Below are 55,934 nucleotides of genomic sequence, written 5' to 3'. Positions count from 1 at the left end.
CAATCAGGAGGTTGTGTCAAAGTGGTGATGCGGCCTCACGGCCGAGACGGGCAAAGGCGACCCACACCTCACTGCAATCACAAGGGAACATTCGCGTCGACGGCCGGTTAGGTGCCACTTCCGTAACGGTCACCTGCCGTCAAAGCGAGCCCATGATGAACCACGACCAGCATGACAATGTACCAGATGCAGCGCGTAGACTTGTCGTCGGAAGCATGGCAGGAGGAATTCTCGCCGCTTATGCTTCCACGGCGTCAGCCGATACGGGAACAGTGCCTGCTAAAGCAGGCCCTGCGAGTCCGATGCTCAAACAGAATCCGGTGACGCAATATCCCCAGCCGCCGTTCAAGCCACAGGAACAGAAGTGGCCGGGGTTGGCGAGCAAGATGGTGCCGCGCCCGGATCACGGCGAAACGACCTACAAGGGATCAGGCAGGCTTGCCGGTGGCAAAGCGCTGATAACCGGCGGCGATTCCGGTATTGGTCGTGCGACGGCGATTGCATTCGCGCGCGAGCGTGCGGACGTTGCTTTCGGCTACCTCCCCGAAGAACAGGAAGACGCCGACGAACTGGTGGACCTAATAAAAGCGGCAGGTCAAAAGGCTTGCCGGCGATATCCGCAATGAGGCCTTTTGCAGAAAGCTGGCCGATGAAGCAGCAACGCCCCTCGGCGGTCTCGACATCCTGGTCAGCAACGCTGCCCGCTCACTAGAGTCCACGGTCCTCAAAAAGGGGCGCCGAGCTCACCGCTCCTTAGGCGTGGTGGGCTTTCAGACTGTCTACAGGAGGAACCAATGGCTGGCGATGAAATAGAAAGAAGGCGACTGCAGATGTTGATCGAACAATATCTGGAGACCCGTAAGCGACGGCACGATTTCGTGTCGATCGCGAATGCCGAACTCGCGATCAAGGCGGTCATGCCGCATTGCCCGGTGTCAAGCGCAGCGTTGGCAGAAATGATAGCCGCTGGCGCCGTCACTTACGGCCTTGGCGTCCTATTCGACGCGAGGCAAACCGAGGGCGAACTGCCCGTCGTTTGATAGGCTCATCGCCTGACCAATCGTCGCGCGGTCGCCAAGCCCAGCTCTGGAATACGCCAGACCGGGAGCATGTCAATCGTGCCGGCCGGATCGCAGGCACCTGCTGGCGACGCCGTCTCGGGCCTGGACCCGAATGTCGTCGCATATCTGGTGAAAAACCAGTGTCTTTGTCACACGAGAAGTGCGTTACCGGGCTTCTCGTTGGGTTGGCACCGTTCCGCTGTCCTGGCGTCTTGCCAAAGACGTCGGTTGAACACCGAGCATATTTCGCACGGCCTCGACCAGCGCGGCAGCCCACACGGGTTTTGACAGCATCTTGTGATGACGCAAATCCTGCGGAATGTCGGATGTTGTGTACCCACTGACGAAAACAAACGGAATTCCGCGTTGCGCTAGAAGAGGGACAAGGGCAGCGCTGGTCTCGCCGCCGAGACCAATGTCCAGGACCGCGGCAGATATGACTTCACTCTCGATCAGCTTTTTCGCGCGAGCAACGGACGGCACTGGCCCGGCGATGGCGAAGCCGGCCTCTTCCAGAATTGCGCGGTGCTCCTCCGCGACCAGCCATTCATCTTCGACGATAAGGATACGAGATGCAGTCACGTTTCGCTCTCCCGATGATCAAACGGAAACTCAATCCGCAAGCTCAAACCATCGGAACCGAAAGATGTTTCAAAATTTCCGCCAAGCCGATACTCAATTTCGCCCTTCACCAGCGAAAGACCAAATCCCGTCTTCTCAGGTGGAGTGACAGCGGGACCGCCGCTTTCTAACCATTCGAGCTGAAAACCGTGATCCGACGCCGACCAAGTCACGGACACCACGCCGTTTGGCACGGACAAGGCGCCATATTTTCCAGCATTCGTGGCAAGTTCATGGATCACCATGCCAAGCGACAGGCCCTGCTGAGGCTTGAGCCGAATGTCCTCGCCTGTGGTGTTGATGCGTTCCAGCCCGAACGGCTCCACTTCCTGCCGCACGATTTCCTCTACCGAGACCTCTTTCCAGCTTTCGCGCGAGAGCACTCCGTAGGCCCGCGCCATGGCGCGCAGGCGACCGATGAGCGCTTCGGCGAAAGCCTCCGAAGAGGGAGCATTTTTCAGGGTCTGACTGGCAATGCTGACCGTAACAGCCAGCATGTTCTTGACCCGATGATTGAGTTCCGAGATCAATACCCGCTGGTGGGCTTCGGCTTCAGCCATGGTCGTCACATCGACAAAGGTCACCACCACACCTTGGATTTTTCGCACGCTGTCGCGGTAGGGGATCAGCCGCACGAGATAGTGGACGCCGTCGCTATCGCGCGGTAGCTGGTGCTCGATCATCTCGCCGGCTTTGAAAACTTGCGCGATATGGTCGCGCAGGTGCGGATAATCGAGCCGGCTGGCAAGATCGGTAAGCGGTCTTCCGATGTCGGTCGGCAGCAAATTGAAGAACGAAGACGCCGCCGGCGTGAAGCTGCGGATAACCAGCTTGGTATCGAGAAAAACAGTCGCGATCTGTGTGCTCTCGAACAGGTTCTTCAGATCGCTGTTGGCCCGATCGAGATCCTCGATCTTGGAAACCAGTTCGGCATTGATGGTGTTCAATTCCTCATTGAGGGACTGCATTTCTTCCTTGGAGGCCTCAAGCTCCTCATTGGAGGACTGGGCTTCTTCGTTGACTGAGACGAGTTCCTCATTGGAAGATTTCAACTCCTCCAATGCGGTCTCATATTCTTCGATCGTCGATTGCAGGCGCTCGCGCGTATCGCGGAGCTCGCGCTCGAAATCAGCAATCCCGGATGGCTGACGAACCTTTAGAGCCTCCAGCCGCGGCTGCGGCTGGCCCACCGGTTCGAACAGGACGAGAAACAGCGGCTCGCCGCTGCCGCGATCAACCAAGGGCTCGATCGTCAATGTGACGAATTGGACACGATCTTCATCTTCTTCAATGGCTATCGCTTCGCGCACAACCGTGCGCCGGCCTTCGGCCGCTTCCCGCAAAGCGCCGCGCAGTTCCAGACGCAGGCCGCTGCGTGCCATTGTGAGCAATTGTCTGCTCGGCACCCCTTGCGGCGGCTCGAGATATTTGCCGGTTCTGACCGAGTAATAGACGACATCTCCATCACCATTGATGACGACATGGGCCGGAGCGTAGCGTTCGAGAACATGGGCTTCAACGGTTTGCCTTAGGGAATAAGACAAGCCGCGGCGGGCATGAGTGTCATTGGCGCTGGAAAAGTTGCTTGCAGGCGCAGCATTCAACAAGATCGGCAGCCGCGGCGGCGCCGTATGTTCTCGTGCCTTGAATATCCGTTGTTTCTTGTCGACCGGTGCAAACAGATCGGCATGCTGGCTTATGCTCTCGGAGGTGCCAAGGAACAGATAGCCGCCGGGCTTCAGCGAATAGTGGAAGGTCGGAATAACCTGCTTTTGCACATCGGGGCCGAAATAGATCAGCAGGTTCCGGCACGACACCATGTCCATGCGCGAGAAGGGTGGATCGCGGATGACGCTGTGCGCCGAGAAGATGCAGAGATCACGTACGCTCTTGCTCAAGATGAAACTTGTGCCGTCATTGCTGAAGAAGCGTTCGCGACGTTCAGGCGAAACGCCCGCAAGCAATGACTCCGGATAGCGCGCCGAACGTGCGATGCCCAACGCCGCGTCATCGATGTCCGTGGCGAAAATCTGGATGCGCGGCACAGCCGAAAGTGTATCCATATGCTCGCGCATCAGCATTCCGATCGAGAAGACTTCCTCGCCGGTTGCGCAGCCGGGCACCCAGACGCGGATCGTATCGTTGGCGTCCTTGCCTTCGAAAAGTTTGGGGATGACGGTTTCTTCCAGGGTCTTGAAAGCGTCCGTATCGCGGAAGAAATTTGTCACGTTGATCAGCAGGTCGCGAAACAGCGACCGCACTTCCTCCGCATTTGAACGAAGCAACTCTATATAGGCATCGATCGCCGTGTTCTGTGTTATTTGCATGCGTCGCCTGACGCGACGCAAGAACGTCTTGGCCTTGTAGCCCGAGAAATCATGTCCCGAATGGCTGCGCAGGATCGCGTAGATTTCCTCCTGGCCCTTGCGGAGTTTCAAAGCACTGGCCTTGCCATCGTCAGCTTCAAGCTCGTCGAGCAGTTCAAAGCTGTGGGCAAATTCCATGAGTTTCGCACCCATCTCATCGGCCGGGATGGCGATATCGATCAGACCGGAACTGATCGCGCTGCGCGGCATGTCGGGATTGCTCGGACCCGACTCGTCGGAGAGTTGCGCCAGCGTCAGGCCGCCATGCTCCTTGATTGCCTTGATGCCCAACGTACCGTCGGAATCGCCGCCCGACAGGACGACGCCGACGGCGTATTCGCCCTGATCCTCGGCCAGCGCGCTGAAAAAGATATCGATGGGCTTGCGCTCCCTGGACACGGAATTCGGTTGGCGCAGCTTTAGGCTGGAATTTTCGATGGTGAGGATCGCGTTGTGCGGCATCACGTAGACGGTGTCAGGATGGATATCCATTGCATCTTCAGCGACACGAACCGGAATTCCGGTGTAAAGCGCAATCACTTCGTGCAGCAGACTTTCCCGTTCCGGGCTGAGATGCGTGACGATCACGAACGCCATCCCGCTCGAAGACGGCATCCCGCGAAAAAATCCCTCCATGGCGGCAATGCCGCCCGCAGAGGCGCCAATACCGACTATGGGGAACCTCGGCAGCTTTTGCATCAATTGTCCTGCTTCAGTGAAATGCAACGCGTTAGCGCTGATTTCGATCCAATGTGTAAACCGTTCCTACTCAAATTCCCATCCCGCACCGCCGATAGCCACGGAACCGATGGACGCGACCGCCGTTTAAAGCCCGGAGGGCTGCTATGTTATTAGGCATGCGAATTCTGCTCGTCGAGGACGAATTCTTGCTGGCAAGCGAACTTGCCTCTTATTTCAGCGATTGTGGGGCGACCGTTTTGGGGCCGGTGTCGTCAGTCAGCCGGGCTCGACGATATATCGATTCAGCGGATGGGGCGGTGCTGGACATCGACCTCAACGGTGAGACTGTTTTTCCCCTCGCCGATGAGCTGACGGACCGAGGCATCCCGTTCGTATTCTTCTCCGGAAACGATCAGATCACCCTACCGGAGCGGTTCCGATACACCCAAAACCTCTCCAAGCCGGCCGGGTTCAGGACGGTTGCCGGGATTCTCGCCGCGCAATCAACAGCGCTTGGTGAAGACAATGTTTTCCGCGCTCTTCCAAAACTGAGGCTGTCCGCGCGGCTGTTGTTAGGCGACCCACAAGCGGCCGATCGCCTCGTCGAACGGACATTGAAGGCGGCGCTGGAGGAGCGGTTGTCGACGCGGCATGACCTTCCCTTGAGCGAATGGCTCAATACTCTCATGGAGGAGGTGCTCCGCAACGACAGGTCTGGCATCATGAATTAAGATTGTCCGATAGTTTGCCGCAGGCCGCCCTGTCGACCGCCCCCGCTACGGTACCCCTCCCCAAGAGCGCTTCGCTTCGTCTTGCAAATACGGCCGCATTCCTGCTAGAAATCCTCGTGGCCAAACCTCCGCAAACCAAACCTGACTCATTCCGCGATCCTGTTGAGGGCGACGCACTCGCAGCGCTGCTCGACGAAATCGCGGAAGAGGAAACACCTGAACGGCTGTTGAAGCTCGCCCTTGAGCTGCAGCAGCAACTGCTGTTGTCAAAGCAGCTGAAAAATCCCAACTGAACGGCCTGCAGCTAGGCATCTTGATTTGCCTCGAGTTCCACGATGGTGTCATCGCCTCGTTCGCCAGACCCATGCTGCTGCGGTAATCTTTCTGCGCTCGATGTGGGCGAAACCCCAGTCTCAATAGCTCAGCGGTTCTGCGCCCAGAAGGCCCTGATCCCATCATGACGCCGATGAGAGGACCAGGAAGATCAGGGCCAACTTGGGTCGCAGCCCAAGGTCGATCACTGCTGCCCTGGCATCTCGGTATTTTCTTGCGGGTTCTTTTTAACGCCGGGCGCGGGTGATGTCTCGGCGGGGGCATTGCCGCCTTGGTTCTGTTCCGGGGTGCGCTTTACTGGCGATGTCTGCCACGATCCGCCTGAAAGGGGTATGAACACAAAGAAGGCTAGCAGTGCGACGAAGATCACAGCCGCAATGACGACGCCCCACCCGAGTACATTTCGGGTGCCACGCTGTTCTTCCTTCCGGGACACATGCTCCGTCATCACTGGACTCCTTTGTGTCATTCGATGAAGTACAAATTTATCGTGCAGATCGACCGCACGGTCTGCTCTTCCCCGGCGCCGGCCACCGGCACAGCTGAAGAAAGCTGAAGCTAATCTTCTCCAGCTTTTCGGCTGCCTGGTTTGGCGACCCGCTTTGGCGTTTCCGGCACTGCCGGTTTCTGCTCGGGTGCAGGCGGATTGACCGCCTCATGCGCCAAACGGGCTTTGCGCAATCGCGCCGTTTTCTCTTCCCGCGCTTTACGCTCGGCTTCCATTACTCCTTGTGCGTAGAGGGTGGCTCGTGCGTCTCTGTCGTTTGCGGATCCACTGGCCGCCATAGTCAGCCCTCCGCCTTGTAATTTCTTGCTTCCTTCTTGACGCCGTCTTTGCCGTGCTCGGCTGCAAGCTCTTTGGCCTGCCCGGGTGACACGTCGGTGACTTCGGCCAACTTGATTGCCTCTTTTTCAGAGAGATCACTGTCCTTTCGCGTGGGGTTCCTTGTCATCGCAGATCTCCTATCAGAGCCCAAACGACCGGACCGGCGGTGTGTTCCGTGGAACCTTCGATAGTCCACCGATTGAGGCGGGCTATCGCGCTTCCGGCAACGAGCGAAAAGTTTCTGATGCGGGCTGACAAGGTACATGATCAGCTTCAAGGCCTTTCGAACTGCTAGGCCAGCCGGGTTATTGCCGGGCTATGACCGTGTGGGACGCGTGACACACGGACGGATTCAGGCATCGATGCCAGGCGCTAGTTCTCGCCCGCGAGCGTGGCGAGAAATGACCGCCGCCATTCTGCTGCGTCATTGCGCCTGATGCGCTTGAGCAGTGCACTATGCCTTGCAATTCTTTCCTCAAGCGGCATCGCGAGCGCTTTTGCGATCGCATCGGCAACCTCGTCGACCGCATACGGGTTCACGATCAAGGATTCGGCAAGTTCTTCAGCCGCACCTGCAAAACGCGACAAAATCAGCACTCCGGGGTCGGCTTCGTCCTGCGCGGCTATGTATTCCTTGGCGACGAGGTTCATTCCGTCACGCAGGGTGTGACCAATCCGACCTGGCTAGCGCGCAACAGGCCAGCAAGCCGAGAGCGTGATACGGCACGGTGGATGTAGCGGATCGGGGTCCAAGCCAAATCCGCGTATCTTCCGTTGACCGCGCCGGCGGTTGCTTCAAGCTGGGCCCGGATGTCGGCATAGGCGCTGACCTCCTCGCGCGTCGGCGACGCAATCTGCAAATAGGTTGCCGCCCGCTCGTGTTCCGGATGCCTTTCCAAAAGACGCGCGAAAGCCTCCATGCGGCCGGGAAGACCCTTGGAGTAGTCCAGCCGATCGACGCCGATGATTTGCTTGAGACCCAGAATCTGGCGGCGCATGGAATCGATCTGCACATCCTCCGCCGCCTCATTGGCCATGCGTGCGATTGAATCGACGTCGATGCCGATCGGAAAACACCTCGACAACACCGTGCGGCCGTTCATCTCAGCCGAACCATTGATATCAAAAGTAATGGAGTTGGCCGCCTGCACTGAGCGCCGGAAATTCCCCACGTCCGTTTCGGTCTGGAACCCCACGACGTCATATTGAAGCAGGTCATCGATGAGTTCTTCATGGTCGGGCGTGGCTACAAACAGGTCAGGCGGCGGGAACGGTATGTGAAGAAAGAAACCGATCCGATTCCGGACTCCCAGCCGCCGCAACTGGGCGGCCAAGGGGATAAGGTGGTAGTCGTGAACCCACACCAGGTCGTCGTTGCCCGACAGCAGTCCTGCGAGCGCCTTCGCGAACCGCGCATTGATCTGCCGGTAGGCGTGTAGAAACTCTGCCCGGTGGTTCACCAGGTCGAGTCGGTAATGAAAAAGCGGCCACAGCGTGCTGTTGGCATAGCCATTGTAATAGAGCGAATACTCCTCATAGGGCAGGGTAAGCGCAGCCGTCTCGATCTTTCCCACGCGTTCCAAGCGGATCAGCGGTTCGTCGCTCGCGGCGTAGTCCTGATACTCAGCGCTTGCTCCTAGCCACAGGCCTCCACGCTCGGCCAACGCATCCCCGATGCCTACAGCAAGTCCGCCGGCTTGCGACAGATCGCGAATGTTCCCCAGCCTGTTCGAGACGACAACCAGACGACGCGGGATGGCGCGATCGCCAGTTAGCTCAGCCTCCCCACCTAAGGCGTCGCGCTCAAGGGGATCACCAACCGTTTGCGAGGCCTCGTTGAAAATTTCATCCGGTCGCTGCAACAAGAGCAAATCCTGAGCGTGAAGATCGCTTGGGGAACGGTCCGCGCGTGCGATTGTTCCCGACGTAAGTGTCCAGCCGGACTCGCTGGATCACATTCTCGGCCCGCTCGGCGCCTTTTTCAGCGGCTCTCGCAGGATCGTCGTCGGACGCACCGGTGATGAGACCCCGATCCAGCACGCCGAGCAGCCGCTTTGGCGACGGCCGGACTTACCGCTTTGGTATTCATGCTGCCGGATCCCCTGCCCTGTCATATCAACTCCCCACCTTGGCAAAAGCCCCAACTGACCAAACCGTCAGTCCACCTCGATTACCTTGCGCGTCGGCTTTCGTTGGCGGGGCGGCTGCTTTGCGGCTACGGGCGCGGGCGGGGTCTGCGCTATCGATGCCTCCAACAACTGTCGCTGTTCTCTAAGCCGCGCCGTCTTGGCTTCCCTGGCATGCCGCTCCGCTTCCAACAGCAACTTGGCTTCTCGATCCGCCCTCTCGATCTTTTCCCTGTCGACGCGTCGTGTTTTCAAGGTCGCCTCCTTTGGTCAGACGGCGAACAAAGTGCGGACCTGAAAAAATGTTCCCAACAAATTAAGGCCTGATCTGCCTCAAATGATATTGACCAGCAGCCCGCCGGTTGCGCGCATCTGCGGCTCTGTGACGTCCAAAGGAACTGCTTGCCGTCCGCGGCGTTACGCCACCACGCTGGCGGGAAGATTACCATGGACGACAAACCACGAACGACGATCAGAAAACCCGCCCGGATTGATCGAGGGCATTGCTTTTGCGGAGCCATCACAGCTGAATTCAGTGGCGATCCCTTTTGGATTTGTTTCGACCACGACGATGACTGCCGACGAGCGATCGGCAGCCCACTGACGATCTGGATTGGCTATCGTCCAGATCAGGTCCATTGGCTCGGCCCAAAACCAAAAACATTCTCGAATACCAGGGGCGTCGTGCGCTCCTTCTGTTCGGAATGTGGCACCTCGATTGGGTACACCGATGAAGGCTTGCCAAACGAGTTCTACATCTCGATCGGATTCATGGACGCGCCCGAGAAGTTCCATCCCCAAGCCCAGGCCTATTGGGAAATGCGACTGCCGTTTATCAGGATGGATGACGGTTTGCCTCGCGTCGAGGGCTACACCCGAGCGCGCGACCCCACCCTGGGCAATCCCAGAGACCGGTGAGGCAGGAGGTTGGACTTTGGGCCGCGTACCTGCAAGCCAGCGCCAGGGCTGGCGGAACGGCGGCCGAACCATTGGAATGAGAGAGATCTCCAAACGGACAAATGCCCGAAACCAATTTCACCGGGGTGGGTTGAAGATGGACATGCGGGACTTGTTTTCACAGTCTGACGACAAAGAAGCGGATGTTTGAAGGATTCAAGCTAGAGACTGTGGATCTGCCCGAGTCCTCACTGCGAGTCAGGTATGGAGGTTCAGGCCCGCCGCTTCTTTTGCTGCATGGCCATCCTCGGACGCACGTTACCTGGCACCGGGTAGCCCCACTTCTCGCCGCCGACCACACAGTTGTCTGCCCCGATCTGAGGGGCTTTGGCCAGTCCTCGGTACCGGCGGACGCCGTGGACCATGCTGGATCCTCCAAGCGTGCCAAGGCCAGGGACTGCATTGCTCTCATGGGACATCTCGGCTTTCGCCGGTTTGCCATCGCAGGCCATGACCGCGGCAGCTACACAGCGTTCCGAACAGCCATGGATCACCCGCCGGCGATCAGCCATCTGATCGTCATGGACAGCGTCCCTATCCTGGAAGCCCTCGAACGCTGCGACGCCCGCTTTGCGAAGCTCTGGTGGCATTGGTTCTTTTTCGCACAGCCGGACAAGCCCGAACGCGCAATCATGGCCGATCCTGACGCATGGTATGGCGGCTCAGCCGAGTCCATGGGGGCTGAGGCCTATGTCGACTACAAGGACGCAATCCACGATCCGAATGTTGTTCACGGCATGCTTGAAGACTATCGGGCAGGTCTGGCCATCGACCAATTGCACGATGCCGACGACAGGAAAGCTGGTCGCCGGGTCGCGTGCCCGACCTTGGCGCTCTGGTCCGCCCGCGATGACCTTGAGGCATTCTACGGCAACGTGCTCGATGTTTGGCGACCCTGGACCACCGAACTGAAGGGCCAACCGATCGAAAGCGGACATCATATGGCCGAAGAAGCAGCCGAGGCGGTAGCCGCAGCTGTCATGGCGTTCTTGCGCGAACCGACGTCGTCATGCGGCGAGCTTTGCTGAACCAATCCGTTTGATGGCACTGCTGATCGACCGTTCGCCATCGTCGTAGTCAGCCCAGGCGATGGTCTTTTTGAGGTGGCCCGGAACCGTGCGAACGGTGTATTTTTTCGGATCGAGATCCGCCTTCACCTGACTCCAAGTCAGCGGCATGGATACAGTCGCGCCTTCCCTGGCGCGAGGGGAGAGAGGGGCGACGGCTGTCGCCATGCGATCATTCCTGAGATAGTCGAGAAAAATCCGGGATGTCCGCAGCTTCTTGGCCATGTTGACGAGGTAGAGATCGGGGCTGTCTGCCGCCATCTGCATGCAGACGGCCTTTGCGAAGGCCTTGGCCTCGGCCCATGTCGTCTTGCTGCGTTGGGCCGTCAATGGCGTCACGACATGCAAGCCTTTGCCGCCCGTGGTTTTGCAGAAGCTCACCAAGCCCAGATCTTCGAGACGATCGCGCATTTCCTTGGCTGCCGCGACCACCTTCGCAAAAGGGACTTCCGGACCGGGGTCAAGGTCGAAGACAAGTCGGCCAGGTATTTCGGGATGACCCGGCTGGCAATTCCAGGGGTGAAGCTCAAGGCCGCCTATCTGGGCGATCGCGGCCAGACCCTCGACGCGGTCGATTTGCAGATACGGTTTGTGATCGCCGAAGACTTTTACCAGTTCCAGCAGATTGGATGTGCCTGGCATTGCGTGGCGCTGGAAAAACTGCTCGCCGGCGTAGCCATCCGGCGCGCGCACGAGTGAACAGGGACGACCTTTGATATGTCTGATCATCCAGGGGCCAACGGTCTCGAAATATTCTGCAAGATCGAGCTTGTCGACGGGCTGACCGTCGCCGGCATTCGGCCAAAGCGGCTTGTCCGGCTTGGAAATGATGACGCCCATGACAACCGGGCTTTTTCCTGTCTTGCCAGTCACCTTGGCAGGGTCGGCAATCGGCGTCTCTTGAGGATCAGCTGGACGCTCGGCCTCGACGTCTTTTGCGGGCTTGTCTTCACGCAGGCCTTTGAAGGCGGCCTGCCGGATATTGCCAACCCCGGTCCAGCCGGCGAACTCGATTTCCGCGACCAATTCCGGCTTCGTCCAGAAGACGGTTGAATTCCTTTTCGGTGCGCCATCGCCGGTAAACGGCGACGTCGCGGCTTTCATCTCCTGCAGCCTGGGCATCAGCTGCTTGACCTTTGCCTCGCTGAATCCGGTCCCCACACGGCCGATATAGGCGAAATGTTCACCGCGATTGACGCCGACGAGCAATGACCGGAATTTGCCGTTGGTCGTCGACCAGCCGCCGATGACCACCTCATGCCCGGCGCGGCATTTCGATTTGGCCCAGGTGTCGGTCCTCCCCGAAACATAGGTTGCATCGGCCCTCTTGGAGACAATCCCCTCAAGCGAAAGGCGACAGGCAGAACGCAGCACCGCGTCGCCGCCATTGCTGAAGTGCTCGACATAGCGGATGAGATTTTGCGCGCCGCGATCGACTTCGCCGAGCATCTCGCTCAGACGTTCCTTCCGTTGTGAGAGAGGCATCTTTCGCAGATCGACGCCATTTGCGAAGAGCAGGTCAAAAGCAAAGTAGATCAGGTCTTTCGTCCGGCGCTCCGACAGCGCCGCCTGCAGTGCGGCAAAATCGGGCGCGCCGTTCTCGTCAAGCGCTACGATTTCGCCGTCGATGATGACGTTGGGGAGGCTGGCGGCCTCCTTTGCGATGGCGCCAAATTTCTCCGTCCAGTCAAGACCCTTGCGGGTCTTAAGGGCGATGTCCTTGTCTTCCACGCGCAACTGGACGCGATAACCGTCAAACTTGATTTCGTGAACCCAGTTCGTCCCGGCCGGCGGCCGGGAGAGCGTCGCGCAAAGCTGTGGTGGGATGAAGTCGGGCATCTTCGCCGCTGAGGCAGGACCGGCTCGCTTCGGCCGCGGAGCAGGCATTGCCGACCTGGCGGCGCGCTCGTCGGCCGCATGGCCGCGCTTGCTGTCCCAAACGGCATCCGCATCGGCCAACGATGAACCTTTCATCATGAACGGCTTCGGACCTGCCCCCTTCCCCGCTGCAATCCTCTCCATGCTCCGACCCGAGGCGACGGATCGATCCTGAGCCAGCACCGCATCGCCATTGCCCTCTGTCGCGTATTTGTCGCGGTGTTTTATCAGCAGCCAGTTGGTCCGCTTCCCGCCATTGCGGTCATGCTTCATGCGCACGAGGACGAAGCTTCCATGCAGGCGCTTGCCCTGCAGCGTGAATTTCAGGTCGCCTTTTTCCAACGCCTTTTCGGGAGACATGGCGCCTTCCGGTTCCCAATATCCGCGATCCCACAACTGCACCGTGCCGCCACCATATTGTCCTTGGGGAATCGTGCCTTCGAAGTCGCCGTACTCCAGCGGGTGATCCTCAACCTCCACGGCAAGTCGTTTGTCGTGAGGATCCAGTGATGGACCTTTGGTCACAGCCCATGATTTGAAGACCCCGCCAAGCTCGAGGCGAAGATCATAGTGCAGCCGCGTGGCCGCGTGTTTTTGGATGACGAACCGGAGTCGGTTCGAACCCGCAATCGAGCTTTCGCCGCTGGGCTCTTTCGTCTTCGCGAAATCCCTTTTGGCCCGGTAGGTGGAAAGCTCGCCCGTTTTCATGGAAGTGCCCCGACTAATGACGCAACGCCGAACTCAACGCAGTGGGTGAGATTTGGTTCGGTTCATAGCCGAGACGGCGCCGATGCTGCTTTTCCGCTTCAGAGTGGCATCGCCGTCAAATGTAGGCATTCACGGAGATTACACGTGATGTCGTCACCGCTGACGTTAAGGTTCCTTGGTTTGCCCAACCATTTTTGCAAGCTCTGGAAATGGTGGGATGTCCAGTTCGCCTTGCGCGTTGTTTGCGATCTGCAGAAGCCGGATCGGGAAGCAGATCGCGTCACGGTTGGCCGGTGACATATCTTCGTAGGTCCGCTCGTCACTTGTCATGGACGCCTCTGCCTTTCGCAGGGCGGTATCGATCTCGTCAATTGACAGCAGACCTTTGTGAACGAGCAGATTGTTGATTGACGCGACCGCCATCATCAACCCTTCAAGCTGAAGATTGGCAACGTTCATGGCTTGACCGTGTTTCCGCCGCCCGGCCTCGCCGGGGCGTTCTGGCCATCGGATTGGTGCGTCTTGTCATCCACCTCATTGACTGGCCGCGTCAGACCGACCCCACTCTTGGGTTTCTTGTTGCCGGCCGCATCCTGAGAGAACGCATCCGAAGGATCAGGACCTGTTCTAGCCGGGTACTTCGTTGCGCCGGTCTCGCGATGGTTTTCATTATCAGGCATTTTTTGATCACTCCAATCGGATGACCGTAACCATTACGAGCCCGGCGAGTTCCGGCGCCGCATGGAACATTTCTGGCCGTTGGTGCAGAGACAAGCGGGCGTGTCTCGGCAATCGCGCCTCGCGCACTGGCGGCAGGTCTCGCTTTCGTTGCCGACAGCACTAGGTTGCTCGTTGAGGTAAAAGGAATTCCCCATGCGGGTGGCACGCGAAGCCTGGGTTCTTGGCAAGGAGAGCATCCTCGGATTCATCAACGACAATGCCCTCAGCCACGGTGCGGCGATGGCGTTCTATGCCGTTACGTCCCTGGCCCCGATCTTGTTGATCGTTGTTGCGATTGCTGGACTTGTCTTTGGGCATGAAGCAGCTCAACTCGCTCTGTCGGCCGAAATCGCAGGCGTGATGGGATCGCAAACCGGCGACCTTCTGCGCAGCACCATCGAAAGCGCTTCTCACAGAACCGCCGGCACTCTTGCCACCTTGGTGGGCATCGTCACCCTCTTCGTGACAGCCTCCGGGGTGTTTGGCGAAATGCAGCTTTCGCTCAACACAATCTGGAAGATTGACCCACCACCCATGTCTGTGTCGCGATTGGTGCGGGCGCGGGCGGCCAGCCTGGGTCTGGTTGCAGCGTTGGGATTTCTACTGCTTGTGTCGTTGGCGGCGAGTGCCGCCATTTCCGCGCTTGGCGCTGTCATCAACGCCCATCTGCCGTTCGGCACCATCATTCTCGCGTCGATAAACGGCATTGTATCATTCGTGCTGATTTCCGCTCTGTTTGCCGCGATCTTCAAGATCCTGCCGGACCGGTCGCTCGCTTGGCGCGATGTCGCAATTGGCGCGGCAGTGACCGCTTTGCTCTTCACCATCGGCAAGTCGCTGATTGGCTGGTATATCGGAACCAGCGCGATCGCATCCTCCTATGGCGCGGCGGGTGCACTGCTGGTCGTGCTGCTTTGGGTTTACTATTCGTCTGAGATATTCCTGCTCGGCGCCGAGTTCACGCGGGCCTATTCCGTCCGTCTCGGCAGTCGGTCCGACCTTCAACCGATAGTGGAGGCAGAGAGCCCGTCGCGACAGACATCGAACCCTGGGCCAACTATCCAACGCGAGGTGCAGGCCTGGATTGTGATCACGGGTTTGCTGACCTTCGTGGCGACACGGGTCTGGCCATCGCGGCGATCTTAGCTGCTTCCCACCAATTCTGTTTCTTTGGAACGCAACCCGGACACCGGAATTGCATAGGAACAGGAGGTTGCCCATGCCAAAATTCCGCTTTGAGACGACAGTATCCGGCCAGACTACCGCTCTCGAGGAAGAGCTAGCGAGTGCGGAGATGGCCAGTCCGAGAGCAATAGAGATGGCGCGCGTAGCGGTGGCGGCGGATCCTGGGTCAGGAACCAAGCAATCGGGATCGACTATCAAGGTCTACGATGAAGCCGGATACCTGGTCGCCACAGTCAATTTTTCCGACGTGTTGCCGAGTGATCCGGACGCCGGACAGCATGGGATTGGCGACGCGGTTGTCGAAGAACCGGGTGTGATGCGGTCTGGCTGACCCGTGGTAGATCAGGGTTTCACGTTTCGCTCACGCGATCCCCGGCAGGGCAATTTGCTGAGATCGCGAGGTCCTCGGCCATCGTCGGATGCTAGAGCTGAGATTCGATCGGGAGGTGACGGACGAAGACCGCCAGGATACGGCGAAAAAATCCGGCTTCTGGTTCATGCGTATAGTCCTGAATCTTGCCTTCGCCGCATCCATGCCAATGCAGAACATTGTGCTTCAGTTCGAGCCGATAGCTTGTTTCCGGAGATATTTCCGATTGGAATCGATGCCGCAGCTCGGCGACCAATTTCGGATCCTCAAACAGCACGCCCATTTCCGAGTTCAAGGACACTGACCGTGGATCGAAATTGAAGGAACCGACGAAGCCGATATTGTCGTCGACGGTGAAAGCTTTCGTATGCAGACTGGCGCCCTTCGAGCCAAACACCGAGATTGCGGAGCGCCGGTTGAACGGCTGAAGCTCGAAAATATTGACGCCATTCCTCAGCAGCCGCTTGCGATAGTTTGCGTAAGCGCCATGGACTGCGGCGACGTCCGTGGCGGCCAGGGAATTGGTCAGAACCGAAACGTCAACACCGGCGCCGACAAGGTCCAGCAAGATCGCTGTGCCCCTTTTGCCGGGGATGAAATAGGGCGACACAATTTCCAGACACCCGCGCGTGGATTGGATGATCGGACGCAGCTCTTTCATAAGCCAGCTGCGACGTCTCCAACCACGAACTTTCTCCGGCGGATCGGAAATGACCCGCACGCCATCCACCCAATGAACGTCGTTGCTGGCCGCAATAAACTCCGTGATCGAGCCCCGGTTGCCGATGCCGTTCAGGAATTTGGGATCGGGGCCGGTATCGCTTCCTTCAAGCCATTTGGCATGCTCATGCTCAGCCACTGATCCCAAGGTTTTGATTGGCTTGGCTTCATTGCAAGCCCAGAAGGCATCGAATATCGCCGCGGTTTGCCGTACCGCAGGCCCCAGGAGCAGCAGATCGAGATCCCGGAAATTGGTTTCTGCCGCATCGAAATAGGCATCGCCAACATTCCGACCGCCGACAATGGCAAATTTGTCGTCAACGATCCAAGCCTTGTTGTGCATCCGTCGCGTCAATGCAAAGAGCCGCAACAGCACTTCCACACCACGCATGATCCGGCCGCGCCTGATACCGCTCGGATTGAATAACTTCAGTTCGATGTTTGGATGGTGGTTCAGCGCCAGATATGCCGCATCATTTTTGCGCGGATTGACGTCGTCAAGGAGCATGCGCACCCGAACACCGCGCTCAGCAGCTCGAAAAACCTCGCGAAGCAGCAAGCGGCCGGTGTGGTCATCATGCCAAAGGTAATACATCAGGTCGAGGCTGCGCTCAGCGCTCCTTGCCGCCAGCACGCGCACGGCGAAAGCGTCATAATTGTCCGAGACAAGCAGCAAGCCGCTCTTGCCGGCCTTGATGTTGTCGTCTGCGGTTCGCGAAAGTGATACGTCCATAAAAATTGCCACCTTTGGACGGCGCTCGCTGCCATCCCGCTCAAATCATAGCTAGAACCATTCTGAGGTATTCTGGTTGCATACGCAGCGTCCAATCACCCAATTGCTGGATGCAAGTAGGGCCAGCAATCAAGCGGCTGCAGAGCGGTCAGGAGGCTTGAGAGGCGTTGCCCCGACTGCTCTGCTGCCGCCGCGGAACTTGCGTCTCCTGCAGTCCCAGGCCCTCAGACCGCACGACCGTTGGCGGGAGCCCGATGGCGTGCGCCCCGCCGCGGCTCTTCGACGAGAATGACGTGGTCGTTGTTCTCAGTGAAGCGCAGGACCTTTAAATTTAGATATCTCCATTATCCCGGAACCGGGTTCGGGGTTCCGAGTTAAGAAAATGCTCGCGACGGGCAATTTTCAACAGAGGAGACGGCACAATGCCCACTGCCAAGAAAGCCAATGGCAACAACAAGGACCTGGAGGACCTTTTCCTCGATGGCCTCAAAGACATCTACTATGCCGAGAAGAAAATTCTGAAAGCCTTGCCGAAGATGGCCAAAGGCGCATCCGAAGAGCAAGTTTCGGCAGCATTCGAGAAGCACCTCGCTGAAACCGAGGGGCAGGTCGAACGTCTGGAGGAGGTCTTCGAGATTCTCGGCGCGGCCGCGCGCGGCAAAACCTGCCCGGCGATCGACGGCATCCTGGAGGAAGGATCTGAAATCCTTCAGGAGTACAAGGGTTCGACTTCGCTCGATGCAGGGCTCGTCGGTGCCGCGCAAGCAGTGGAGCACTACGAGATCGCCAGGTATGGAACCCTGATCGCCTGGGCTACGACGCTCGGCAAGGACGACGTGGTTGCGCTCCTCAATGCGACACTTGAAGAGGAGAAGGCCACCGACGAGGCGTTGACTGCCCTCGGTGAAGCCGGCGTCAACGAACGAGCGGCAGAACGGAAAGCGGCTTGATTGATCGCCTACCCAACCGCCTCGGCGACCCATGTGCCGAGGCGGTCCCGGGAGATGAAGGACATGATCACGCATATTTACAAAGGACTGGAATGTTTCCTGCTTGAGTGTTCGGCCGCGCTGGTCAGGCGCCGCGCCCTTGGCGGTTCGCGCAGCGATCCTCGGCAGTTGCGAGAACAGCGCAGAGATGAGTTCAGGGCCCGCAAAGTCGCCGAATGAGCGCCAAGATGGAGAGTCGGATGGGCTTCTTTGGAAAATATTTCTCAGGACTGTTGAGCAAGAAATCGACTGACGGCAAGGGGAGCGGCGATATGCGTAAAGCTACCGGCGCGGGTCCGGCGATTGCCGCGCATTCCAAAGATGCAAAGACATCCGCTGCTTCCGGTCAGAGCACCAATGCTTCGAGCAAAAATGCAGATGGACGATGACAAAAGGCAAGATTTGGCTACCGACCCTATGTCGCATCGAAGCGGCGCAAAGACGTTAAATCGTCGAGATGACCCGCATCGCAACCTTCAACGTCAATGGCGTCAACGGCCGACTGCCAGTGCTTCTCAAGTGGCTTGGCGAAACCGGCTATGACATCGTCTGCCTTCAAGAACTGAAGACCTCTGACGAAAAATTTCCCGTCGATGCGATTAGAAACGCCGGCTATGGCGCAATCTGGCACGGACAGAAGTCCTACAATGGCGTGGCAATCCTCGCTCGCGGGATTGAGCCGCTGGAACGTCGTCGAGGTCTGCCGGGCGATCCCGACGATTCGCACAGCCGCTACATCGAGGCAGATGTGAATGGGCTTGTTGTCGGCTGCCTGTATTTGCCCAATGGCAATCCAGCGCCGGGGCCGAAGTTCGACTACAAACTTCGCTGGTTCCAACGTTTGATCACCTATGGCCAGGTGCTGCTCGGCGATAGCTCACCGACCATCCTGTGCGGCGACTATAACGTCGTTCCAGGCCCGATCGACGCGGCGGTGCCGGGGCGCTGGGTTGGCGATGCCGTTTACTTCCCCGAGAGCCGGAGCGCGTACGCCGAAATGCTTGCTCAGGGCTGGTTCGATGCGGTTCGTCGCATTCATCCAGAAAAAGGAATTTACACCTATTGGAACTTCTCCTACCGCGGCGGGTACGATCGGAGTTCCGGGCTCCGGATGGACCATCTCTTGCTGAGTTCATCCCTATTGGATCGCCTGAAGAATGCCGGAGTAGATGCCGAAACGCGTGCATGGGACAAGCCGAGCGATCATGCGCCAGCCTGGATAGAACTTGATTGAGCTTCCTCGGCAAGGAGCCTGAAGACCTGGTGGCGCTCCTTCGTGATTAGATTTGGCCGCATGTCTATCGCAACAATGAGGACTGCCGGCGCCAAGCGATTCAAGGACGCAATGATGACAAACACTCAAAAGGAAGCTGAACTGATTGCGCGCCTTGCACGCCAGCATGGCGTCACTGATGGCGCTGTCATGGCTGTCCTTGAGGCGTTGCGGCGTGGTGGTGGAACCATGGCCCAGTTCAGCCACGTCGACTTCGGAGGAATGTCACAATGGTCCTCCGGCATGACGATGGTCGGCGACATGTTCGATGACAGCCTCAAGGCGAAGCTCAACACTATCGCGGCGGAGCTCTCGGCCTACCTGCGCGATCATCCCGCCAAGCCACAACGCGACGACACGAGCTATCGTTCTGCAGCTATGGCCCACGCCGGCTCATGGTGGCCTGAGGAGCTTGGGAGCCCGTCTGCCGCTGGTTCTCAAAACAATATGCGCTACGCAGCGTTTCCTGAGCAAAGCCGCCTGGTCATCGACGATCATGGAAAGATGGAGATTTATGACACAGGCGACCATCGCATATCCGGTGTTTCGCAGAGCCAGAGCACGGACTCCACCCTGACCTTTGTCAGCCAGCACGGCGTGGTCCGCGTATCTGATCTCAAGCGCGTATCTGCGACGTAGGTCAGGGCCGCTTCAATGCAGACAGTCACGCTCATCGGCTATCTCGCGACCGTCTGCTCGATGAGCAGTTTCACCCCGCAAGCCTGGAAAATCATCAGGACACGAGAGACAAATGGCGTCTGTCTCCTGCTGTCAGCCTTCATTCTCACAATGACAGTCCTGCCGCAGGCTGAGAAAGACGCAGTTGCCAAGGCTTTCGACCCCGACGACTAAAGCGCGTCGCGTTTGAACGGACTCAGAAAACGCGCGCTTTGGGTCTTTGTTTTATGCATCTCGTCGTCTCAAAACCGGAGCCACTTTTGAGCGACATGCATTAGCGCTTCCAACTTTTCAGAAGCGGACCTTGGCTACCATATGCAGGATCCTTGCGCGGACGCCCCACCTTGGGGATGGTTGCGAGCGCATCGCTATGCTGATCCTTGCTCCTACATTCGTCATAAGTCCCAAACGGAGGATACGCGCCGACAACCAAAAAATCATCGGATGCCGAGAGGCATTGGTGCCCGGTGCCTGCCGGGAGGACCGCGACGTCGCCAGCCTTCAGCGACAGCGTTCGTCCTTTCTTGCCCCCAAACCGGACTTCAGCATTTCCGCGGGCAATGCCCAGAACCTCGTGTATTTGCGAATGATAGTGAACGTAATCATAGATGCCGTTTCGCCAGCTATCGCCCCATCCGTTTGCATCGAAAAGCACCTCCATGACGGCTGCTGGATCAAGTCCTTCGGGCAATTCGACGGCGCCTCGATAAACGACGAGCGGCCATGCTGGATTATTGGGTACAAGTCCATCATCCTTGAACCAGAACTCATTCGACTTTCGCTGCCTCACAAATCCGGCGACAGCTTGCTTGCGCGGTCTTGCGAAACCGGTGACGTTCTCGATCACTTTCTTGCTGGTTTCCAAAATGCTCATCGACGCTGCCTCTAAAGCAGAGGTTAGTTTAGCCGCTCGCTCAGAGCTCGACCTTTGCGTTGTCGCCCACATTCGGCTTGGCGCCGGTAACGGCCGCAAACACCATCGTTGCGGTAGCCATCATTAGCCCCGGGCTGTCCCACAATTCGCCTTCCTCGGGTTTCACCGTTATCAGACGAATCTCGGGATCATCGGCATTATCCCACCAGGCTGAGTCAGTTTTCTCCCAGAGCTCGGCGATCTTTTCCCTGTCATTTGTCACTGTGGCCGGGCCTGACATCGTGACGTATTTGTAGTGGCTGTTGTCACTCCAGGCCAATGTGACCTTTGGATAGGTCGACAGCTGCTTGCTCTTGGCGCTGTCGTCATTGACGAGGAAGTATATGGCGTTTTCCTCACGGACCACACGCGCAGATAGCGGACGGGCTCGATTGTACTCGCCGTCCCAGGTCACGAACATGCAGACGTCGATGTTTTCGGCGAGTTCCCAGATGCGGTCTGTTGCCTCGGCGGGCGTGAGGTCCGTCTGCTGCTCTCGGCGGTTAGCCATAAGATGTCCTCCTGCGGGTGAATATCCTTGCTGACAACTCACGTCCCGCCACGACGTTCCAACTCACTGGTTCCTCCGACCTGCTAAGCGGCGGTGGAACTTTCGAAATTGCCGGAAGTTTGGATGGCAAACGCGAGGCCATGATGGCGGACAAGACGCTTCGAACATCAAAACGGACACCCGAGCAGGACGCAAAGGGTCAGTCGGAAAAGGACCACAAGGGCGGCGGAAGCGATGGCGTCGCCAGCGCCGATCCGCGGGTGATCTCCGGCAAAAAAGACGGCGACGCGACATTCCCTGTCAAGGGACCGAAGAAATAGCTATGAGCTCATTGGCAGGGCATCTGTCATCAATGCCACGGAGAAAATTGACGAACGGCTCAAGTCATTTCGCTAAAAGCGACAGAGTTAGGGCCGGCCTTCCCGACTTGCCGCCCGCCAAGTGCGATCGCGGCAATCGTCAATCCGCATCGGCCATGTCGTGTCTCCTACTGCGTCGGATGACACTTTACTTGCCGTCACCGACGCGGATCACCTTCAACCCTCAGGAGTTTCATGGCCGCATGACGCGCATCCGCCTGAAGGCGCTAATGGCAGCCTGGAAATTACGCGACCTTTGAAAAGAGAGCGACGTCGCATCTGGCTAAACCATAGCGCCATCGGTGATCGGTTGTGGCAACCCGGCTCTGGTAGAACAGTGAAAGCTGACTGCCATCGATCATCACTGTCGAGTGGCCGTTCTCGCCCGGTTGACCTGGCTCCAGCACCGGGCCGATCGAAACGTAAGGCCCGCTGACCTCGTCGGCGATGGCAAAAAACACCCGTTGCCGGTTTCCCCGAAGGCCATTCGGAAGAAAGCAAGTGGCGTTGAGAAGCACCCGGCCGTCCGGCAGCTCGATCAGTTGCGCGCCCTCAATGCCCCATTCGTAGTCGGGATCATCTCTGGTGTTATGGTGGGGAACATCGTTGTGGTCGAGGATTTTGCCGATCCGCTTCCACGGACCGAACCACGAGTCGGACTGGCTACGTGCCAGATAGATGTCGGGCTGAGGCACCCTGGTGAATTTTGGCATAGCCGAATAAACCAGGTAGCGCCCACCGCCAATGACTGCTGGATGCGGATCGTAAATGCCGTCCTCTTCCGTGTCCGGGATGGCCAGAATGGCCGGACTGAGGACTACCCAATGGAACCCGTCGTTGGAAACCGCATGCTCGCAACGGCCACCCGACTTCATGAATTCTGTCTGGATGAACATGTGGAAGACGCCGCACTCGTGGGTCACACCGGGAGCCGCAACACCAGTACCGTTGATTGGAAGTTCGATCGGCTCATGCTCGGCCCACGGCCCATAAAGATCGGGCGCCGTGGCATGCAAGATTCTCCACGTCTCGGTGGTGACCGTGCCGCTTGACCCGAAGACGTGCCAGACACGGCCATCGAAGACAGGACACGGGTCCTTGAGATCATCCACGCTTTGCGGATGAAACAGTGGAAAAACGTTGGTTTCAAAGTTGATGTTCATGTCAGCCCCGGAATTCGCCTCGGCAGTCGGAGACGCGCAGAGATACAGGCGAATCATTGATGTTAGGCACATTCTATAGCCAACGAGTTCAACGCAAATACGGCAATGCCGCTGTCCACCAGCATTCCTCGTTCAACCACGCTTTCAGTGGCGGCCGGGTTCCGACAGCCGCCCTCGCCTCCGCACCCAGATCCCGCTTCGTGCGTGGACCAAGCGGGCGACCGGGCCTTCTTCATTTCAGTTGGAACAACTCACCTGATCGAAAGTTAGGAGCTGGAACTAAGTAGTTCTCTCCATTCGCGATTAACAAATGTTAATCGTAACATAAATAGTGTCACAGAGGGAGTATGTCAATGGAAGCGGCCTTTGGCGGGGTAACCGGCAGTCAATATGTTCGTCGCGAAAATATACTGGTTTGCTTCTCCCACTTACGATGGAATTTTGTTCACCAGCGTCCGCAGCATCTCCTCACCCTTGCATCCGCTCAGCAGCGAGTGGTCTATTTTGAAGAACCCGTTTTCGAAGAATTGCCGCAGCCGCTGATGCGGACGAGCGTGGCATCGGAAAACATTCTGATTGTCACACCAGTGCTGCCGCTTGGCACGTCGGCCGCGAAAGCAGATGCCGTCCAGCGGAGATTTGTGCAGCAGACCATCGCTTCTATGCCGCATAGCCGGCTGATCGCCTGGTACTACACCCCAATGGCTCTTCGCTTTACGGAATTCCTCGACCCAGACATATGCGTCTATGACTGCATGGACGAACTCTCTGCGTTCAGGAATGCGCCCCCCGAGCTGGGCCAGATGGAAAAGGCGCTTCTGCGCCGCGCGGATCTCGTTTTCACCGGTGGTCTAAGCTTGTTCGAGACCAAGCGTCACCTCCATCCCGCCATCTTTCCATTTCCGAGCAGCATCGATGTGAGGCACTTTCACACCGCAAGACGGCCAGGAAGGGAACCAGCCGACCAGGCCGGCATTCCTTCCCCGAGGGTTGGATATTTCGGCGTCATCGACGAGCGGCTGGACGTCGATCTCGTGGCGCTAGCGGCAAAGACAATGCCGGACGTGCATTTCGTCATGCTCGGTCGGGTCGTCAAGATCGACCCTGCAAGCCTGCCGCAAGCCGAAAACCTGCATTGGCTTGGCCCGAAAGCCTACTGCGATCTGCCCGACTATTTGCGCCATTGGGACGCCGGATGGATGCCGTTTGCCCTCAACGAGGCGACGCGTTTCATCAGCCCGACCAAGACGCCGGAATTCCTCGCCGCGGGTCTGCCGGTGATCTCGACGGCAATCGTCGACGTGGTGCGCAGTTACGGTGCTGCCGGGCTGGTGGAAATCGCCGACTGTGACGATCTGGAAATCAAGCTGCGCTCCGTCCTTTCGCGACCGCGTCAGATGCTCCTGCAGCAAGTCGATGCCTATCTTGCGGACATGTCCTGGGAACGGACATGGAATGCCATGGCAGCTCACATTGAGCGCGCCTATCAACGCAAGAAGGTCGTGCCCCTTCGCAGGAGTGCATAGCCATGTTCGATTGGCTGATCGTCGGCGCGGGTTTCGCCGGCAGCGTGCTTGCCGAAAGGATAGCGTCGCAGCGTCAAGAAAGCGTTTTGCTGATCGATCGCCGCAGCCATGTGGGAGGCAACGCCTACGACTGCTACAATGAAGCCGGCATCCTCATCCATCGCTACGGCCCGCACATCTTCCACACCAACAGCCAAACGATCGTGGACCACCTTTCGCAGTTCACGCAATGGCGGCCGTACGAGCACAGGGTGTTGGCGGCCGTGGACGGGCAACTGGTTCCCATCCCGATCAATCTCGACACCATCAACCGGCTTTACGGGCTGGACCTGACCTCGGCACAGCTGGAGGATTTCTTCGCGTCGCGACGCGAAACGGTGGAGGATGTCCGAACGGCTGAGGACGTCGTCGTCAGCACCGTGGGGCGCGAGCTCTATGAAAAATTCTTCCGCGGCTACACAAGAAAGCAATGGGGCGTCGATCCCAGTCAGCTAAGCAAATCTGTCACGGCACGAGTGCCGACCAGGACCAACCGTGACGACCGCTATTTCAGCGACAGCTTCCAGAAAATGCCGGCCGGCGGGTACACTCGGATGTTCGAGCGCATGCTCGACCATCCGAATATCAAGATCATGCTGCAGACCGATTTCCGTGAAATTCGTGAGAAGATACCGTTCAGGCGCATGGTTTATACCGGCCCGATCGATGAATATTTCGGCTGGCAGCTCGGGCACCTTCCGTACCGTTCGCTTCGTTTCGAGCACGTTACACTGGATTGCGAGCAATTTCAGCCGGTTGCCGTGGTCAATTATCCCCAGACGGAAGATTACACGCGCATTACCGAGTACAAACATCTGACCGGCCAGCAGAGTTCGCGGACCAGCCTGACCTACGAATACCCCACGGACATCGGGGACCCGTACTATCCCGTGCCCCGGCCCGAAAACGAAGTGCTCTACAAGCGCTACGAAGCGCTCGCGGCAAGCTGCCCAGACGTCTGGTTTGTCGGTCGGCTTGCAACTTACCGCTATTACAACATGGACCAGGTAGTCGGACAGGCTCTGGCCACTTTCGCGCGCATCCAAAAAAGCCTCCCGGCCTGGGCGCGCACGGAGGAGCCGTTGTTGGCCGAGCCGAGAAGATAGTTTCTTCCAAGACGGAAGATCGGGCGGGTATCAGAAGGAGAAACTCGATGGATACAAACTTCAACTCGGAAAGCCGCGAGATATTTATCGTCGGCTTGCGCAACGCGCACGCCATGGAAAATCAAGCGCTGTCGATCATGAAGCCTCAGGTCGAGCGTATAGAGAACTATCCGGAGGTGGCCGATCGCTTGCGCCGGCACATTCAGGAAACCGAAGGCCAGATCACGAGACTCGAGTCCGTCCTGGAGGGCCTTGGCGAGGAGCACTCCACCCTCAAGGACACTGCCTTGTCGATGGTTGGCAGCGTGGCCGCCATTGGACATTCGATGGCCGGCGACGAGATCATCAAGAACAGCCTGGCGAATTTCGCATTCGAGAACTACGAGATTGCTGCCTACAATTCGCTGCTGGTACTGGCCGACGCCGGGGGCTTCCAGGATGCTGAAAGGGCCCTCAAGCAGAACCTGAACGAAGAGGAAGCCATGGCCAACTGGCTCAAGGAAAATCTGAGCGACGTTACCATGCGATATGCCAGGCTGCGCGAGGCTGGGGCGACTGCAAAAAGCTGATGCACCGCACCGGCGCGGGCGGCGTTTCGAAACCCCCGCCCGCCCGCCCCTCCCTCGTTTGAGGCCCCTTCAAGGCATCGTGTCCGCGACGAGAAGAGCTTGCTGACGGGCCAGTTCATCTGCTGTGGGTTTGCGCAGGTGTCGCCTGCCGTCAGCCTGGATGACGGAAAACAAACCGACCTCGGCATGTCGCGAATTGTCCCAGCCCGGGTAGGCCGTTATCGGGTACAGGCAAATTCCCTCGATCGGCGCTCCGAGACTGATTGCGGAACGCACCTCGTCGCAGACATAGTGGAGCCAAGCCGGCCCGCCGGATCCCTCGGAGCCGGTCTCCGCAATGAACATCGGCTTGCCGTACCGGTGAGCAACTTCTAGCAACATTTCCGACAGGGCGCGGTACTCGTGGTGTCCCATCGGAATCGTCGGCCCGTTTACGTACCATTGATTGTGCGGGTAAAAATTCAAGCCCACGACATCGACAACATCTTCGCTCCCGCCCAACTCAGGTTCGGCGCGGCCCAGCAACATGTCGTAAGCTTCGAACTGCCCCTGTCGGGCGTTTTCGGCCCGGCGCCGTTCGCTGCGGGTCCGGTCACGAGGGGCGATATGGATAAGCGGCTCGGCCCAGACAAATCTGCAGGTGGGATCGATCTCCCGCATTGCACGAACACCCGCGATGGCGGCCTTCACGAGGTGCCGCTTGAACCATCCACGTTTGTTCGGCCCCACACGCGGGAAATAGCCGACCTCAACAGCCCATGCGAAAAAGGAGATTTCGTTGATGGGACACAACAGAGGCGATGTTCCGGTGATCGAACGGTGTACCTTGACGGCTTCTGCCGCGAACGAGGCATAGGCGTCGATGAAATGCAGCGAGCCCTGATCGACATGGTCCGGAGATCCGTAGTGAAAGATGTCCCAGATTACCTGAACACCTGCCGATCGGGCTGCCTCGATCATTGGCGCCCAACTTGACCAGTCATAGGTTCCGGGAGCGGTTTCGATCAAATGCCAACGCAGGCCGTCGCGGATGGTGCGAAGGCCGAGTTCGGCGCAGCCGCGGTAGTCGCCCAGGGCATGCAAATTATGCGAGGTCGCACGAATAAGATCGAGGCGAACGCCGTCCTTGCGCCGGTGCGAGGAGCATTCAAAGCCTGCCATGAAAAAACTGGCGAAGCGCGAAGCTTCCGGAACCGAGGCCTCCGTCTGGCGTCCCACTTCGCTCATTTTTCGAAGTCTCCTTTGGGCAATCGGCTTCGAACTCGGCCGCCTTGTCCGGACCGGGAACCGCGTTGGCGAAATACCGAATTCGGTCGGGCGCGCCCCATGTTCGTTGCTCAGTCCAGCTCGTCCTTGCGTGGCCGGGTAGTGCCGAACCCATTGGTAGAGCCTTTGTTCCGGTGGTGAACTGTCCGGGAGCCGCGTGGCAAATGAGGAACAAGGAGGCCCGTCCCAAGTTCGGGCGATGTACCGCCGCCGTCATCCACTCGAGCGGCTGCTCGGCAACAACAGAGGTATGGGATCACATGACCGTTCAGATTCGACTTTCCGAGATCGACCACGCCAGGCGCGAGGATCGTGGCGACGGCGCTTGGAGCATCGCACCGGACCTGGGTTACTTGCGGCTAGCAATCGTGAATGTCGTGTTCTTCGGCGCACCGGGCAGCGGAGATCGGAACTGGGTGCTGATCGATACCGGGTTGCCGACGTCTCGCAGCAGCATTCTAGCGGTCGCGGAAAAGCGGTTCGGCGTCAACGCACGGCCGGCTGCAATCATCCTGACCCATGGCCATTTCGACCATGTGGGAACGGTTCTAGAACTCGCAAATGGCTGGGACGTGCCTGTCTTCGCCCATCCACTCGAGCACCCCTATTTGGACGGAACCACATCCTATCCGCCACCGGATCCCTGGGTTGGGGGTGGACTGATGGCGCTGCTTTCACCGCTTTTTCCACGCGGGCCAATCGATCTTGGCAGCCGTTTGCAACCCTTGCCCGCCGATGGATCGATCCCCGGAATGCCCGGATGGCAATGGCTGCACACACCCGGACATGCCCCTGGGCATATCTCGCTCTGGCGCGAGCAAGACCGCTCGCTCATCGTAGGAGACGCTTTCATCACCACCGGTCAGGAGTCGGTCTATGAAGTCGCCATTCAGGATCTCGAGATGCACGGTCCGCCGCGCTATTTCACGCCAGACTGGGATGCAGCGGAAAGGTCCGTGAAGCATCTGGCTGCCTTGGGCCCCCAGATGGTCATCAGTGGACACGGTGCGGCTGCTGCGGGAGTGGGCATGCGTCAGGCTCTCGATAATCTGGCTGAGCGATTCAGGGTATTCGCCGTCCCGCCGAAATTGAAATTCGTGCGGGAGCCAGCGTCGCCGATAGCTAGGCCAATCGAGCCTCCATCGTTCTGAAATTATGGTCGGATTGGCGAACGCGGGACCATCGGACAGAGTAACTCGGTCCAGCGGAACAAACCCGGCCGGCGACAGTTGGGGCACTCGCTCAGGGGGCGACACCCTGCGAAGTGCCGCGAGGTTCCGCGCCATGGGGAGGCTCAGATGGAAACCCGATGAACGCATGCCCCTAGCACGCGTTCCCGCAAAGAGAGATTGCAGAACCGGTGTTGTTGCCATCCAGCCCTAAGTTGACACGCCAACTGCTCTGGATCCTCGGAGGCGCATTCTTGCCCGGTTGCGCGGGGGGAGTGCTCGATCCCCAAGGACCAATTGGCGTCGGCAATCGCACGATCCTTTTGAACTCGCTGGCGGTGATGCTGGTGATCGTTGTTCCCACGCTTGTTGCACTTCTGGCATTCGCCTGGAAGTTCCGCGCCTCGAACAGCAACGCCCGCTATAACCCGGAGTTCACCTATTCGGGACGCGTGGAGTTGATCGTCTGGTCGATCCCGACGCTCACCATCCTGTTCATTGGCGGTCTGATCTACTACGGATCGTATCAGCTCGATCCGCGCAAACCGATCCCTTCTAGCCAGCCGCCGCTCGACATTCAGGTGGTGGCGCTCGACTGGAAATGGCTGTTCCTCTATCCGGAGCAGGGCGTGGGCGCTGTCAATCAACTGGTTATCCCCGCCGGTGTTCCAGTGCGTTTCAAGTTGACCTCGGCCAGCGTGATGAACACGTTCTTCGTGCCCCAGCTTGGCAGCATGGTCTACGTCATGAACGGCATGCAGACCGAATTGCATCTGCAGGCCGACCGCGAGGGCAGCTTTTTCGGCCAGTCGGCGCACTTCAGCGGCGACGGCTTCTCGGATATGAATTTCAGTGTGAGCGCGGTTTCAGCCGATGCCTTCACCCGCTGGGCGTCATCGCTGCGTGGCGGGGGCGGCGTGCTCAACGCCAACGCCTATCGCGAACTCGCCCGGCAAAGCACAAATGTGGCGCCGGCTTCCTTCGGTCATGTCCAGCCTGGGCTGTTCGAAGCGGTCGTTCAGCAGACGCTCCCACCGGGTCCGGGCCCTGCTGAGAGCGCAGCCAGCGGCGAGCCACAGGTGAGCCCAAGGGCATTACCCGCGGCGGCGGCAACGATGACCCATCATCCACAAGGCGCAGAATGACGATGCTGGGCAAGCTCGACTGGTCGGTCGTTCCTTTCGATCAACCCATCCCCCTCGGTGCAGCCCTTGGCGTCTTTCTGGCAGCAGCCGCCGTGCTTGGCTGGATAACGGTGAAGGGCTACTGGCCATATCTGTGGAGCGAGTGGATAAGCTCGGTCGACCACAAGCGCATCGGCGTGATGTACATTGTGCTTGCGATGCTCATGCTTCTTCGTGGTTTTATCGATGCTATCATGATGCGCACACAACAGGTGCTGGCGATTCACGGGCCGGGCTACCTCCCGCCGGAGCATTACGACCAGATCTTTTCCGCGCACGGCACGATCATGATCTTCTTCGCCGCGATGCCGTTCATGATCGGCCTGATGAATTTCGTCGTGCCGCTGCAGCTTGGCGTACGCGATGTCGCTTTTCCGACGCTCAATTCCGTCAGCTTCTGGCTGACGGCTTCCGGAGCCCTGCTGGTCAACATCTCGCTTGTGGTCGGTGAGTTCGCGCGCACCGGCTGGCTGCCCTATGCCCCTTTGTCGGAAACCGCCTACTCGCCGGGCGTCGGTGTCGATTATTATCTGTGGGCGATCCAGATCTCCGGCGTCGGCACGCTGCTCACCGGTGTCAACCTGGTGACGACCATCCTCAAGATGCGAGCGCCGGGAATGGGCTATCTGCGAATGCCGATGTTCTGTTGGACCTCGCTCGCGTCCAACCTGCTCATTGTCGCAGCCTTCCCGATCCTTACCGCCACGCTCGCAATGCTGACGCTGGACCGGTATCTCGGCTTCCACTTCTTCACCAACGAAGCTGGTGGAAATCAGATGATGTTCGTCAACCTGATCTGGGCGTGGGGCCATCCCGAAGTATACATCCTGGTGCTTCCCGCCTTCGGAATCTTTTCCGAGATTTTCTCGACTTTTTCATCGAAGCCCCTGTTCGGATACCGTTCGATGGTCGCGGCCACGATGTTCATCTGCATCGTCTCGTTCATGGTCTGGCTGCATCACTTCTTCACCATGGGTGCCGGAGCGGACGTTAATGCCGCCTTCGGCATCGCCACGTCGGTCATTGCCGTGGGAACCGGTGTGAAAATCTACAACTGGCTCTTCACCATGTATGGCGGGCGCGTTCGTTTCGACACGCCGATGCTTTGGGCACTGGCTTTCGTGACCACCTTCACCGTCGGCGGCATGACTGGCGTCCTGCTTGCCGTCCCGCCGGCCGACTTCGTGCTACACAATTCCCTTTTCCTCGTCGCGCATTTCCATAACGTCATCATCTCGGGCGTGTTGTTTGGAGCATTCGCCGGCTTCACCTACTGGTTCCCCAAGGCGTTCGGTTTCCGTTTGCACGAAGGCTGGGGAAAAGCGGCATTTTGGGTCACCTTGGCCGGCTACATGCTGGTCTTCGTACCGCTCTATATCGTCGGTCTGCTCGGCATGACGCGGCGCCTGCAACATATCGATATGGACCTTTGGGCGCCGTGGCTGGTGGTGGCCGCTTTCGGCGTGGTGGTGATGATCGCCGGCGCGGCGCTGCAGATCACACAGCTATTCGTTTCGATCCGGCATCGCGACAAGTTTCGCGACGAAACCGGCGACCCGTGGGATGGGCGTTCGCTGGAGTGGTCGACATCTTCCCCTCCTCCTGTCTTCAATTATGCACGGCTGCCTCACGTGGAAGACGAAGAACCCTACTGGAGCATCAAGCAACGAGGGATCGAACAGAGCGCGGACGAGGAAAAGGCATATGAGCCGATCGAGATGCCTCGCAACAGCCCGACTGGCTTCGTCACCGCCTTCTTCAGCACACTGATCGGCTTCGCGCTGATCTGGCATATATGGTGGCTGGCGATCGTCGGCTTCATCGGCGCCTACGCAACCTTCGTCGTATTCGCCTGGCGCGATCATGGAGACTACGAGATCCCTGTCGACGAGGTCGCCCGCATCGATCATGACCACAAGGCAGCCCAGTTTGCCTGGCTGCGCGGGTGGGAGCGCCCGGCATGAGCGATCACGCATTCTCCGGCGACATCAGCGCCGGCACCCAGGCACGGGACCCGTATCGGCTTAATCACACCGGTCGGCATGCGGTGCGCTCTGCGACGGGCCACGGAGAAGGCGGCCCGGCCTCAAAGTTCGTCACGGTGACCTACGGCTTCTGGATCTTTCTCCTGTCCGACATCATCATGTTCTCGGCATTTTTCGCCGCCTACGCCGTGCTCGCCAAGGCAACCGCCGGCGGACCGACAGGCAAGGATCTGTTCGAACCGACACGGGTTGCGGTCCAGACGGGCCTTCTGCTCACTTCGAGCTTCACCGGCGGCGTGGCAACACTCGCCACCCGTCGCAGATCAATGGCTGCCACGCAGTTCTGGCTTCTCGTCACGGGGTTGCTCGGGGCAGCGTTCCTGTTCCTGGAACTACAGGAGTTCGCGGCAATGATCGGCGAGCAGGCAGGCCCCTCGCGCAGCGCATTTCTTTCTGCCTTCTTTGCGCTCGTTGGCTGCCACGGTGCCCACGTCGGTCTCGGCCTGCTCTGGCTGGGAACGATGATGGCGCAGCTGTGGGTCAAGGGCTTTCGGCCCGACATCTTGCGGCGGCTCCACTGCTTCGGGCTCTTCTGGCACGCCCTCGACATCATCTGGGTTGCCATCTTCACCCTGGTCTATCTGCTGGGAGCATCGTCATGACCGAGTTCGAGAGCAAGACCGGCGAGTTGCAGGACCGCCGCGATTCAGCGCCGGGCGAGGAACACATAAGCGAGCACGAAACGGCTGGGGGCCTCTCGGGCTATGTGCTCGGCTTCGGCCTGGCCATCCTGCTCACGATCGCGTCATTCCTGGCGGCGCGAACCGACCTGATTTACCAGCCCGCGGTCATCTCGGCCCTGGTGGTGCTCGCCGTTGCGCAGATGGGCGTGCATCTTGTCTTCTTTCTGCACCTGACCACCGGGCCGGACAACACCAACAACATCCTGGCCCTGGCCTTCGGCGTGCTGATCGTCGCGCTGGTGGTTCTGGGCTCTATCTGGATCATGGCCCACCTGAATGAAAACATGGCTGCCATGACACCCCATCAAACCGGAACCATGCCTTGAACGCTGCCCTGCGAACGCACGGCCGCCCACAGTGCACCATTCGCACCGATGGCCCCAGGAGACAAAAGGCTCGTCAGATCTCGTGCTTTGGCTGGGCTGCGCGTAGGGCATCAAGCGCTAAGCGAACCGCATCGATGCCTGAGACGCTGGGCTGGATCGGCCTGAAAATCAGGCGGCCCTTCCGGTAGTCCAGGCCCAACGCCTTGCTGTTCCGCCATTGGGACGCCGACGGCTTGTACCGAGGGGTGATCGCGATGGCCTCGGGACCGACATCGACTTTGCCGACGCCCAATTCCGACGCTGCTATTCGCAACCTGGTAAATTCCAGCAAAAGGGCTACTTCGCCAGGCATGTCTCCAAAGCGGTCCTCGAGCTCTTCGCTGAATGTATCGAGGTCCGGCTCCGAACGGATGCGGGAGAGCCGCGCATAGAGGCCAACGCGCACCGTAGGCTCGTCGACATAGCTCCCGGGAAAAGCCCCCTTTCCCGAGCCATTGATCTCGGCAAGTTGCTTGCCGAAGTCGGCCCCTCCGCCAGCCGCCGAGACCGCCCGCTCCAGCAAGTGCTCGTACAAGCCCACTCCGATCAGCTTCATATGCCCGGCCTGGTCTTCGCCGAAAAGATCTCCGGCGCCACGCAGGTCGAGGTCTCTTTGACTGATTGCCAGGCCGGAGCCGAGCCGATCGAGCGCAAGCATCGTCGAAAGCCGGGCCTTGGTGCCTTCGGCCAGTTCAACGCCAGGTTGGGTCAGAAGAAACGCTATGGCCTGCACCGCCCCCCTTCCGACCCGGCCCCGCAGCTGGTGCAACTGCGCCAGACCGAACCGGTCGGGGCGCCAAACGATGATGGTGTTGGCCCGCGGCACATCGAGGCCGCTCTCGATGATGTCGGTGCTCAACAAAATGTCGCCATCACCGTCGGCGAATCCGACCATGACTTCGTCCAGCTGTCTCCCTTTCATTTCACCATGCGCCGTCTTGACCCCGAGTTCCGGCACCAGTCTGTTCAGCTGGTCACAGGCCGGGGCAATATCCTCGATACGCGGGACCACGAAGAAGCTCTGTCCACCCCGGTGAAATTCACGCAGGAGGGCCGCGCGCACCGATGCTGGATCGAACGCTGCCAAGATCGTGCGAACGGGACGTCTTTTGGCGGGCGGAGAGTTTAGAACGCTGACGTCCTGGATGCCTGACAACGCCGATTGCAGCGTCCGGGGTATCGGTGTGGCGCTCATGCTCAGCGTATGGAGGCGAGGCGCCATGGTCCGCAGGGCCCGCTTCAACTTGACCCCGAACCGGTGCTCCTCGTCGATCACCAGCAGTCCAAGATTGGCGAAGGTGACGCTCCTGGACGCCAGGGCCTGAGTACCCACAACGACCGCAACCTGGCCGCTCCGCAGACCCTCTTTTGCCGCTCTCGCGTCCGCTGCCCCGACCATTCTTGAAAGGTGGGCGACCTGCAGCCCGGTTCCTGCGAAGCGGCGGCTGAACGTCTCATAGTGCTGTCGTGCCAACACCGTTGTCGGCGCTATGATAGCAACCTGTTTCCCGCAGAAAGCCGCGGCGGCGCAAGCACGCAGGGCGACCTCTGTCTTGCCGAAGCCGACATCGCCGCAGACGAGCCGGTTCATTGTTCTTCCCGACGAAAGATCATCGAGCACAGCGCGGATGGCGGCCGCTTGGTCGGGCGTCTCCGTATAGGGAAATCTCGCCGCAAAACGGGCCAAGTCCGTGCGGGAGGGCTTTATGATCTCGGCAGGCTGGCTGGACCTGATTTTGGCAAGACTCAAGAGGCGTTTGGCCAGCCTGTCGATCTCGCGCAACGCAGCTTCGCGTCGCTTCGGCCAGCCCTCGCCTTTGAGGCGATCAAGCGACACTGCCTCCGGTTCCGAGCCGTAGCGCCATATTCGTCCAAAGTCGTCGACCGGAACCAGCAAGGAAGCCCCGCCATGATATTCCAGTCTGACGACATCCTGTTGCTGGCCAGCCAACTCGACCTGTTCGACCGCGGCGAGCACGCCCAGGCCATGGTCTTCATGGACGACGACATCGCCAATGCGCAACTCGGGTTCGAGTATGCCCGTGGTCGCGCTCCCGCTCGCCTTTAACGCGGGCCCAAACAGGTCGGATGCGGCCACCACGGCGATATTGGATTGCGCGTCGACAAACCCTTCGTCGAGGACGAATTCAGCCTTGAGAACAGAGCCCCTCGCGGCCGAAAGGATTTGCGGCAAGTCGGCCGCTTCCTCTGCCCGCCGGCCTAGTCTCCTATCGAGCAGGCGATCTGCTCGCTGCAGTTCAGAGGCATCGCCGGTGAACACTACTCTGACTCCGGCACTCGTCTGCCCTCTGATGAATTCCGCGAAATCATACCCGGGTCGGGCCTGACGGAAGAATTTGGGAACTCCCACGGCAGAAACGGCTAGTCTCACGCAGCAGCGGTTAAGCAGAGCAGCGTCCCACTCTTCACGGGATAGGTAAAATCGTCCCGGCAAAGGTTTTTTCGTTCCGGCTGCCTCCTGCCTGGCACGACGTGCATCCTCGACCAGATCCAGAATTCTGCCGAGCGGCTGCCCGTCGGTCCCTTCAAGGAAGGAGATCGAAGCGCTGGAAGCCGCATCGAAGACGGATGGCATAGCGCCATACGATGCGACCAGGCGCTCCTCCATCGACGTCGTGCGCATCGCTGTCAACTCAGGATGCTCACCAGCTTTAAAGATCAGCTCGGATGCCGGTCCGACCGTAACCGAGTCTCGAACCTGATCGCTGAGCTGACTGAGCGGGTCGTAGGTCTTGAGCTGCCGGATGCAGGCATCGGGATCAACGATGACGCGAACGGGGCCATCCGCGCCAGCAGGGAAAATATCGATGAGATCGCCCCGAAAGGCTATCTCACCCGGTTCGTCGACCCTCTCGTCGACGACATAGCCAATGGCTTCGGACCAGGTTCTGAAATCGTCACGGTCGAGCTTTTGTCCCACCTCCAGAATTGTGAAACCGCCAGCGATGACCGGAGCAGGCGGCACCCGCTGCAGAATGGCTTCGAGCGACATTACAGCGATGCGCGGGCGATCCGGCTTCGTTGCGATCTCACGCAACGCACGAAGCCTTCGCCCCATATTGGCGCGTGTGGGCCACACCCTGTCGTAAGGCAGGCAATCCCAGGACGGCAGCAAGATTATATCCGCGTCAGGCAGGAACTGACGCAAGGCGCCGGCGATCTCCTCGGCACTGCGTTCCGAGGGAGCTATATGGATGATGTGCTTGTCCCGACTGGTCTCCAGGCCACGGGCCAGCGCTACCGCGATTGCTGAGGATGGCGGTCCGCCGTGCTCTATCGCAAACCCGCTGTCATCCGTGTGATCGATTTGTTCGACATCCGTCCGCGAAATATGCCTGTTCACTGAAATCTCACCTTGCCACTGAGACAACGTCAGCGGAGCCACCCCGTTCCTGGCGGCGCATCAAAGAGTTCCAGGACGGGCTGCGGGTGCAGCCCTTGAATGGGCGGAGCGACAGGGTCAAAGCTGCGCCGTGATCGGCGAACTCCTGGGGCTGGCTGCCCAGCGGGAAAATTTCTAGCCGAGCCTATGTCATAGGTTAATGCATTGCTGCCTTGCTCACCTATGGCTGTCCTAAAAAACTGGTGCTTCGATCATTCCGGGATCTTCAACCACGCTCGACGCTGGCAAAACGCTCCAGGCATGGGACCATGCCGCACGGCGGCGCCTTCTGCCGCCGCGCATATGTCCCCATGCCAGTCGGAACTTTTGGCGCGGATAATAGTTCGATCACCAACATCAGCCAGGTAGTCAATTTGTTCCCCACCTCATCCTCGGATGTACTCATTCGCAAGCTTCAGACCATCTCGGATCTTCGAGAGGCCGACATCGGCGTTCTGAAAGGCATTCCGATCCAGGAGAAGGAATATTTGGCCAACCACGATCTGGTGCGTGAGGGCGACCGTCCTGTTTACTCGTTTGTCGTTCTTGATGGCTTGGTCGGTTCCACCAAACATACGGGCGAAGGAAAGCGACAAATCACATCATTCTTCGTCGCCGGCGACATTCCTGATCTGCATGGGCTGCATCTGTCGGTCATGGATTGTAACTTCTCGACCCTTACGCCGGCGCGAATAGGTTTCATGCGGCATGACACCCTGCGTGCCGTTTGCGACCAGCACCCTCGCATCGCCACCGCTTTTTGGCGGTCGACGTTGATAGATGCCGCGATTTATAGGGAGTGGGTCATCAATGTGGGAAGACGCGAGGCATACACCCGCATGGCTCACATCCTGTGCGAACTGATTTTTCGCTTGCGCTCCATGGGGCGCATTGAGGATCACGTGGCGGATATCCCCATTACACAGGCGGCCCTTGGCGATGCGCTGGGTTTGTCCACGGTCCACGTCAACCGGATGCTCCAGGAACTACGACGCAGAGGCCTCATTGCCACCTCGGGATCAAAAGTTCACGCACTGGACTGGGCTGGCCTCACTCACGCAGGAGATTTCGACACGACCTACCTGCACCAAAGGAACCCCGCAGATTAGCAGTGACGGAAGCTCTCCGATGGCACGATTTTTCTTCGACAGCGGCGATGGCGATCTCATCTTCGAGGACGAAATAGGTGTCGAATGCGCTGGCCTCGAAGAGGTCCGCCGCGCGGGATTCGAGGGCCTTGTCGACCTCACGAGAGAGTCACTGAAGAGCGTCGACGGGCAGCAATTGTTTATCGAAGTGCGTGATGAAAACGGCGCCAAGATTTTGCGGCTGAGCCTCTCGCTTCGGGTAAAATCGAACGTATAAATTTGCACTCTACGCGCAGCGTTAGGCGAGCGGACTGGGACTGCAAACATCCACTGGCATGTCGTGTCTCAAAACCAGGCCACTTTTGAGCGACATGCATTAACCCATAGATTGTGCCTCGATTTGTGTACAGGACAGGGAACCATCAAAGAGCCGCCGAGTTCGTCCAACGGACAAGCCCGGAATCTAACGTGGAAGAAATCGGCAAGGCACAACAAAAGGTCATAGCCCGCCTCATACGGGAGTGGATTTCATCGGACGCCAATCGTCGCCAGCTTCGCCAGTTGCTGGATCTGCCGACAGATGCGGACATGCCCAGCGAGCATCGGTCATTGCTTGATGAACTCGACCGAAAGCTCAACCAATGAGCGCCCCTGCTTTCGGGAGGGCTTCCGAGTGGATGCGAGCCGGTGGCGAGGGAAAGGAGCTGAGGTCGACATCTGGTTGAGGCCGCCGACATTTGACCCAAGCAGACGCGAACGCTTTACGCCGGACGGCGCCGATTGGCCGAAGAAAGAATGTTCGGTGGTTTCGTGGAGCCGCGGTCCGATTCCTAGAGGTGAGTTTCTGCACCTTGCTGCGCGTTTAAAAGTTGAGAAACGGCAGTTACGATCTGCGGCAGAAAAAAGGGCTTGGTGATCATTATGCTGTTGGGCACACCTTCCGCTCCCCAGTGTACCGCGCTGTCGCCACTGATATAGACAACCGGGATGGTCGAGTTGGACCTTCGCAAGTGCCGAGCGACCTCCCACCCCGACTGTCCTGCTCCCAGACGGATGTCCGTGAGCACGGCCTTGAACTTGGTCGGATCGGGGTCGAAAGCCGCCAGCGCCTCGGCGGCACTCCGAGTGCCGACGACCTGGAAGCCGGCCTCCTCCAAAGCTGACTCGAGGTCGAGCAGGATCATTGTCTCATCTTCGACGATCAGAACAGCACCTTCGCTCATCCGGAATCTCCCCAAGCCGCCACCGCTAATACGAGTTCGGCGTCAACTTGGTTCCATCTGACGCGCAGCAGCCTGTTGGTATCGAAGCTCTACGCTGCCTCGATTGCGCGGCGGACTTGTGACGTCGGGAAGCCACCCTGGAAAAGGCCGACACCGGCTTAGCTGCTTCGACAGCCTTGGACAATGAGGCTGAATTACATGTTGTAGCCGACGCTTAACCGTTGCCAACGAGGTCGCTTTGATCAAGCGTTCTCCTGATCTCCAGAAGCTTGCTGGATCTGCGTCATCACCTTTTGGGGATCCACATTCTCGGCGAGTTCCGGCAGCTCTTTGTCGGCCGGGGTCGAGATATTCAGACGCGCCGTCAAGGCAGCCACCATCTCGATCAGCCGCGTGGTTTCATGTTCGTTCAGAAGGCTGATCTGCAAATCCAGTTCGGCTCGCCGCTCGCTGTGTGCGGCCATTCTGTTCTGATTGATCAGCACGAAAGTAGACAGGAAGATTGCCTCAACCGAGGCGACCATGGCTAGGATCACGAAAGTCGGGTCCCAAGCTGGGACGGCTGGTATCGCGCCAAGGTTCGCGAGGACCCAGACGACAAGAATTGCAAGGTGCAGATAGACGAAAGTCATGCTTCCCGCGAAGCGCGAAACGGCGCCGGCGACCCACGCTTGAACGCCTTGGTGCTCCTCTTGCTGTCGCCTGTGCTCCACCAGGGCCTGTATGTTCTGGTGGAGCACCGACTGCATGTCGGCTGGACGTTGGTCGCTCATTGAAAGCCCCGTTTGGAGATCATTCCGTGCAAGCGGCGTCGCTTATCGCCGGTGGCTCCCACGAGGCCGGATCTGCCTTGAACTCGACGGCACGAGACTTGGGTCGCTGCCGACGGCCCCCTTGGGACAAGGCGTGCCCTCCTGCAATAGTGTGCACCATGCCGACCACTGCCTGCGGGGCGCTCTGATGAACCATATGGCCGGCGCCCGGAACCACCTCAAGGAGAGACCCACCGACTTCCGCGTGCAAGCGTCGTGCATCGCGTTGCGCGTCGAACAACCGGTCCCCGGATCCCGCCATGATGCCGGTGGGCACGGCAATGTCCTTATAGTTGGCCTTTCCCAACAAGGACGCGGCCAGCATCGATGCTGTCTCCAGAGAAACCGCCCGCAATTGGGAAGGGCGGCTGGCGACATCTTTGGCGAGTGCGGCGAAGTCGCCGGCGACGACGGCGGGTTTAAAGATCTTCTCCATTGCCCAATGCCAAGCAAGCCTTACAAGCGGCGGCAGCAAGGTGTGACGAAACGCGGTGCCGATCACAGGCAATGCAGGGAGTGCGGCCAGTGCAAGATCCAGCCGCGGTGGCGGATAGTAGTAGCCCGAGACCAGCACGATGCCGGCGACCGACGGAGAATGCCTGCGCGCCAATTCGAGGGCGATCCAAGCTCCCCAGGAATGTCCAAGCACGAGGTATTTCTCTATACCCAGCCCGCAGGCGGCGGCATGTATAAGGTCGGCTTGGTCGCGAGCGGACCAACGCCGGCCGCGCGGCCGTGAGCTTCGCCCAAAACCGGGACGATCAAATGCAAGCACCCGATAGGTCTTTGCCGCCTCATCGAAGATGCCGCTCGACTTGAAATCCTCCGCCATGGATCCATTGCCATGCAGGAGAAGCAGCGGCATGCCGGTTCCGGCTTCGATAAAATGCAGGCGCACACCATCGATCTCCATCACACGTCCGCATGCCCGGCCGGCAATCGCACGTTTGGCGCGGATGGCGTTGTATGCCGCCAGCGCCGCCAACGAGGCCGCGAGCAACCCGGTCGCGAGTTTCGGTCCATCTCTGTCGAACGCCATGCCCGTGCCTGTTGGAAACTATCTGCCGACCCCAACTCTCGGGGCGAAAGCTTGTTCCGCCAGACAAGACAACGCTGTACAACCGGCTCAAGCGGCTAAAGTAGGCCTTCTCCATGGAGTTGGGACCGTTAAGCCTGGGCAGCACTGCTGCCTCCCATTTTCCAATCACCCTGCCAACGTGCGCGCACGGCAATGATCAGCATGGCCGCTTCCGTCATCCCGGTCTGGAAAAGTCTGACCAGCTCTCTCGCGATGGATTCTGCCGCGGTAGTGTCCGACGAAATCTCAAATTCCTGACACAGCGCGTCGAAAACCGACCGAAGCGTTTTCAGGTCGTCTGGATAGAGAGCGTCCGTATTCGTAAGAATGGGTCGGTCAAGCATCAAACGTCTCCAAACGAGTGAAGTGCGGTTCGGGCACCCAGCCAGCGGGAGCTCGTCAAGTGCCCGCTGGTTTCCCCTTTATCCGCCACAGCGCGCCAAGCTGTCATTAACCTATGACCGGTGCGGCGTGTTCGGCTGACCGGCCCGCCAAAGAAACTGCCGTCCTGCGGGGAACTCTTGGCCGCAGACTGCATTTAAGTCCGGGCAAAACGGGGGCGAAATGGGGGCCACTTCAAGCAATCCGCGATCTGAACTGCAGCGCTTCGAGCTTTTGGCAGCGCTGGGCGACCGTATTCGCGAGATTACGGATCCCGCAGAACTGGCCTACGCAGCCGCGGAACTGCTGGGGAACCATTTTGGCATCAGCCGAGCCGGATACGGCACGATCGATCTAGAGAAAGAAACGATCACCATTGACAGGGACTGGAACGCGCCAGGCATCAAAAGCCTGGCTGGGACGCTGAATTTCAGGAACTACGGCTCGTATATCGAGGATTTGAAGCGAGGCGAAACCGTTGTCTTTGAAAACGCCGAGACAGATCCGCGAACCAGCGGCCATGCGGAGGCACTCAAAGCCATCAGCGCCCAATCCGTCATCAACATGCCCGTTACCGAGCACGGCGGGCTGGTGGCGCTGTTATACCTGAACCACTCCGCGCCCAGACGCTGGGCGACGGAGGAAATAGCCCTCATTTCGGCAGTGGCGGACCGGACGCGTACGGCGATAGAACGCCTTCGCGCCGAACTGGCCCTCCGTGAGAACGCCGAACGCCTTGCTTTTCTCGACCGCCTCGGCAGGGAGATAGCCCTCGCGGCCGACGCCGATGCTGTCATGCAGATCACCACTCGGCTCCTCGGCGAACATCTTGGCGTCTCGATTTGCGCCTATGCCGACATGGAGCAGGACCAAGACCATTTCACCATCCGCGGCGATTGGAGCGCACCTGGCTCGCCCAGCATCAGGGGATATTACAGTCTTGCCGATTTCGGTCGCCTGGCTGTCACCAACCTCAGCGCCAACAAGCCGCTTATCATCAACAACAACCTTGAGGAAATTGCTCCCGAGGAAGCGAAGACCTTTCAGGATATCGGGATAACGGCAACCATCTGTATGCCTTTGGTCAAACAAGGCCGACTGACTGCCCTGATGGCCATCCACGACAAGCAGCGCCGCGTCTGGTCGCAACGCGAACTGTCCTTGCTGACCGAGGTGACGGAGCGGTCCTGGGCTCACATCGAGCGCGTGCGCTCGGAACAGGCGGCACGGGCGAGCGAGGAGCGGCTGAGGCTTGCCACCGACGCGGCCGCTATTGGCACCTGGGATTACGATCCCATCAGCGGAGTGCTGCGTTGGGACGACCGGTGCAAAGCCCTTTTTGGTTTGCCGCCGGACGCGGAGGTGACATATGAAAGCGCCTTCCTGGCGGGCCTCCACCCGGAAGATCGCGCACGGGCCGACGAGGCCGTACGCCAGTCGCTCGCGCCGGGCACCCCCTCCCGCTACGACATCGAATACCGGACGATCGGCCTTCGGGATGGCAAGGAGCGCTGGATTGCCGCAACGGGGGAAGCGCTTTTCCAGTCCGGCCGTGCGATCCGCTTCATCGGCACCGTGGTCGACGTCACCGCGCGAAAGCGGGTGGAGCATCAGCTTCAGTTGATGAACGCCACTGCGGCAGCCGTGGCGGCCGAGCTTGACGTGGAGCGAATTGTCCAGACGGTAACCGATGCCGGCGTGGTGCTGTCGGGCGCACAATTCGGAGCTTTCTTCTACAATGTGATCGACGACAAGGGCGACAGCTATGTGCTCTACGCCCTGTCGGGGGCACCTCGTTCTGCTTTCGAAAACTTTCCGATGCCGCGCAACACCGCGGTGTTCGAGCCCACTTTCCGCGGAACAAGCGTGGTGCGTTCCGACGATATCCTCACCGATCCGCGCTACGGCAAGAACTGGCCCCGCAAGGGAATGCCGGAGGGCCATCTGCCGGTGCGTTCCTATCTCGCCGTGCCGGTCGTCTCGCGTTCGGGCGAGGTGCTGGGTGGCCTCTTCCTTGGCCATCCAGAAATCGGCGTCTTCGCCGAACAGCAAGAGGCGGCCTTGCTGGGGCTTGCGGGCCATGCCGCGACGGCAATCGACAACTCCCGACTGTTCAAGGCGCTGCAGACACTCAACGGCACGCTCGAACAGCGTGTCAAAGATGAAGTAGCGGAACGCGCCAGAGCAGAAGAGCACCTGCGCCAAGCCCAGAAGATGGAAGCTGTCGGACAGCTCACCGGTGGCATCGCGCACGACTTCAACAATATGCTGGCCGTCATCATCGGCGGCCTGAACCTTGTGCAGCGCAAGCTCAGAAACGGCGATACCAACGTCCACCAATTCGTAACCGGCGCGATCGATGGAGCACAACGTGCCGCAGAACTTACCAGGCGACTGCTCGCCTTTTCCCGCCAGCAACCACTGGCGCCGAAGCGGCTGAATCCAAATCGCCTCGTCTCCGGTATGAGCGAATTGCTGAACCGGACGCTTGGCGAGACCATTCAGATCGAGACCGTGCTCGCTGCGGGCCTATGGCATGTCGAGGCCGACGCAGGGCAATTGGAAAGCGCGCTGCTCAACCTTTGCGTCAACGCAAGGGATGCCATGCCTGCTGGCGGCAAGCTGACGATCGAGACATCAAACGCCCACGTCGACGATCGCTATGCCAGGGAGAACGCGATCCCCTCCGGCCAGTATGTGATGATAGCGGTCACCGATACAGGAACGGGCATGACTGCTGATGTTGTCGCAAGAGCCTTCGATCCGTTCTTCACCACCAAGGGGGTCGGCAAAGGCACCGGGCTGGGACTCAGCCAAGTCTATGGGTTTGTTCGCCAGTCCGGCGGCAGTGTGAAGATCTATTCCGAGCAGGGCATCGGAACCACCTTGAAAATATATTTGCCGCGCTCGCACCATGGCGTGCTCGACAGCCAAATCGACGTCGTGGCAGGCGAGCACCCCGGCTGTGCAGACGAGATCATCATGGTTGTCGAGGATGAAGATCGCGTCCGGCTGATGGCCGCGGAAGCGCTGCGGGAACTGGGCTACTCCGTGCTGGAAATGCAAGGTCCACGCGAAGCGCTGGTGGCCGTCGAAAGCGGGCAAGTGCCGTCGCTTCTGTTCACCGACGTGGTGATGCCGGAGATGTCGGGCCGGGAGTTGGTGGATCAGGTCAAGACAATGCACCCGTCGCTAAAAGTGCTCTACACCACCGGCTACACACGAAATGCGATTGTCCACAACGGCACGCTCGATTTCGGAACCGAACTTTTGACCAAGCCCTACACGATCGACGAATTGGCAGAGAAAGTCCGGAAGGTGCTGGATCGAAAGTGAACGGGCAACAGCCCGCGACGCTCGCCGTGTGACCGAACCCGGCGTTTGCCGCTAGGTGTGCAGCGAAACGGGCCGGACACCGACATCATATTGACGTGGCCCGGCTTCACTTTTCCGAGCCAGTATCCCTCCAGATTTTGTCTACCTCTTGCCCATCCGCGGCCTTGCTCATTGCCGTGATGGCGCAGCACGATCGAAATCTCGTTGCCGCCGGTCACCAGTCGGAGAATCCCAGCGAGAAATATATGCGGCCTCTGGCTCCCTGCGATGCTCAACACTGAAGCTGCCGTAAAAATGCTCGCTGGCCGATGGCCGGATGGAACAATCAACTTGCCGGGATGTTCGGATGATCTAACCGGAGAGATGTCCATGTTCATGCACAACAAGCGCCTGCAATACACCGTTCGCGTCTCGGAGCCGAATCCTCGCCTGGCCTGCATGATCATGGAACAGTTCGGCGGCGCCGATGGCGAGCTTGCAGCGGCCATGCGCTATTTCACGCAAGGGCTTGGCGAGGACGATCTTGGCCGTCGCGACATGTTGCTCGATATTGCGACCGAAGAACTCAGCCATCTCGAAGTGGTGGGATCAATCGTCACCATGCTCAACAAGGGGCTCAAGGCACAGCTGGCCGAGGGCCAAATGAAGGAAGCCGACCTTTACCTGATGATCGGCGCCAGCGGCACAACAGCCAAGGAATCAATTCTGTTCGGCGGCGCTCCCGCGCTGTGCGACTCAGCCGGCGTTCCCTGGACTGCGGCCTATGTCGACTCGCGCGGTGAACCTACGGTGGATTTGCGGTCGAATATCGCCGCCGAAGCCCGCGCCAAGATCGTTTACGAACGCCTCATCAACATCACCGACGACCCGGGAATCAAGGACGCGCTCGGCTTCCTGATGACCCGCGAGATCGCGCACCAGAAGTCGTTTGAGAAAGCACTCTACGCGATCGAAAACAATTTCCCTTCCGGCAAGCTCCCAGGCGTAGAGAAGTACGCCAGCATGTATGTCAACACCTCTCAAGGCGACGGCGATGTCGCTGGCCCATGGAATTCCGGCGAAGAGTGGGATCGGATCGATGACCTTGAAGAGGTGATGCCCGTCGACGGCGGAGACGGCCTGGCAACTGTCAAGCTGGGGGCCAAAGACCTGAAGGTGGTGGCCAGGATGGCCGACCGTACGCTTTCCGATCCGGCTTCCGATCCGACAACAGGCGCTGATCTAGGGGCTGGCCCGGGAGCTGGCCGTACCAAGAACGCCGATTTTGGCGGCGCGGCAAGCATTCAGGAGGCCCCGGCCGTGGCAGAGGCTGCTGTCAAACGCGCACGTAGGCGTTAGCACAGAGCCGACATCATTGCGGGCATCTATGTTCCGCGATGCGGCCGGAAGCTAACACCGACGAAGGCAGGGCATCCGACCAGCAACGGACTGGCCGGAGCGCTCGCATCGACATCTGTGCTGAATGTGGGTGAAGCAACCATGGCCACCGCCGCACCACGATCAGATTCGGAGCGTGCGGGCCAGCCGGATAAGGTCCGTCCCGACGGTTGCGAGAACCGGTGCATCGTGACAATCGGAGCATCGGCCGGCGGCGTCGACGCGCTGAAGAGACTTGTCCGCGATCTTTCGCCGGACATCCCGGCGGCTCTCCTCGTCGTACAGCACGTTGGTCCCACGAGTTACCTCGGCGACATTCTCGGTCGCGCTGCCAACATGCCCGTTGCAAATGCCTCCAACGGCATGAAGGTTAAAAACGGGCACATCTTCGTTGCACCGCCCGGAGCTCACCTTCTGTTGCATGACGATCATATGCTGCTGCGGCGCGGGCCGCGCGAGAACCTGGCGCGCCCCGCCATCGACCCCCTGTTTCGATCGGCGGCCTGCAGCTTTGGCGGCAGCGTGATCGGCGTCGTGCTCACAGGCAGCCTCTCCGACGGCACCGCCGGCCTGCACGCAATCAAGATGTGCGGAGGCGTCAGCGTAGTCCAGGACCCCGGCGACGCTGCGGTACCCGACATGCCGCTGAGCGCCTTGCAGAATGTGGAAATCGACCATTGCGTCCCTCTGTCCGAAATGGCTGGCCTGTTGCACAGGCTTGCTTCCGAAATCGCAGGACCGACACCAGAAATCCCGTCCGGCATCCGCCTTGAGGCAGCGATTGCAGCTCAGGAGCACAGCACAATGGAACTGACCGAAGGCCAGCTTGGCGCCCCCTCGACATTTGTCTGCCCCGAATGTCATGGCCCCCTATGGGAGATAGAAGACGGGCCGATTACCCGTTACCGCTGCCACACCGGACATGCGTTCGGGGCAGACGTTTTGATGCAGGCCCAGGCTGACGATGCGGAACAGGCTCTTTGGAGCCTTCTAAGAGCGCACCAGCAGCGGGCTGAGTTGGCGAAACGTACGGCAAAACGCGAAGCCGCGCGGGAAAGACACAGCCTGGCCAGCCAAATGGCTGCGCGGGCCGCGGAATACGAAGCCGACGCGAAACTTATTGAAGAGATCATCCATCGTCGAACGCCGTGACAAGGCAACAGGGTTTGTCAGGCGGGTACGTCTGCGCTGTCCCGATCGCGGTTTTCCCGGATCAGCCGCGTTGCCTCATTGCTTGGCATGTGGCCACGGATGTCCAGGTCCCATGCTTTGATTGAACACCTGCACCCAAATCCAACCGCATGAATTTTATGCAAAGCAGGAACATAGAAGCATTACGCGAGTTAGGCACTGACGCATTGGACGTATCCTCGCATTCTGCGGTCTGCCGGGGTGGTCCTTGTTATGTGAACGAATGCCAGGACAATGTATCGCTATCAGCTTTTCGTACCTCTTTTTGGCCTGCTGTTGCTGATGGGTGGCCTGTTCCACGGGCACGAGGCCATGGCGCAGGAACCCTGTCCGGCCGACCACGACAAGCTGCTTGCAGCCCTCAAAGCCAACGTGAAGGCAAGCGGCGGACCAGCCAATGGCGGCTTTGAAACCAACGAATGGGCAGCCATCGTTGCCCGTGACGGCACTGTCTGCGCGATTGCGTTCAGCGGCCCCACCCCCGACTCGCAATGGCCGGGAAGTCGGCTCATAGCAGCGGAGAAGGCCAACACGGCCAACGGTCTCAGCCTGGCTCAGATGGCCCTCTCGACGGCCAATCTCTATGCGGGGGTGCAGCCCGGGGGACCGCTATTTGGCCTGCAGGAGACCAATCCCGTCAACCAGGCCGCGGCCTATACGGGCGATCCCAAAACGTTCGGAAGCGGCGGCGACCCGCTCGTCGGCAAGCCGATCGGAGGCGTCGTGGTGTTTGGCGGCGGGCTTGCCCTCTACGACGGCAAGAGCATTGTCGGCGGCCTCGGCGTTTCAGGCGATTCCTCATGCGCCGATCACAATGTGGCCTGGCGTATCCGCGCGGCGCTCGGCTTCGACAAGGTCCCGGCAGGCGTCAATCCAAATCGCAAGGATGCCATTGTCTACGATCTGGCCCCCGGCGGCAAAAGCGCTTCGGGCTGGGGCCATCCGCTTTGTGCCGGAACGGAGGCCGACATCGCGGCCGAACTCGGCGCCGGCGTGGGAGGCTCGATCAATAAATGAAAGCTATGCCGCAGTTGGCATTAACGCGCGTTGACGTAGAACGACATACCCGCAAATTGGCAGCCGGGAATTCCTTTGGCGCTATCCTTCTGGTGACGCTGCTCGCCTGCCTGCCGCTTTTGGGCGCTGCGTCCGAGCCACCTAAAACACCAGCGATCGTACCACCAGCCGCAGCCTCGCCACCCGATGACGGCCAATGGACGATGCCGGCCAAGAACTACGCGTCGACGCGCTTCAGCGAACTCTCCGAGATCAACGAAGGCAACGTCAAGAACCTGCAGGTCGCGTTCACGTTCTCGACAGGCGTGAACAAGGGCCAGGAAGCAGCGCCGCTGGTCGTCGGCAACACCATGTATATCGTGACGCCCTTTCCCAACTTCGTCTATGCGCTCGATCTCTCCAAGCCCGGCGCCCCGATGAAGTGGAAGTACGAACCCAATCCCGAGCCGGCGGCACAGGGGGTGGCCTGCTGCGACGTCGTCAACCGAGGGGTGGCATTCGCCGACGGGCGCATCTTTTTCAATACGCTGGACGGCCACACGATTGCCCTTGATGCGAACACGGGCAAGCCGATCTGGAACACTCATGTCGGCAACATCAACATCGGCGAGACCATCACCATGGCGCCGCTTGTGGTGAAGGGCAAAGTGCTGGTCGGCAATTCCGGCGGCGAGATGGGCGTTCGCGGCTGGGTAAAGGCGCTCGACGCCGGCGACGGTCATGTCGTCTGGATCGCCTATAGCACCGGGCCGGACAAGGACGTGCTGATCGGATCGGACTTCAAGCCGCACTACGACATGGACAAAGGCAAGGATCTTGGCGTCACGACGTGGCCGCCGGAAGCCTGGAAGATCGGCGGCGGCAACATGTGGGGCTGGATTTCCTATGATCCCGATCTGAACCTGATCTTCCACGGCACCGGCAATCCCGGACCATGGAATCCGGATTTGCGGCCGGGCGACAACAAGTGGACGTCTGGCATTTTCGCGCGCGATCCCGACACCGGCGCGGCGAAATGGTTCTATCAGTGGAGCCCGCATGACCTCCACGATTATGACGGCATCAACGAGCAGATCCTGCTCGACATGACCTGGCAGGGCAAGCCGCGCAAGGTGCTGATCCGGCCGGAGCGCAACGGCTATCTCTACATCCTCGACCGGACAACCGGCGAGGTGCTGTCGGCAAAACCGTTTGGTCCGGTCAACTCCAGCAAAGGTGTGGATCTGAAAACCGGTCGGCTGATCGTAAACCCGGACAAGAAGACCGGCACCGGCAAGGTCGTTCGCGATATCTGTCCGACGGCGTCGGGCCTCAAGGACTGGCAGCCTTCCGCGTTCTCGCCGAAGACCGGCCTGCTCTACATCCCGCACAACAACCTGTGCATGGATGAAGAAGGCGTCGAGGTGAACTACATCGCCGGCACGCCCTATGTGGGCATGAACGTCCGCATGATACCAGGGCCCGGCGGTAATCGCGGCGCCTTCACCGCCTGGGACATCGCCGCGGAGAAACCCGCCTGGAGCCTCAAGGAGAATTTCCCGGTGTGGAGCGGCGCGGTGGTGACCGCCGGCGACGTTGTCTTCTATGGCACGATGGAAGGCTGGTTCAAGGCGGTCAGCGCCAAGACCGGAGACCTGCTTTGGCAGTTCAAGACCTCGTCCGGGATCATCGGCCAGCCCATCACCTATCGCGGTCCCGACGGGCACCAATATGTCGCCATCCTCTCAGGCGTCGGCGGCTGGGCCGGCGCCATTGTATCGGGCGATCTTGACCCGCGTGACGCCACCGCCGCGCTCGGTTTCGTCAATGCCATGAAGGATCTGAAGAACGCGACAACCTCGGGAGGCACGCTTTATGTGTTCCGGCTGCCTTGATGGATTGTACTTGACCGTAGGTCCGGCGCGAAAGGGGTGTCAACGGCTGGCGATCGGCATGGCCGCGATCGCCTTCGTGTTCTTGACGGCCACAGCCGACGCACGTGAGCTGAGGGTCTGCGCCGATCCGAACAACATGCCGTTCTCCAACGCGGCAGGTCAGGGCTTCGAGAACAGGATCGCCGAAATCGTTGCGTCCGATCTCGGCGCCAAGCTGACCTATACCTGGTGGGCGCAGCGTCGCGGCTTCATCCGCAACACGCTGAAGGCGGGCCTGTGCGATCTCGTGCCGGGCACGCCGAGCAACCTCGAAATGCTGCGCACCACCACGCCCTACTACCGATCGTCCTATGTCTTCGTCACCCGCAGGGACGGCCCCGACGTAGCATCGTTCAATGATCCGCGGCTGCGCGACATGCGGATCGGTGTTCAGCTCATCGGCGACGATGGCGCCAATTCGCCTCCGGTCCAGGCGCTTGGCCGCCGCGGTATCGTCGGGCACCTCGTTGGCTATCCGGTCTATGGCGATTATTCCGCCCCCAACCCGCCGGCGCGCATCGTCGAAGCGGTGGCGAGTGGCGAGATCGACCTTGCCGTGGTCTGGGGCCCCCTCGCCGGCTACTTCGCCGCCAGGCAGAAGGTGCCGCTCCGCATCACGCCGGTTGCGCCCCGCATCGACGGACCGCAACTGCCGATGATCTACGACATCTCGATGGGCGTCCGCCGCGAAGACGATGCGCTGCGCGGCGATGTCAATGGCGCCCTGTCCAGGCACAAGGTCGAGATAGATGCCTTGCTGTCACAGTATGGCGTGCCGCGCCTCGATGCCTCGGGGAGCCCGGTGCGATGAGAGCCGTTGTGGCCATGCTCCTGTTTCCAGTCCTGGCGCTCGCTGCCTGCCAGCGCGAGGAACGTGACACGCGCCCGCAATCGGCGCTCGGATCGGGCGAGCAGCCGACGCCTGTGACCACGCTGGAGCCCGGCGGACAGCGCCCCCCCGCCAGCGATAACAAGGCGGCGAGCTTCGAGGCCAACGCCTTCCACATGAGCGAAGGGAAACGGCTTTTCGGCTGGTTCAACTGTTCGGGATGCCACGCCAATGGCGGCGGCGGCATGGGGCCGGCCCTGATGGACCAGAAGTGGCTCTATGGCAGCTCGATCGAAAGCATCCATGCCACGATCCGCGACGGTCGGCCAAACGGCATGCCGAGCTTCCGCGACAAGATTCCCGACGACCAGATCTGGGAGCTTGCGGCTTTCGTGCGCTCGCTGAGCGGCAACGCGCCGTCTTCCGCCGCGCCGCAACGCAATGACGACATGATGGCGCATCCGTCGGAAAACCGCATGCCGGACGCGGCCACGCTGGGGAAGTCGCCGTGAAACGTCTCGTCTCGATGGCGTTCGCCACCGCCGGCGCTCTGTTGCTCCAGGGATGCGCAGGCTGGCAATCCGCCCTCGACCCGAAAGGTCCCGCGGCGAGCGAACTGGCATGGCTGATCTGGTTCTTCACCGTGCTATGCGCCGTGGTGTGGGTGCTGGTGATGATCGCCCTCGTCGTGCCCTTGATGATGCGGTCGCGCGCGCAGGCGGAGCCGCTCGCGATCGAGGCCGGCGCCGACGACCGGAAGCTGCGCGCGGTGATGACCGCCGTCGGGTTGACCGCCATTGTCCTGATCGGACTGACCTTGCTGAGCTTCTTCGCCAACAGGACGCTCGCCGCGATCGGCTCGGATGCCGCGCTGACCATTCGGGTCACCGGCCATCAATGGTGGTGGGAGGTGCGCTATGAGGATGCCACGCCAAGCCGCATCCTGACCACGGCGAACGAGATCCATATCCCCGCCGGGGAACCGGTGCGGCTTCTTCTGACCTCGACCGACGTCATCCATTCCTTCTGGATTCCGAGCCTTTCGGGCAAGCTCGACCTCATTCCCGGCCACATGAACGTGCTCGACCTCAAGGCAGACAAGCCTGGTGTTTACCGAGGTCAATGCGCCGAGTTCTGCGGGGCGCAGCACGCAAACATGGGCACCTTCATCATCGCCGAGCCGCGTGCGAAGTTCGACGCCTGGTGGAACGACCAGTTGCAGCCGGCAGCTACTCCGACGGGGGACGAGGCCAAGGCCGGCCAGGATCTGTTTCTGAAGCGCCCTTGCGTGATGTGTCACAGAATAGGCGGCACGCCTGCCGGAGGAACGGTCGCCCCCGACCTCACCCATATAGCCAGCCGGCAGACGCTTGCCGCCGGGACATTGACCATGAGCCGCGGCAATCTCGCCGCCTGGGTAGCCGACCCACAGGGCATCAAGCCCGGATCCCACATGCCGGTGGTGGAGCTCAGCGGCGACGAGCTCAACGCCATGGTCGCCTATCTCGAGGCGCTTAAATGAGCAGCGCGGACCTCACAAGCGAACGCGACCTGCCGCGCGAAACGCCCGCCACAGGCGACGTCGCACCCGAGCATGACGGACCGCGCGACACCGGCATGGACGATGCCAACCTGGATCGCTGGCTGGCGCGGACATGGCGCACGCCTCCCGGCATCATCGGCGCGCTGTCGAGCGTCGACCACAAGGTCGTCGCACGGCGCTATCTGATCACCGCCTTCGTGTTTCTGTGCCTGGGCGGGCTCAACGCTGTCGCCATGCGCATCCAGCTCTCAGGGCCGCAGCGCGGTCTGATCGGCCCGGACCTCTACAACCAGCTGTTCACGATGCATGGTGTGACCATGATGTTCCTGTTCGCCGTGCCCATCGTGCAGGCGACAGGCATCTATCTCGTCCCGCTGATGGTCGGCAGCCGCAACATCGCCTTTCCCCGCCTGAATGCGTTCAGCTACTGGATCTATGTTTCGGGCGGCATATTCGCCTGGGTGTCTTTCGCGCTCAACATGGCGCCCGACGTCGGCTGGTTTGCTTATGTGCCGCTGTCAGGCCCCGAATTCGCGCCGGGCAAGCGGGCCGACGTCTGGGCCCAGATGATCACTTATACAGAAGTATCCTCCCTGGCCGTCGCGGTGGCAACCATCGTCACCGTGTTCAAGCAGCGAGCCCCCGGCATGTCGCTGGACAGGATTCCGCTCTACGTCTGGGCAATGCTGGTTACCTCCTTCGTCGTCGTCTTCGCCATGCCCGCGGTGATGATCACCTCGACCTTCCTGATCCTCGACCGGCTGGTCGGCACACATATCTTCAACCCGGCCGAGGGCGGCGACGCACTGCTCTTCCAGCATCTGTTCTGGTTCTTTGGCCATCCCGAGGTCTACATCATCTTCCTGCCGGCGACGGGCATGGTCTCCGCGATCATTCCGGTCTTCGCCCGGCGTCCCGTGTTCGGGCATCTCGGGCTGGTCTTGTCGCTGATCGCCGTCGGCTTCCTTTCGTTCGGCCTCTGGGTCCATCACATGTTCGCGACGGGACTACCCAAGCTCGGCGCCAGCTTCTTCACCGCGTCGAGCATGCTGATCGCCATCCCCAATGGCGTTCAGATCTTCTGCTGGCTGGCGACCTTGTGGGACGGCAGGCCGGTGATCCGCACGCCGCTGCTGTTCGTGTTCGGCTTCTTTTTCATCTTCGTCATCGGCGGCCTCACCGGCGTCATGCTCGCTTCGGTGCCGCTGGACCTCCAGGTGCACGACACCTATTTCGTCGTCGCCCATTTCCATTACGTGCTGATCGGCGGTTCGGTCTTCCCGCTGCTGGGCGCGGCCTATTTCTGGTTCCCCAAGATCAGCGGCCGCATGATGAGCGAGCGTCTCGGGCGCTGGCATTTCTGGCTGGCTTTCATCGGCTTCAACGCGGCTTTTTTCCCAATGCATCTCGTCGGGCTCTGGGGCATGCCACGCAGGGTCTACACCTATCCGGCCGAGCTTGGCTGGGGCAACATCAACCTGTTCATCAGCGCCGGCGCGGTGCTCTTTTTCCTCAGCTTCGTACTGTTCACTTTCAATCTTGTACACGGCGCGTTGAAGGGCGCGCTGGCCGGAAACAATCCCTGGGATGCCGGTACGCTCGAATGGGCGACGTCTTCGCCGCCGCCAAGCTATAATTTCGCGCGGATACCGATTGTCACACATGTCGAGCCGCTCTGGGCCGAACGCGAGGCGCTGCCTGTGGCGACCGGACTCCGCGTCGATGTCCGTGAGTTGTTGATCTCAACCGTGGCGGAAGCCCATCCCGACATTCGCGAGAAATCGGCGACACCGTCGATCTGGCCGCTGCTGGCGGCAATCGCCGTCGGCGGTACGTTTGTCTATTCGATCTTCACGCCCTGGGCGATCGTCTGGGGCGCCGCGCCGATCGCCATCACCTTGATCGGCTGGTTCTGGCCCAAGGACGACCCGGAGGATGAGGGATGAGTGAGCGTCCCAGCTTGGATCTTTCGGACCTCCCAACCTTTGGACATGGTCCGCGCAGCCCGACCTGGTGGGGAACGCTCGGCTTCATGGCGCTGGAAGGCATGGGCTTTGCGTTGGCCGCGGGCGCTTATCTCTATCTCGCCACTTTGTGGCCCAACTGGCGTCTAAGCGCCCCGCACCCCGACCATTGGCCCGGGACGATCGTCACCATCCTGTTTATCATCAGCGTGGTGCCGAATCACATCCTCCACGGCCATGCCAAGCAATGCGCGATCGTTCCGGTGCGGATCGGGCTGGTGGTGATGTCGCTGCTCGGTCTGGCCCCGCTTGTCGTGCGCTGGTTCGAATTCCCCGCGCTGAACATCTACTGGGACACGAACGCCTACGGCTCGATGCTCTGGGTGCTGCTCGGGCTGCACACCACACACCTGATCACCGATGTCGGCGACACCATCGTTTTGACGGTGCTGATGTTCACACGCCATGGCTATAGCGGCCGGCGCTTCGGCGATGTCGGCGACAATGTCTTCTATTGGGATTTCGTGGTGCTGACCTGGATCCCGATCTATCTGCTCATCTACTGGATGCCGAGGCTAGGCTGATGCGTGCGTTGAAAATGGGAACGTCCTGGGGTGGTCTTCTGTCGGGGCCGATGGCTTGGGCAATCTCGACGCAGCTGAACTACGCACTCGTACCATGGCAGTGCAACCGCCAGGTGCCGGTGGTGCTTCCCGTGGCACTGGTGCTCGCCGTGCTTTCGCTGCTCGGCGGTGCCTTGTCATGGCGGGCGAAGCGGCAGGGCGGCGCCGCCTTCAAGCCTGAGCGCACGCGCAGCACCGAGCAGTTCGTCGCCGATCTCGGCATGCTTGCGGCATTGCTGTTTGCCCTCGTCATCATCATGCAAGGCAGCGCGGCTCTCATTCTCGACGAGTGCATGCGATGAGCTTCGACGCGTTCTTCTCGACCTCGATCTGCTACGGCGCCGGCGCGCCCGAGGCCGGATGGACGCTCGCATTTCCCATCACGTTTCCGCTGGCCGCGATTGCCTTCCTTTATTCCATCGGAGCGACTCGGTTGTGGCGCCGCAGCAGCCGAGGCCGTCCCGAGCGGATGCGGCAGGCGTTGTTTTTCGCCGCCGGTTGGGGCGTGCTGACGGCAGCACTGGTCAGCCCCATCCACGCGCTCGGCGAGCGGGTGTTTGCCGCCCATATGATCGAGCATGAACTGCTGATGGCGGTGGCGGCGCCCCTCCTTGTCGCCGCTTGCCCAGGCGCAGTCCTGCTCTGGTCCTTGCCGGCCTCACTTCGCCGCGGAACGGGCAAGCTCACGCGCGCAAAGACGCTGCAATCGGTTTGGGCCCTGGTGATCCGCCCCCTCAACGCGACGATCATTCACGGCGTCGCCATCTGGATCTGGCACATTCCGGCGTTGTTCCAGGCAGCGCTCCAGCAGGGCTTTCTTCATTATGCCCAGCATGCGAGCTTCCTCGGCACAGCCTTGCTGTTCTGGTGGGCGCTCCTTCCGCGCCCCGGTCGACAGCAGACCTATGGCAGCTCCGTCATGCATCTTTTCTTCACCTCGCTTCATACCGGCCTGCTCGGTGTCCTGCTGCTGATGTCGCCCAAACTCTGGTATCCGGAGAATGGCGCCGGCGCCGCGTTGTGGGGAATGACCGCGATCGAGGACCAGCAGCTCGCCGGATTGGTAATGTGGGTTCCGGCCGGCTTGATCTATGGCGGCGCCGCCCTGCTGCTCGCCGGCCTTTGGATAAGCAGCAGCGCAACCAGGGAGGCAACACATGCGCTCCGACCTGGGTAGGCTGATCGGGGGCGCCCTTGCCGCAATCCTGCTGCTGACCGCGGCTGTGGCAGCGGCG

Annotated in this window: 56 protein-coding genes and 2 pseudogenes (1 of these 58 cut by a window edge); 39 read left to right on the top strand and 19 right to left on the bottom strand. The window is 59.9% G+C overall.

What is annotated here, in order from left to right:
• Positions 1-302: 302 nt before the first annotated feature.
• Positions 303-705, top strand: a pseudogene (locus tag NKJ75_RS24970) (SDR family NAD(P)-dependent oxidoreductase); the annotation flags it as partial.
• Positions 706-794: 89 nt separating this feature from the next.
• Positions 795-1,040, top strand: a complete 246-nt coding sequence (locus NKJ75_RS24965; RefSeq protein ID WP_023687844.1) for a hypothetical protein — start codon at positions 795-797, stop codon at positions 1,038-1,040.
• A gap of 186 nt (positions 1,041-1,226) precedes the next feature.
• Here the strand turns inward: NKJ75_RS24965 and NKJ75_RS24960 are convergent, their stop codons facing one another.
• Positions 1,227-1,643: a response regulator gene (locus NKJ75_RS24960; protein WP_081726066.1), complete on the bottom strand. Its 417-nt coding sequence runs from the start codon at positions 1,641-1,643 to the stop codon at positions 1,227-1,229.
• Complete coding sequence (locus NKJ75_RS24955) at positions 1,640-4,747, bottom strand: CheR family methyltransferase (RefSeq protein WP_352500322.1); 3,108 nt, start codon at positions 4,745-4,747, stop codon at positions 1,640-1,642. Before NKJ75_RS24955 ends, NKJ75_RS24960 begins: the two co-directional genes overlap by 4 nt.
• Positions 4,748-4,905: 158 nt before the next feature.
• Here NKJ75_RS24955 and NKJ75_RS24950 point away from each other — a divergent pair, with 158 nt between their 5' ends.
• Both NKJ75_RS24950 and NKJ75_RS24945 read left to right on the top strand, forming a co-directional pair.
• Positions 4,906-5,460, top strand: coding sequence for a response regulator (locus NKJ75_RS24950; protein ID WP_050588792.1), 555 nt, complete (start codon positions 4,906-4,908; stop codon positions 5,458-5,460).
• A gap of 2 nt (positions 5,461-5,462) precedes the next feature.
• The gene (locus NKJ75_RS24945) at positions 5,463-5,753 is read left to right on the top strand and encodes a hypothetical protein (protein WP_031197822.1); all 291 of its coding nucleotides are present in this window, start codon (positions 5,463-5,465) and stop codon (positions 5,751-5,753) included.
• Between the two features lie 224 nt (positions 5,754-5,977).
• Here the strand turns inward: NKJ75_RS24945 and NKJ75_RS24940 are convergent, their stop codons facing one another.
• The 4 genes and pseudogenes from NKJ75_RS24940 to NKJ75_RS24925 all read right to left on the bottom strand — a co-directional run bounded on the left by NKJ75_RS24940 (position 5,978) and on the right by NKJ75_RS24925 (position 9,000).
• Positions 5,978-6,241, bottom strand: a complete 264-nt coding sequence (locus NKJ75_RS24940; protein ID WP_023681159.1) for a hypothetical protein — start codon at positions 6,239-6,241, stop codon at positions 5,978-5,980.
• A gap of 340 nt (positions 6,242-6,581) precedes the next feature.
• The gene (locus NKJ75_RS24935) at positions 6,582-6,746 is read right to left on the bottom strand and encodes a hypothetical protein (RefSeq protein ID WP_352500321.1); all 165 of its coding nucleotides are present in this window, start codon (positions 6,744-6,746) and stop codon (positions 6,582-6,584) included.
• A 245-nt stretch (positions 6,747-6,991) separates the two neighbouring features.
• Positions 6,992-8,283: pseudogene (locus NKJ75_RS24930) on the bottom strand (alpha,alpha-trehalose-phosphate synthase (UDP-forming)).
• Between the two features lie 492 nt (positions 8,284-8,775).
• A complete protein-coding gene (locus NKJ75_RS24925; protein ID WP_023681156.1) occupies positions 8,776-9,000 on the bottom strand; it encodes a hypothetical protein in 225 nt (74 codons plus the stop codon).
• 192 nt (positions 9,001-9,192) lie between these two features.
• On the opposite strand from NKJ75_RS24925, the gene NKJ75_RS24920 reads away from it, so the two are divergent.
• Positions 9,193-9,663 (top strand): GFA family protein, encoded by a 471-nt coding sequence (locus NKJ75_RS24920; RefSeq protein WP_352500320.1) that lies wholly within the window; start codon positions 9,193-9,195, stop codon positions 9,661-9,663.
• A gap of 182 nt (positions 9,664-9,845) precedes the next feature.
• A complete protein-coding gene (locus tag NKJ75_RS24915; RefSeq protein ID WP_352500319.1) occupies positions 9,846-10,730 on the top strand; it encodes an alpha/beta fold hydrolase in 885 nt (294 codons plus the stop codon).
• Here NKJ75_RS24915 and ligD read toward each other — a convergent pair.
• The 3 genes from ligD to NKJ75_RS24900 all read right to left on the bottom strand — a co-directional run bounded on the left by ligD (position 10,710) and on the right by NKJ75_RS24900 (position 14,035).
• Complete coding sequence (gene ligD / locus NKJ75_RS24910; RefSeq protein WP_352500318.1) at positions 10,710-13,355, bottom strand: DNA ligase D; 2,646 nt, start codon at positions 13,353-13,355, stop codon at positions 10,710-10,712. The two genes, NKJ75_RS24915 and ligD, sit on opposite strands and share 21 nt — an antisense overlap.
• A 165-nt stretch (positions 13,356-13,520) precedes the next feature.
• Positions 13,521-13,814: a hypothetical protein gene (locus NKJ75_RS24905; protein WP_023681153.1), complete on the bottom strand. Its 294-nt coding sequence runs from the start codon at positions 13,812-13,814 to the stop codon at positions 13,521-13,523.
• Positions 13,811-14,035 (bottom strand): hypothetical protein, encoded by a 225-nt coding sequence (locus tag NKJ75_RS24900; protein WP_156933724.1) that lies wholly within the window; start codon positions 14,033-14,035, stop codon positions 13,811-13,813. The genes NKJ75_RS24905 and NKJ75_RS24900 overlap by 4 nt, the downstream gene beginning before the upstream one ends.
• 193 nt (positions 14,036-14,228) lie before the next feature.
• Between NKJ75_RS24900 and NKJ75_RS24895 the strand changes: the two genes are divergently transcribed.
• Together NKJ75_RS24895 and NKJ75_RS24890 are read left to right on the top strand one after the other, a co-directional pair.
• Positions 14,229-15,221, top strand: coding sequence for a YihY/virulence factor BrkB family protein (locus tag NKJ75_RS24895; RefSeq protein WP_023681152.1), 993 nt, complete (start codon positions 14,229-14,231; stop codon positions 15,219-15,221).
• A gap of 73 nt (positions 15,222-15,294) precedes the next feature.
• Positions 15,295-15,591: a hypothetical protein gene (locus tag NKJ75_RS24890; protein ID WP_023668045.1), complete on the top strand. Its 297-nt coding sequence runs from the start codon at positions 15,295-15,297 to the stop codon at positions 15,589-15,591.
• 91 nt (positions 15,592-15,682) lie between these two features.
• Here NKJ75_RS24890 and NKJ75_RS24885 read toward each other — a convergent pair whose 3' ends face one another.
• On the bottom strand, positions 15,683-17,083 hold the full coding sequence (locus NKJ75_RS24885) for a phospholipase D family protein (protein ID WP_352500317.1): 1,401 nt from the start codon (positions 17,081-17,083) through the stop codon (positions 15,683-15,685).
• 422 nt (positions 17,084-17,505) lie between these two features.
• Here NKJ75_RS24885 and NKJ75_RS24880 point away from each other — a divergent pair, with 422 nt between their 5' ends.
• The 6 genes from NKJ75_RS24880 to NKJ75_RS24855 all read left to right on the top strand — a co-directional run bounded on the left by NKJ75_RS24880 (position 17,506) and on the right by NKJ75_RS24855 (position 20,197).
• On the top strand, positions 17,506-18,033 hold the full coding sequence (locus NKJ75_RS24880; protein WP_023681150.1) for a YciE/YciF ferroxidase family protein: 528 nt from the start codon (positions 17,506-17,508) through the stop codon (positions 18,031-18,033).
• 54 nt (positions 18,034-18,087) lie between these two features.
• Positions 18,088-18,252, top strand: a complete 165-nt coding sequence (locus tag NKJ75_RS24875) for a hypothetical protein (RefSeq protein ID WP_023681149.1) — start codon at positions 18,088-18,090, stop codon at positions 18,250-18,252.
• Complete coding sequence (locus NKJ75_RS24870; RefSeq protein ID WP_245259911.1) at positions 18,249-18,461, top strand: hypothetical protein; 213 nt, start codon at positions 18,249-18,251, stop codon at positions 18,459-18,461. The genes NKJ75_RS24875 and NKJ75_RS24870 overlap by 4 nt, the downstream gene beginning before the upstream one ends.
• Before the next feature lie 68 nt (positions 18,462-18,529).
• Positions 18,530-19,306 carry an exodeoxyribonuclease III gene (gene xth / locus NKJ75_RS24865; protein WP_352497959.1) on the top strand — a complete coding sequence of 259 codons (777 nt, stop codon included), beginning with the start codon at positions 18,530-18,532 and terminating at the stop codon, positions 19,304-19,306.
• 60 nt (positions 19,307-19,366) lie between these two features.
• On the top strand, positions 19,367-19,984 hold the full coding sequence (locus NKJ75_RS24860; protein ID WP_352500316.1) for a hypothetical protein: 618 nt from the start codon (positions 19,367-19,369) through the stop codon (positions 19,982-19,984).
• Positions 19,985-19,999: 15 nt separating this feature from the next.
• Complete coding sequence (locus NKJ75_RS24855) at positions 20,000-20,197, top strand: PQ-loop domain-containing transporter (protein ID WP_352500315.1); 198 nt, start codon at positions 20,000-20,002, stop codon at positions 20,195-20,197.
• A 100-nt stretch (positions 20,198-20,297) separates the two neighbouring features.
• On the opposite strand, the gene NKJ75_RS24850 is transcribed toward NKJ75_RS24855, so the two are convergent.
• Complete coding sequence (locus NKJ75_RS24850) at positions 20,298-20,897, bottom strand: cupin (RefSeq protein ID WP_023739554.1); 600 nt, start codon at positions 20,895-20,897, stop codon at positions 20,298-20,300.
• Positions 20,898-20,937: 40 nt separating this feature from the next.
• Positions 20,938-21,447, bottom strand: a complete 510-nt coding sequence (locus tag NKJ75_RS24845; protein ID WP_023739555.1) for a pyridoxamine 5'-phosphate oxidase family protein — start codon at positions 21,445-21,447, stop codon at positions 20,938-20,940.
• Between the two features lie 17 nt (positions 21,448-21,464).
• On the opposite strand from NKJ75_RS24845, the gene NKJ75_RS24840 reads away from it, so the two are divergent.
• On the top strand, positions 21,465-21,767 hold the full coding sequence (locus NKJ75_RS24840; RefSeq protein ID WP_352500314.1) for a hypothetical protein: 303 nt from the start codon (positions 21,465-21,467) through the stop codon (positions 21,765-21,767).
• A 284-nt stretch (positions 21,768-22,051) separates the two neighbouring features.
• Here NKJ75_RS24840 and NKJ75_RS24835 read toward each other — a convergent pair whose 3' ends face one another.
• Complete coding sequence (locus tag NKJ75_RS24835) at positions 22,052-22,969, bottom strand: glycoside hydrolase family protein (protein WP_023700021.1); 918 nt, start codon at positions 22,967-22,969, stop codon at positions 22,052-22,054.
• A gap of 353 nt (positions 22,970-23,322) precedes the next feature.
• On the opposite strand from NKJ75_RS24835, the gene NKJ75_RS24830 reads away from it, so the two are divergent.
• From NKJ75_RS24830 to NKJ75_RS24820, 3 genes are read left to right on the top strand one after another with little or no spacing between them, the layout of a single operon-like run.
• Positions 23,323-24,495: a glycosyltransferase family protein gene (locus tag NKJ75_RS24830; RefSeq protein WP_352500313.1), complete on the top strand. Its 1,173-nt coding sequence runs from the start codon at positions 23,323-23,325 to the stop codon at positions 24,493-24,495.
• 2 nt (positions 24,496-24,497) lie between these two features.
• Positions 24,498-25,640 carry a UDP-galactopyranose mutase gene (glf, locus tag NKJ75_RS24825; RefSeq protein ID WP_023681140.1) on the top strand — a complete coding sequence of 381 codons (1,143 nt, stop codon included), beginning with the start codon at positions 24,498-24,500 and terminating at the stop codon, positions 25,638-25,640.
• A gap of 47 nt (positions 25,641-25,687) precedes the next feature.
• On the top strand, positions 25,688-26,209 hold the full coding sequence (locus tag NKJ75_RS24820; protein ID WP_023687824.1) for a ferritin-like domain-containing protein: 522 nt from the start codon (positions 25,688-25,690) through the stop codon (positions 26,207-26,209).
• Positions 26,210-26,278: 69 nt separating this feature from the next.
• Here NKJ75_RS24820 and NKJ75_RS24815 read toward each other — a convergent pair whose 3' ends face one another.
• Positions 26,279-27,436: a beta-glucosidase gene (locus tag NKJ75_RS24815; RefSeq protein ID WP_352500312.1), complete on the bottom strand. Its 1,158-nt coding sequence runs from the start codon at positions 27,434-27,436 to the stop codon at positions 26,279-26,281.
• Between the two features lie 299 nt (positions 27,437-27,735).
• Between NKJ75_RS24815 and NKJ75_RS24810 the strand changes: the two genes are divergently transcribed.
• The 5 genes from NKJ75_RS24810 (at position 27,736) to cyoD (ending at position 32,882) form a co-directional block, all read left to right on the top strand.
• Positions 27,736-28,626 carry an MBL fold metallo-hydrolase gene (locus NKJ75_RS24810; RefSeq protein ID WP_023668030.1) on the top strand — a complete coding sequence of 297 codons (891 nt, stop codon included), beginning with the start codon at positions 27,736-27,738 and terminating at the stop codon, positions 28,624-28,626.
• 197 nt (positions 28,627-28,823) lie between these two features.
• Entirely contained in the window at positions 28,824-29,789 is a 966-nt protein-coding gene (gene cyoA / locus NKJ75_RS24805) for a ubiquinol oxidase subunit II (protein ID WP_084627195.1), read from the top strand.
• A gap of 2 nt (positions 29,790-29,791) precedes the next feature.
• Positions 29,792-31,792, top strand: coding sequence for a cytochrome o ubiquinol oxidase subunit I (gene cyoB / locus NKJ75_RS24800; protein ID WP_023744489.1), 2,001 nt, complete (start codon positions 29,792-29,794; stop codon positions 31,790-31,792).
• The gene (locus NKJ75_RS24795) at positions 31,789-32,475 is read left to right on the top strand and encodes a cytochrome (ubi)quinol oxidase subunit III (RefSeq protein ID WP_023681134.1); all 687 of its coding nucleotides are present in this window, start codon (positions 31,789-31,791) and stop codon (positions 32,473-32,475) included. The genes cyoB and NKJ75_RS24795 overlap by 4 nt, the downstream gene beginning before the upstream one ends.
• A complete protein-coding gene (gene cyoD / locus NKJ75_RS24790) occupies positions 32,472-32,882 on the top strand; it encodes a cytochrome o ubiquinol oxidase subunit IV (RefSeq protein WP_023687822.1) in 411 nt (136 codons plus the stop codon). The genes NKJ75_RS24795 and cyoD overlap by 4 nt, the downstream gene beginning before the upstream one ends.
• Positions 32,883-32,955: 73 nt before the next feature.
• Here the strand turns inward: cyoD and NKJ75_RS24785 are convergent, their stop codons facing one another.
• Positions 32,956-36,285, bottom strand: a complete 3,330-nt coding sequence (locus NKJ75_RS24785; RefSeq protein WP_352500311.1) for a DEAD/DEAH box helicase — start codon at positions 36,283-36,285, stop codon at positions 32,956-32,958.
• 212 nt (positions 36,286-36,497) lie between these two features.
• On the opposite strand from NKJ75_RS24785, the gene NKJ75_RS24780 reads away from it, so the two are divergent.
• From NKJ75_RS24780 to NKJ75_RS24770, 3 genes are all read left to right on the top strand, one after another.
• Positions 36,498-37,433, top strand: coding sequence for a Crp/Fnr family transcriptional regulator (locus NKJ75_RS24780; RefSeq protein ID WP_245260109.1), 936 nt, complete (start codon positions 36,498-36,500; stop codon positions 37,431-37,433).
• A gap of 19 nt (positions 37,434-37,452) precedes the next feature.
• Positions 37,453-37,689, top strand: coding sequence for a DUF6894 family protein (locus tag NKJ75_RS24775; RefSeq protein WP_023668023.1), 237 nt, complete (start codon positions 37,453-37,455; stop codon positions 37,687-37,689).
• Between the two features lie 191 nt (positions 37,690-37,880).
• A complete protein-coding gene (locus NKJ75_RS24770; protein ID WP_023687819.1) occupies positions 37,881-38,057 on the top strand; it encodes a hypothetical protein in 177 nt (58 codons plus the stop codon).
• 185 nt (positions 38,058-38,242) lie between these two features.
• On the opposite strand, the gene NKJ75_RS24765 is transcribed toward NKJ75_RS24770, so the two are convergent.
• The 4 genes from NKJ75_RS24765 to NKJ75_RS24750 all read right to left on the bottom strand — a co-directional run bounded on the left by NKJ75_RS24765 (position 38,243) and on the right by NKJ75_RS24750 (position 40,869).
• Positions 38,243-38,635, bottom strand: coding sequence for a response regulator (locus NKJ75_RS24765; protein WP_023714651.1), 393 nt, complete (start codon positions 38,633-38,635; stop codon positions 38,243-38,245).
• A gap of 242 nt (positions 38,636-38,877) precedes the next feature.
• Entirely contained in the window at positions 38,878-39,408 is a 531-nt protein-coding gene (locus NKJ75_RS24760) for a DUF1003 domain-containing protein (RefSeq protein ID WP_023681128.1), read from the bottom strand.
• Positions 39,409-39,427: 19 nt separating this feature from the next.
• A complete protein-coding gene (locus tag NKJ75_RS24755; RefSeq protein WP_023714653.1) occupies positions 39,428-40,486 on the bottom strand; it encodes an alpha/beta fold hydrolase in 1,059 nt (352 codons plus the stop codon).
• Positions 40,487-40,614: 128 nt separating this feature from the next.
• Entirely contained in the window at positions 40,615-40,869 is a 255-nt protein-coding gene (locus NKJ75_RS24750) for a hypothetical protein (protein WP_023714654.1), read from the bottom strand.
• A 220-nt stretch (positions 40,870-41,089) separates the two neighbouring features.
• Between NKJ75_RS24750 and NKJ75_RS24745 the strand changes: the two genes are divergently transcribed.
• From NKJ75_RS24745 to NKJ75_RS24685, 13 genes are all read left to right on the top strand, one after another.
• Positions 41,090-44,242 carry a GAF domain-containing protein gene (locus tag NKJ75_RS24745; RefSeq protein ID WP_023714655.1) on the top strand — a complete coding sequence of 1,051 codons (3,153 nt, stop codon included), beginning with the start codon at positions 41,090-41,092 and terminating at the stop codon, positions 44,240-44,242.
• Between the two features lie 369 nt (positions 44,243-44,611).
• Positions 44,612-45,580: a manganese catalase family protein gene (locus NKJ75_RS24740; protein WP_023691426.1), complete on the top strand. Its 969-nt coding sequence runs from the start codon at positions 44,612-44,614 to the stop codon at positions 45,578-45,580.
• 141 nt (positions 45,581-45,721) lie between these two features.
• Entirely contained in the window at positions 45,722-46,771 is a 1,050-nt protein-coding gene (locus NKJ75_RS24735; RefSeq protein WP_023681123.1) for a chemotaxis protein CheB, read from the top strand.
• A 351-nt stretch (positions 46,772-47,122) separates the two neighbouring features.
• Complete coding sequence (locus NKJ75_RS24730; RefSeq protein WP_502903923.1) at positions 47,123-47,827, top strand: heme-binding protein; 705 nt, start codon at positions 47,123-47,125, stop codon at positions 47,825-47,827.
• On the top strand, positions 47,824-49,701 hold the full coding sequence (locus NKJ75_RS24725; RefSeq protein ID WP_023681121.1) for a methanol/ethanol family PQQ-dependent dehydrogenase: 1,878 nt from the start codon (positions 47,824-47,826) through the stop codon (positions 49,699-49,701). The genes NKJ75_RS24730 and NKJ75_RS24725 overlap by 4 nt, the downstream gene beginning before the upstream one ends.
• Positions 49,682-50,551: a substrate-binding domain-containing protein gene (locus tag NKJ75_RS24720; protein WP_502903922.1), complete on the top strand. Its 870-nt coding sequence runs from the start codon at positions 49,682-49,684 to the stop codon at positions 50,549-50,551. The genes NKJ75_RS24725 and NKJ75_RS24720 overlap by 20 nt, the downstream gene beginning before the upstream one ends.
• Positions 50,548-51,081, top strand: a complete 534-nt coding sequence (locus NKJ75_RS24715) for a c-type cytochrome (RefSeq protein WP_023668011.1) — start codon at positions 50,548-50,550, stop codon at positions 51,079-51,081. The genes NKJ75_RS24720 and NKJ75_RS24715 overlap by 4 nt, the downstream gene beginning before the upstream one ends.
• Positions 51,078-52,091 (top strand): cytochrome c oxidase subunit II, encoded by a 1,014-nt coding sequence (gene coxB, locus NKJ75_RS24710; protein WP_352500309.1) that lies wholly within the window; start codon positions 51,078-51,080, stop codon positions 52,089-52,091. The genes NKJ75_RS24715 and coxB overlap by 4 nt, the downstream gene beginning before the upstream one ends.
• The gene (gene ctaD / locus NKJ75_RS24705) at positions 52,088-54,058 is read left to right on the top strand and encodes a cytochrome c oxidase subunit I (RefSeq protein WP_352500308.1); all 1,971 of its coding nucleotides are present in this window, start codon (positions 52,088-52,090) and stop codon (positions 54,056-54,058) included. Before coxB ends, ctaD begins: the two co-directional genes overlap by 4 nt.
• Positions 54,055-54,660, top strand: a complete 606-nt coding sequence (locus NKJ75_RS24700) for a cytochrome c oxidase subunit 3 (protein WP_023712215.1) — start codon at positions 54,055-54,057, stop codon at positions 54,658-54,660. The genes ctaD and NKJ75_RS24700 overlap by 4 nt, the downstream gene beginning before the upstream one ends.
• On the top strand, positions 54,660-55,001 hold the full coding sequence (locus NKJ75_RS24695) for a hypothetical protein (RefSeq protein WP_023833987.1): 342 nt from the start codon (positions 54,660-54,662) through the stop codon (positions 54,999-55,001). The genes NKJ75_RS24700 and NKJ75_RS24695 overlap by 1 nt, the downstream gene beginning before the upstream one ends.
• Positions 54,998-55,876 (top strand): cytochrome c oxidase assembly protein, encoded by an 879-nt coding sequence (locus NKJ75_RS24690; protein ID WP_023833988.1) that lies wholly within the window; start codon positions 54,998-55,000, stop codon positions 55,874-55,876. Before NKJ75_RS24695 ends, NKJ75_RS24690 begins: the two co-directional genes overlap by 4 nt.
• Positions 55,857-55,934, top strand: partial view of a c-type cytochrome gene (locus NKJ75_RS24685; RefSeq protein WP_023712217.1) — the 5' portion only. It continues 339 nt past the right edge of the window; only the first 78 of its 417 coding nucleotides appear in the window; its start codon is at positions 55,857-55,859; its stop codon lies off the right edge, out of view. The genes NKJ75_RS24690 and NKJ75_RS24685 overlap by 20 nt, the downstream gene beginning before the upstream one ends.

The sequence above is a fragment of the Mesorhizobium sp. M0058 genome, assembly GCF_040323095.1.
GTDB lineage: Bacteria > Pseudomonadota > Alphaproteobacteria > Rhizobiales > Rhizobiaceae > Mesorhizobium.
Note: the sequence above shows the minus strand (reverse complement) of the source record. Positions and strands in the feature narration are given on the sequence as shown.

Bases quoted from the DNA above. Each gene is read 5' to 3' on its own strand.
- NKJ75_RS24890 (WP_023668045.1), top strand. From the start codon at position 15,295: ATGCCAAAATTCCGCTTTGAGACGACAGTATCCGGCCAGACTACCGCT.
- NKJ75_RS24755 (WP_023714653.1), bottom strand. From the start codon at position 40,486: ATGGCGTTCGACAGAGATGGACCGAAACTCGCGACCGGGTTGCTCGCG.
- NKJ75_RS24835 (WP_023700021.1), bottom strand. From the start codon at position 22,969: ATGAACATCAACTTTGAAACCAACGTTTTTCCACTGTTTCATCCGCAA.
- NKJ75_RS24875 (WP_023681149.1), top strand. From the start codon at position 18,088: ATGAAGGACATGATCACGCATATTTACAAAGGACTGGAATGTTTCCTG.
- glf (WP_023681140.1), top strand. From the start codon at position 24,498: ATGTTCGATTGGCTGATCGTCGGCGCGGGTTTCGCCGGCAGCGTGCTT.
- NKJ75_RS24965 (WP_023687844.1), top strand. From the start codon at position 795: ATGGCTGGCGATGAAATAGAAAGAAGGCGACTGCAGATGTTGATCGAA.
- cyoD (WP_023687822.1), top strand. From the start codon at position 32,472: ATGACCGAGTTCGAGAGCAAGACCGGCGAGTTGCAGGACCGCCGCGAT.
- NKJ75_RS24745 (WP_023714655.1), top strand. From the start codon at position 41,090: ATGGGGGCCACTTCAAGCAATCCGCGATCTGAACTGCAGCGCTTCGAG.
- NKJ75_RS24725 (WP_023681121.1), top strand. From the start codon at position 47,824: ATGAAAGCTATGCCGCAGTTGGCATTAACGCGCGTTGACGTAGAACGA.
- NKJ75_RS24955 (WP_352500322.1), bottom strand. From the start codon at position 4,747: ATGCAAAAGCTGCCGAGGTTCCCCATAGTCGGTATTGGCGCCTCTGCG.
- NKJ75_RS24845 (WP_023739555.1), bottom strand. From the start codon at position 21,447: ATGGCTAACCGCCGAGAGCAGCAGACGGACCTCACGCCCGCCGAGGCA.
- ctaD (WP_352500308.1), top strand. From the start codon at position 52,088: ATGAGCAGCGCGGACCTCACAAGCGAACGCGACCTGCCGCGCGAAACG.
- NKJ75_RS24850 (WP_023739554.1), bottom strand. From the start codon at position 20,897: ATGAGCATTTTGGAAACCAGCAAGAAAGTGATCGAGAACGTCACCGGT.
- NKJ75_RS24720 (WP_502903922.1), top strand. From the start codon at position 49,682: ATGTGTTCCGGCTGCCTTGATGGATTGTACTTGACCGTAGGTCCGGCG.
- NKJ75_RS24855 (WP_352500315.1), top strand. From the start codon at position 20,000: ATGCAGACAGTCACGCTCATCGGCTATCTCGCGACCGTCTGCTCGATG.
- NKJ75_RS24715 (WP_023668011.1), top strand. From the start codon at position 50,548: ATGAGAGCCGTTGTGGCCATGCTCCTGTTTCCAGTCCTGGCGCTCGCT.
- NKJ75_RS24870 (WP_245259911.1), top strand. From the start codon at position 18,249: ATGAGCGCCAAGATGGAGAGTCGGATGGGCTTCTTTGGAAAATATTTC.
- NKJ75_RS24760 (WP_023681128.1), bottom strand. From the start codon at position 39,408: ATGAGCGACCAACGTCCAGCCGACATGCAGTCGGTGCTCCACCAGAAC.
- NKJ75_RS24905 (WP_023681153.1), bottom strand. From the start codon at position 13,814: ATGAACGTTGCCAATCTTCAGCTTGAAGGGTTGATGATGGCGGTCGCG.
- NKJ75_RS24750 (WP_023714654.1), bottom strand. From the start codon at position 40,869: ATGCTTGACCGACCCATTCTTACGAATACGGACGCTCTCTATCCAGAC.
- NKJ75_RS24730 (WP_502903923.1), top strand. From the start codon at position 47,123: ATGGCGCAGGAACCCTGTCCGGCCGACCACGACAAGCTGCTTGCAGCC.
- NKJ75_RS24830 (WP_352500313.1), top strand. From the start codon at position 23,323: ATGGAAGCGGCCTTTGGCGGGGTAACCGGCAGTCAATATGTTCGTCGC.
- NKJ75_RS24740 (WP_023691426.1), top strand. From the start codon at position 44,612: ATGTTCATGCACAACAAGCGCCTGCAATACACCGTTCGCGTCTCGGAG.
- NKJ75_RS24815 (WP_352500312.1), bottom strand. From the start codon at position 27,436: ATGAGCGAAGTGGGACGCCAGACGGAGGCCTCGGTTCCGGAAGCTTCG.
- NKJ75_RS24860 (WP_352500316.1), top strand. From the start codon at position 19,367: ATGTCTATCGCAACAATGAGGACTGCCGGCGCCAAGCGATTCAAGGAC.
- NKJ75_RS24885 (WP_352500317.1), bottom strand. From the start codon at position 17,083: ATGGACGTATCACTTTCGCGAACCGCAGACGACAACATCAAGGCCGGC.
- ligD (WP_352500318.1), bottom strand. From the start codon at position 13,355: ATGAAAACGGGCGAGCTTTCCACCTACCGGGCCAAAAGGGATTTCGCG.
- NKJ75_RS24920 (WP_352500320.1), top strand. From the start codon at position 9,193: ATGGACGACAAACCACGAACGACGATCAGAAAACCCGCCCGGATTGAT.
- NKJ75_RS24690 (WP_023833988.1), top strand. From the start codon at position 54,998: ATGAGCTTCGACGCGTTCTTCTCGACCTCGATCTGCTACGGCGCCGGC.
- NKJ75_RS24775 (WP_023668023.1), top strand. From the start codon at position 37,453: ATGGCACGATTTTTCTTCGACAGCGGCGATGGCGATCTCATCTTCGAG.
- cyoB (WP_023744489.1), top strand. From the start codon at position 29,792: ATGCTGGGCAAGCTCGACTGGTCGGTCGTTCCTTTCGATCAACCCATC.
- NKJ75_RS24765 (WP_023714651.1), bottom strand. From the start codon at position 38,635: ATGAGCGAAGGTGCTGTTCTGATCGTCGAAGATGAGACAATGATCCTG.
- NKJ75_RS24915 (WP_352500319.1), top strand. From the start codon at position 9,846: ATGTTTGAAGGATTCAAGCTAGAGACTGTGGATCTGCCCGAGTCCTCA.
- NKJ75_RS24950 (WP_050588792.1), top strand. From the start codon at position 4,906: ATGCGAATTCTGCTCGTCGAGGACGAATTCTTGCTGGCAAGCGAACTT.
- NKJ75_RS24810 (WP_023668030.1), top strand. From the start codon at position 27,736: ATGACCGTTCAGATTCGACTTTCCGAGATCGACCACGCCAGGCGCGAG.
- NKJ75_RS24820 (WP_023687824.1), top strand. From the start codon at position 25,688: ATGGATACAAACTTCAACTCGGAAAGCCGCGAGATATTTATCGTCGGC.
- NKJ75_RS24695 (WP_023833987.1), top strand. From the start codon at position 54,660: ATGCGTGCGTTGAAAATGGGAACGTCCTGGGGTGGTCTTCTGTCGGGG.
- NKJ75_RS24880 (WP_023681150.1), top strand. From the start codon at position 17,506: ATGCCCACTGCCAAGAAAGCCAATGGCAACAACAAGGACCTGGAGGAC.
- xth (WP_352497959.1), top strand. From the start codon at position 18,530: ATGACCCGCATCGCAACCTTCAACGTCAATGGCGTCAACGGCCGACTG.
- NKJ75_RS24735 (WP_023681123.1), top strand. From the start codon at position 45,722: ATGGCCACCGCCGCACCACGATCAGATTCGGAGCGTGCGGGCCAGCCG.
- NKJ75_RS24900 (WP_156933724.1), bottom strand. From the start codon at position 14,035: ATGCCTGATAATGAAAACCATCGCGAGACCGGCGCAACGAAGTACCCG.
- NKJ75_RS24895 (WP_023681152.1), top strand. From the start codon at position 14,229: ATGCGGGTGGCACGCGAAGCCTGGGTTCTTGGCAAGGAGAGCATCCTC.
- NKJ75_RS24940 (WP_023681159.1), bottom strand. From the start codon at position 6,241: ATGACGGAGCATGTGTCCCGGAAGGAAGAACAGCGTGGCACCCGAAAT.
- NKJ75_RS24795 (WP_023681134.1), top strand. From the start codon at position 31,789: ATGAGCGATCACGCATTCTCCGGCGACATCAGCGCCGGCACCCAGGCA.
- NKJ75_RS24700 (WP_023712215.1), top strand. From the start codon at position 54,055: ATGAGTGAGCGTCCCAGCTTGGATCTTTCGGACCTCCCAACCTTTGGA.
- NKJ75_RS24935 (WP_352500321.1), bottom strand. From the start codon at position 6,746: ATGACAAGGAACCCCACGCGAAAGGACAGTGATCTCTCTGAAAAAGAG.